Here is a 57,671-nt window from a genome sequence, read left to right on the forward strand (position 1 = left end):
TACGAAACCATTGTGCGGCTGATCGACGAATATCACCCCGACGAAATGGCGATTGAAGATCCTTTTTTCGGAAAAAACGTGCAGGTGATGCTCAAGCTGGGCCGGGCGCAGGGCGTCGTGATGGCAGCAGCTTTATCACGAAATATCCCCATTGTCGAATATGCCCCCCGCCGTATCAAACAATCGGTAACGGGCAACGGAAACGCAACAAAAGACCAGGTATCACAAATGGTCGGGCATCTGCTGAAGGAAACCTTAGATCCTCAGTTTTTCGACGCAACGGATGCGCTGGCTATTGCCATTTGCCACCATTTTCACGAAAACGCCTTGCCTGTTGCACCGGGAAAGAAGACAAAAAAAGGGGCTTGGGGCGCGTTTGTCAGCGAGAATTCGGGGCGGATTATGTAAACGAAGCGTAATTCATTTGCGTTTTGAATATATATAATAGTAGTTTTCTACAACAAATACAACTTATGGAAACGACATTCACCATACGGAAAGATGAGTTAGATAATGAGTTTTTAGAGTCCTTAAAACGACTCTTTAAAAATGACCGTGAATTGCATATTACGGTCACTTCGGCAACTGATTTTAACTTGACTCAACCCGAATCAACAGCGGAATATATTGCCCGATTAGAAAAAGCTGCCCAAAATTTGGAGGCTGGACGTAACAAAGTCACTATGACAAATGAGCAATTTGATGATTTCTCGCTGAATCTGCTTAAATGAGAAATATCATCTTTGAACAAGATCCATTTGACGATTACACGGATTGGGCAATTTACAACAAATCGGTTTTCAAGCGTATTTATGAAGTTATTCGAGACATTAGACGACACCCATTTGAGGGAATCGGCAAACCCGAACTGTTAAAAGGAAACCTCTCCGGCTACTGGTCTCGTAGAATTACTGACGAGCATCGGCTTGTTTATAAAATTGATACCAACGGAGATATTCTGATTATTTCGGTTAAAGGTCACTACAGCGACAAATAGTGTTGTTTACTGCTTCTGTTTCTTGGATACTCTATCTCACTCTGTCTATTCACCGACACATTCGGCCTGTAAACCGCAATTCAACGTAGCGATAAAGCCAGTTTAGCGGATTCGGGAGTAACTTTCTCCCATGAATAATCGGTTTACGCAAGTCGCGATTCACCTGCTTAGCTGCTTTGCCTTTCTCAGCCTACCCTATGTTCTGGCGGAGGATGGTTTTTCAAAGCTGGCGGAACTCCCCGTCAACCCACATGAGCAGCGCAACCTGGTGTCGTACCTGCTGACGATTGCCTTTTTTTACACCAATTACTACGTCCTGATTCCGAAGCTGTTTTTCAGGCGAAAGTATTTTCTCTACACGCTCTGTTCAGTGGGTTGCTTTTTACTCATCGAAAGCACCCTTGTTGTCATTAATCGGCAGGGACGGGATCGGCCAGCGATGCGTCAGGGTCCACCGCCATCCATAGACCGCCTGGAACGGATGCCACCACCCTTCCCGGACGGAGATCCGCCACCATTCCCACCCGGCCGATTTCCGGAATCTGGCCCGCAGCGGGCAGGATTACCGTCTGAGCTGAGCCAGACTTTTTTCCTGACACTGGTTGGATTCCTGTTAGCCCTCGCGCTACGTATCAACAACCGATGGCGCGAAACGGAACGCGAAAAGATCCAGACCGAACTCTCTTATCTGAAAGCCCAGATTAATCCCCATTTTCTGTTCAATACGCTCAATAGTATCTATTCACTGGCCATTATCGAATCGCCACCGACGGCCGATGCCATTGTCAAACTGTCGTCGTTTCTGCGCTACGTTATTCAGGAATCACAGAAAAACCAAGTGTTGCTACGTAACGAATTGGAATACATTGGGCAATATATTGCCCTGCAACGACTGCGGCTGGGCGATACGGCACAAATTGATTTCACGATTGAAGGCAATACCAATCGTAAACAAATCGCCCCCCTCTTGCTGATTTCCTTTATCGAAAACGCATTCAAATACGGTGTTAGCCCCGAAGAACCGTCGGCCATTCAGGTTAGTATCTCCATGCAGGGGAATACCCTGCGCTGCTACGTAGTGAATAAAAAAGTACGGGTATTTCAACCAACGGCGGTGGCCAGCGGCATTGGTTTGACCAATACGAAAGCCCGGCTACAACTCTTGTATCCAGATCGTCATCAACTGATTATCGACGACAAACCAGCTAGTTTTACGGTCGATTTATCCATCACCCTGTCATGATTCGCGCGATTGCTTTAGACGACGAGCCCCCTGCCCTGCGCGTGCTTTCACATTTCTGCCAGCAGGTCGACTTTATTGATCTGCAAAAGACATTTACCCGTACCGACGAAGCACTGCGGCATCTGGAGCAGTTCCCGACTGATCTCCTGTTTTTAGACATAAATATGCCGTCGATGTCGGGTATTGATTTTTATCGGTCCACCGCGCAACAGCCCGATCCTCAACCACTGATGGTTATTTTCACGACTGCCTACGCCGAGTTTGCCGTGGAAGGATTCAATCTGAACGCTGTCGATTATCTTCTGAAACCTTTCACATTCGAGCGGTTTCAGCAAGCCGTCAATAAAGCCGAAGGATTTCATCAGTGGCAGCAACGGCCTGATAAGACGAACGAAACGTATCTATATGTCCGGGCCGATTACAAATTGTATCAGGTGCCGTTAACCGATATTCTGTACATCGAAGGCCTGGATGATTACCTCAAAATTCATCGCCAGCGCGACAAACCTATTGTTTGCCGCATGACCATGAAAGCCATGTTGCAACAACTTCCCGAAACCGGCCGGGCCACCCAGCGATTCATTCGGGTACATCGATCGTACATTGTGCCGCTCAACCGCATCGAAGCCGTACAGAACAAGACGATTCTGCTGGCGGGTCGCGAGATTCCAATTGGCGCCAGTTATGAGGCCGACTTCTTCCAGCTGTTCGGTACGTAGCCTCTGTCTTCACCGGGCTTTCTAAAACACTTCATTAACCGACACAATTGGGCTGTTTACCGCAAAACGACCGCGCCGGGCAACGATATGCCTGCTGTCGTCGTAGTGATTGGTATACAACGTAATCTTACTTTCTGCTAACTAATAACTATGGAACGGATTGAGTTTTTGAAAAGAGGGTTTGGGAGCTTACTGGGTATGGCGGCCGTAGCACCGATGGTTGGCGCTTGTTCTTCGTCAACGGTTGATCCGGTTACCAGCACCACCACGGGTACCAGTACGTCAACGGGCACCTCAAATGGTAGTTCGTCAAGTAATTGCGCTGTCTCCCCCAGCGAAACCGAAGGGCCGTTTCCAACAAAAGTGCCGGCCAATTTCGTCCGGAGTGACATCCGTTCGGATCGAACCGGAGTCGCGTTCACGATCAACATTACGATCAAAAATAACAACAACAGTTGCGCTGCCTTATCGGGTGCGCTCGTCGACATCTGGCACTGCGACAAAGACGGGTACTATTCCGAATATGGCGGAACCGGCATGCAAAGCGTCAATTACACGAGTGTCGATTTCCTGCGGGGCCGTCAAACATCCGACGCCAACGGCCTGGTGACGTTTACATCTATTTTTCCGGGTTGGTATTCAGGCCGGGCGCCCCACATTCACGTCCATGTGTATAATTCGTCCGGGAAATCGCTGCTGGTTACGCAAATTGCTTTCCCATATGATATCTCGAATACCGTTTATACAACGGCACAAGCGTATGGCTACACGAAAGGTGCACAAGACACAAAAAATGAGCGGGATAACGTATTTTCTGATTCCTACGCCACCGAAATAGCCACGGTTACGGGCAGTATTTCAGCCGGATACGTACTGGCGTTCAATGTTGTCGTAAGTGCATAAAAATTATTTTCAACACTGAGCCCCCGAAGCGTCGGACCGCAGAGAACACAAAGATTTTTTCAAATCAGTACCCTCAATCTCTGTGGCTCTGTGTTGAATCTCAAAAAAATGGCCAAAGGACTTATTCGCTTGTGTTATCGGAAAATCATCGACGCAGCTTCTCAAAAAGCGTGGGACAAATTCGTGTTTGAGGATACCTACATGGAATTTTTCATGCAGGCTCAATTTTATAACCAGGAGAACCAATACGCTACGTTCCAGGAGTTGGTCGAGCATGTCCCCCATGCCGACAAACTGCACTACCTGACGAGTACGGCCGCCATTGGCTACATCCGGCAGTTGAATCAGCTCATTCCAGATATAGCGAACGTTTCCGGCAAATTGTGCCTCCCGTTTACGCAATTCAAGTTCGACATCATTCAATCGCACGTGCAGAATAAGGAGGCCCACAAAATCGCCATCGCCTTTTACAGCGATCCGCTGACCTGGATTGATACGCTTAACAATCAACTATTTATCGCCTACGGCGATCAGCGGGAAGCCTTGCGGGATGGCAAAGAAATCGATACGGACATGATCGCCCTGCAACCCTACCTTAGCATATCCTCCTTTCAACCGGGTCAATTTCAGTAAGCCAATGATGGATACCCAACTTCAGGCGCAGTTGTATCTGGCCGACCAGCGCGGATGCTCACAACGCGATTATTTCAGAAGCTACCACAGCTTTTCATTTGGCCAGTACGCTGACGAGCACAAAATGCCGTTTGGGGCTTTGCAGGTTGTAAATGACGATACGTTAACAGCCGGGAATCGTATCAGGATGCAGGTTGAGTCAGACACCGACGTAGTGATTCTCCCGATTGTTGGCGGGCTTGAATACAAAAGCAGTCTGGGAGATGGTTTCCTAGAAGCAGGTCAGGTTCAGATTTTCTCGCTGGCCAACGGTATGAGCTATGAAATCATCAATCCCTATGAAACGGAACTGATCAATTTCGTCCAAATCTGGCTGACGAATAACTCAAGTGATTTTACGCCCGGCCTCGGGCAAACCAGTTTTGATTTATCGAATAAAAACAACCTGCTATCCGCTTTTTCAGTGAACGAGAACGCACTACGTAGCCGTGGCTTCATTGGGAAATTTGACGGTCGGAACGATGGTATTTATCCGTTAGAAAACCCGGAAACTACCGGAGTTTTTGTCTTTGTGCTGAGCGGTGTTTTCGAAGTTCAGGATCGGTTACTACACGAACGCGATGGCTTGTCGTTGACGAACGGACAGGAACCAGTTATTGAATTCGAGGCTTTATCGAACGATGCCCTCGTGCTGTTGATGGAAATTCCGCTACGTAGTTAGTCGCGTAGAAACAGAACGCAGCTACAGTTTAAAATACATGTTGCTCTGAATACCTCCATAGAAGCGATACAGGGTCAACACACAGCTTGACGAGATGGCCTTACCATCGTTGAACGCCGGTTTCCAGTTCATCTTTTCGGGTGTCCATTCGGGCATATTTCGAATGATCTGCTGAACATAGCTGACGACCGACGGAACCCGCTGATCGTTTCCTGTGGTGGCATTAACCGACACATCCACGTTAACGACCTGCCCTATTTCGTTGATCCGCAACGTAGCCGTTATTTTTCGAATGCGCTCGCCATCCAATACGTTTCCCAATTTCTGTTTCAGATAAGCCGACAGATCATTCGGCTTGCCCATGAACTTGGCGGCCTGATAGAACGGTTCACAGGTTTGCTTATCCCCTTCCGGCGTATAACACTGGCTCCGGGCGACGCGCCCGTTGCGATAAAGTTCTTTTCGTTTGATGGCACCGTCCTCATAAAACACCATGAAGGGACCGTTTATAAAGTCGTCTTTATAGTCGCAGCTGATATGTAGCTGTCCCCCAGGATACATGATTTTCGTAGGGCCATGTCGAATAATTCGGTTGACACTATCCAATGAAAACCCGTTTGGCAGTGTCTTAGGCAGTAATGTATATGAATCGAGCCGGAGTAACGTGCCGTTTTTTCGCAGAATTTTAACGCTAAAGTATTGATTGCGTTTGCCGTAATACATGATTTCTTCGTCGTACTCCGGATGGAATCGACGGACTATATTATCATGAACAACTCCCGTGGAATCAACCTGCGCCCGTATGGGTTGACTGACCAGCAGCCCACATAATAGCCAAAAAAGTGCCTTCATCACGCGATCATTTTCAAGGGGCACCTCTCCCATTGTACACAGAAATAACCCCCGTTGACAACTGATTGATGACTAAGATAGTTAAATATTTTAGTCAGTATCCGCTACGTATATGCCCACATTTCAAAAAATCATTCATCTACCCGCCTACTCGCGTGGTTTCCATTTGATTACCCGAGCCATCGAACGGGAGTTTACGGATCTGCAACGGATTCGCGTTGGTTTGCTGCACGTTTTTATTCAACATACGTCGGCCAGCCTGACCATCAACGAGAATGCCGACCCAACGGTACGTGGAGACTTCGAGCGGTTTTTCAACAAAACGGTTCCCGAAAATGAGCCCTATTACCAACACGATTATGAAGGGTCCGACGATATGCCCGCCCACCTGAAAGCCGCTATGCTGGGGCACGCCGTTACGATTCCCATCACGAATGGCCGCCTGAATCTGGGAACCTGGCAAGGCATTTACCTGGGCGAACACCGCGATCACGGCGGGTCGCGAACGCTGGTATTGACAGCCTGGGGTGATTAGATAACTAATTTCTCCTGGTTATTATATAGCCAGATCCGCCGTTTAGCAGACACTACGGTGAACATGAGTATTTTTCCACTACCCTGTAAAACAGTTCACTCACCTGGGATTAGCTGCCATTCACCCACACCTGGTGGCATTTGCATAAAGTTATTCAGAGATTTAAGGGTCATGTACGTTCGTCGTTCGGCGATGATGCATCTATCCACCCATTTCTCATACATATTGAGGGCCCGTAGCAGGATCAGGTTTATCAAAAAGCTTGACCGATACGGGCTTTTCAATACGCTTAAACAACCCTATTCACCCATGAACATGTCCAATTTTTTCTCTTTCAAGTATCTGAAACAGGGTATAGCCGAGGTCAAAGAAACACGCAACCGAGCCAGACAGAACGAAGTTTACATTGGCCAGCTTCACTCATTGCTCATGCTACAAGATCAGATTTCGGCTATCCCGCCCGCCAACCTTCAGATTCGGGTTTCAGGCTCCTATTACACTGATTTTTTTCTGCACGGGCAGTCGCTAATCAACAAAATGAATCATGGGCTGGCGGTTTCGGGAATTGACCGCACGTTGACGCAGTTTGAGAACGTACTGGATTTTGGCTGTGGCTGCGGCCGAACATTGATTCCGCTGGCTTTGCGGTCGACGAATGCCAAAGGAATTCATGGTGTAGACATTGACGCGGAGGCTGTCACCTGGCTTAGCGAACATTATTCACAGGTAGGTTCGGTAAAACTGAACCCTTCCTGGCCTGCTATGTTGCATGACGATCAAACGTTTGACCTCGTGTTCGCCATCAGTGTCTTTACGCATCTACCCGAAGATATGGAACAGGCCTGGCTAGCCGACATAAGTCGCGTACTGCGCCAGGGTGGCTATGCCTTGCTAACCATCCATGGCGACGCGTTCTTTCATCAGCTTGGCTCCACTGCAGTACAGACGATCCGGCAGGCCGGTTTTTTTTACGCATCCGAAGATACGTGCACCGATGGCTTACCTTCATTCTACAAGAACAGCTACCATACAGAATCCTACATTCAGGAAAGGTGGAGCCAGTATTTTGATGTTATAAACGTGATTTCAAGGGGTATAGATCAACAGGATCTGGTCATACTCCGGAAGCGTTAACTGGTTGACCAATCACTTTACCATTTTCCACACCTCGGCAACGCTCGTAACCGGCAATTGACAGGCGCGGTTGTAACACACATATATGGCTGTTTTTTCATCGATTGGACCACGCTGGTGCAGGAGCGGCAAATCGCTCTTGCTGACCGAACCACACAGCACTTTGTTGGGATAGAATTCGGCGTCTAGTTCAGCCCGAAATCGTTCGGTGTCGGGACCCACAATGGCAATTTCGGCCGTTGGACGCGTTCGTAAAGCAAACAGAGCCGCCCAGTTGGTCAGGTAATCGGCATTTTGCTGGACGAGCGGTTGTACACGGCCCAGCATCTGGTCGGCCCGTTCGGCGTATTCACTACGTTCGAGCAGCAGACTTAACATGTACAAATTCTCGGCCATCATTGAATTTGATGACGGGATTACGTTGTCAAACAGTTCTTTACGTCGGGCAATGAGTTCTTCGCCGTTTTTATCTGTGAAGAAAAACATCGGATCGGGTCCGGTTTCATACTCGCCGGCATCACTGAAATTCGTCAGGACGTACTGCATCAATTGGTCAGCTTCCGTCAACCAGCTTTGAACAAAAGTTGCCTGATAGAGCGCCAGCAATCCGTCGATTACAGCCGCATAGTCGTCCAGGAAACCCGCCTGACGAGCGCGGCCCATTTTGTACGTATGCCAGAGTCGGCCGTTACGGGTATCACGCATCTTTTTCAGTAGAAAATACGCCAGTCGAAGCGCCAGTGCCAGAAATTCCGGTTCCCCGAAAACGCGGTAAGCCGTAGCCAATCCTTTTAGCATCAGACCGTTCCACGAGCAGAGAATCTTGTCATCCAGTCCCGGCCGAATGCGTTCATTACGTACCCGAAGCAATCGAACGTGCGTCGCATCTAACCGCAGGTTAAGGTCATCCAGAGACCAGCCCATGCGTTCCGCAAACGATTTATTGGATTCTGTCCGGTGTAAGATATTACGGCCGTGTTCCCAGTTGCCTTCATCAGTCAGATTATACAATTCGGCGAACCAGTCATAATCAGGGCCCAGTATGTCAAGTAGTTCGGGGGTCGTAAACGTGTAGAATTTCCCTTCAACGCCTTCACTGTCGGCGTCAAGGGCGGAGTAAAACCCACCTTCCGGACTCAGTAGCTCGCGTTGCATGAAGCCAATTGTCTGATAGACAACGTGCTTGTAGAGTTCCGATTTTGTCAGGCTATAGGCTTCTGCGTACAGAGCCAGCAACTGCCCATTGTCGTAAAGCATCTTTTCAAAATGGGGTGCAAACCAGTCAACATCGGTTGAATAGCGTGCAAACCCGCCCCCGAGTTGATCGTAAATACCGCCCAACGCCATACGGTCGAGGGTAATTTTGACCTGATGCAATGCGGAGTCGTTGCCCGTCACGGCGTAGTAACGTAGTAAAAACCGCCAGATGCTGGGCATTGGAAACTTCGGTGACCGGCGCATTCCCCCTTTCTCGTCATCGGCTTTGACGGCGACTTTTCGATAGAACACGTCGAGCGTTTCGGGCGCAAACAATGGGTCGTTCTGCGTCAGGCCGTACCGTTCGGCATCGGTAAGGTTCAACTCCCGGGCAAATCCTTCCGCCGATTGCGCCAGATCGGCGCGGTTGTTATCGAAGGCCGATCGAATGCTTTCTAACAAATTGACCCAGTTTCGCTTCGGAAGGTACGTAACACCATAGAAGGGTTTGGCATCGGGCATCAGAAATACGTTGAGCGGCCAGCCACCCTGCACACCCATCGCCTGCACCGCATCCATGTAGATGGCGTCTACATCCGGGCGCTCCTCGCGGTCAACTTTAATGCATACGAACTGCTCGTTCATCACCTGCGCTACGTCGGTTTTCTCAAACGATTCCCGTTCCATTACGTGGCACCAGTGGCAGGCCGAATAGCCGATACTGACCAGCATTGGTTTATCTTCAGCGATGGCTTTGGCAAGGGCTTCCTCGCCCCAGGGATACCAGTCAACTGGATTTTCGGCGTGCTGGAGTAAGTAAGGACTGGTTTCGTATTGCAGTTGATTAGGCATGATGTTGAGGTTTTGACACAGAGTTTTCCTATTTCCTCCGGGTATCTCATTTAGTTCTGTTATAACTACAGGAGTTACGCACCAGTTTTTACTTTAGTGTATGATTGGTAAAAAAGACCAGACAATCGGTGCAGGGGGCCGGTTTAGAGAGTGAACCAGCCATCAAAACGGCATCACAGTCCCTATATTTGTTTGTCAGGCTGGCCGAATGGGCCTATTGACACCCAGTCAACTATACCCTTTACGTAAACTACAGGAGTTGATATGACCGCTTTACTGAACGCCATCAATAAAAATAACAGCTTACTTGTTCAGCAACTCATTCAAAACGGGGCTGATGTCAATGAGTTGGATTCAAATCAGGATGCCCCATTGGTCATTGCGGCTTACAAGGGGTATACCCATATCGTCAAATTACTGTTGGATGCTGGCGCTGATGTGCGGGCTGTTGACCCGGGGATGAAGGCTACCGCTTTACACGCGGCCGCCTATGCTGGCCGAACGGAAGCGGCTCAACTCTTGATTGAATACAATATTGATATTAATAAACAAGGTCCTTATAATGGATACACCGCCCTGCATGATGCGATTTGGCAGAATAACATTGACATTGTCAAATTACTCTTAGCCGCCAATGCAGATTTAAGCCTGCTTTCGAATGATGGTAAATCGCCCCTGGACTTTGCCAAACTCAAAAACCGCAGAGAAATAATAGCCCTGATTGAGCATAAAATAGGAAAATAGCCACAAGTTAGCGGCATCTCTAAGAGGTCTGTACAGCACCGGTCCTCGTTTAACGGTCTGGCTTTTTTATGTCAACTCATTCTGCCTGATCTCCTTGAATTACCTGTACAGCAAGCAGGGTTACACGGTTCGTTACCCCACTAAAAAGTAGTTAATGTAGCGTTCGTGCAGGGCCGGTTCGTCCGGCGGTACGGCCCCACCTAATGGCTAATGATAATTTTTTTCGTCTGGCTTTGGGTTTCGTTTTGAATGCGCAGAACGTACAGCCCAACGGGCAAATCCGCTACGTTCACTATTCCGGTTTTGCTGGTCACGGCTTTTCTGATGACCGTTTGTCCGAACATATTGACCAATCCAATTTCGGTGGAGGCCGGGGGAAGTTGATCGAATGTTAGGGTCAGAATCGTTTGGGCCGGATTAGGCGACGCCACTATGTTTGGCAGCAAGGGTTCCGTTGCAGTAACGCTGCCCATATCAAAACGGCACAGATATACCTCGCGCCCCGTCAGTTCAATGGTGTGTTGCCAGGATTTATAGCGTACTGTCAGACTTGTTTTCTGTCCATCATTCGCATATGGATTCTGGGCCGCAATCAGAATTTTATTCTCCTTCACCACCCCCCGCCACACAGGAAGTTGCTTATCCATGAGGTCGCGGGCAGGCGTTTCGATCACCAGTTCATGCGTTCCCTGAAACATATCGGCGAAACGGGACAGTCGATACAGCCCATGAGTGAAGTGCTCATAGGCCGCGTAATTATCCGCCCGGCTCTGGGTGAGAAATGGGTCTTCCCAGAGCCAGAGCCCAGCTGCGCCCGAAAAAAACGGAAAAATGGCGGTCGCTTCGGCCATAAATGGCTGAATGAAATTCGGATAGCTGCTCGATTCATTATGGTACCGCATCCAGACCCAGGGCACCACGGGCTTATTGCTCCAGGCGCGGTTTACTTCTACCTGAAACAACAGATACGCCAGATAATCTCTGGCCAGCGGGTTCGGGTAATCATAGAAATAATAGGCCGAGGGCGACAAGGCGTCCAGTTGTTCATAATACGGTCCACCAATGCCCGTTCCGCTGGCCTCCTGAACCAGGTAGTTTGTCAGGTTGATTTTAGTTGTCCAATCGGCCCAGGAGAAGGTTGGTACGTTCAAATACGTATTCAGCACGGGCGTGTCGGCATAACTGCTGATACTGGCTCCACCCAGGTCGGCGTGTTGACGAATATACCGTACCCCCTCGGCATGAAGATTACGCATGTCCTGTTTATACGTGGCGATGAACGTAGCATCCGCTAGATTTCGATACGTTTCCGGGACGCGCGTGTCCTGTTTGAGTCTGAGAATACGGGCATCGGTTTCCTGAAACCGCTCAATGTCCAGCACCAGTCGGCTCGCCTGAACGATATACAACCCAGCCGAATTTTTCTGTCCCCCACTTATGTCAGACAAGAAGCGATCCCACTTGGCGCGGTAGGCATCCAGATCATTCGCCCACGGACTTTCGATGGTTTCCCAGGGTTGATTAAGACCCGTTGCAAAGCCATAGTAGATAATAACGCGCTGCTTGAACTGAACCAGTGAGCCAAATTCGCTGTCCTTGACATCGACTAAATTACTAAAGCCATGACGTAGTGGACTGGCCTGCGTGTCCGTAAATCGCGGTCCATTATAGATGACGGGAAATGGAAGGGTAAAATCAGGGAACTTGCTCCACTCAATCTGATTGGGCTGGCTGACGGGCGTAAACGTAAGCCGATCCGCACACTGTTCCTGAGCCGTTGCCAGTGGCTGACTGCCTAGCCAAATCCCAGTTACCCACAAACAAAAAAAAACAATCGGACGGCGCATAACGTAAAGTTTCGGTAAAGTTAAGCCAAGAGATTGTACGTATGACAGAGCCAGCCGGTCAGCCTCAACGGAATCTCCAATGAGTAGCTGATCTATCGGAAGTCAATACCCTACATCAAGCAACCTGCCGATACAAAAGCTCTTTTCAAATGATGGTAACCCTTAATCTAAGTTAAGCGTATTTCTTAATTTAGTTTATGGGTTGCTTCCGGCAAGAACGGCCACCTTTGCCTGGCTGAATAAGCCCAATCGAAACTTAACTACGTCACCTCACAAGACCACAATCGAGCAATTAGTTATGAAAGCCGCTGTTTTAATGAATCCAGGGGGTGCAGACGCCTTCCAGCTTGAAGAAAGACCGATACCACAGGCCAGCGAAGGTACCATCCTGATTAAAGTAAAAGCCTTTGGGCTAAACCGATCGGAGTTAATGACGCGTAAGGGCTATTCGCCAAACGTCAAATTTCCGCGCGTATTAGGGATTGAATGCGTAGGGGAAGTAGTATCTGACCCATCCGGCGATTATCAAAGAGGACAGAAAGTCGCGGCTTTGATGGGCGGCATGGGACGGGATTTCGACGGAAGTTATGCCGAATATACAGTGCTGCCAAAATCGATCGTATTCCCGTTCGAGAGTCAGTTGGGTTGGGATCAACTCGGTGCCATACCCGAAATGTATCAAACTGTTTACGGATCGCTTAGTCTGGCCTTGAATTGTCAAAAAGGTGAGAATCTGCTTATTAGAGGGGGTACGTCGTCCATAGGCATGCTGGCGACCCAGTTGGCAAAGCGCATGGGCCTACAGGTTATTGCGACAACGAGAAACCCCGACAAAGCACCCTTACTGATGACTAACGGAGCCACCTACTGCCTCATTGACGATGGTGAATTAGCCAGCAAAGTAAAGGCCATTTTCCCCGACGGCGTCGATAAAGTATTGGAACTGGTTGGTACGGTAACGCTGAAAGATTCCTTACACTGCGCTAAACCTGGGGGGACGGTATGTATGACCGGTATGCTGGCTGAACAATGGGAAATCCCGAATTTCGCTCCGATGGATTTCATACCGCCACTGGTCAGTCTGACGATTTACAATAGCGGTGCGGCCAGCATAGTTCCAGCGGTTTTTCAGGAATTTATACGTACCGTTGAGGCTGGGCAGATCCACTTAAACGTGAGCAAAGTCTTTCACCTCGATGATATTGCCCGCGCGCATGCGTATATGGAAAGCAATCAGGCAGGCGGCAAAATTGTCGTAGTAACCTAGACAGATCAGTTAATAAGCGACTGATAAACAGCAATATACTGGCGGGCGCTTTTCTCCCAATTGAATTGGGCTGCGTGTTTAACAATAGCCTCCGCCAGGTTTGAGGTCTCATATTCCTGCATGCCCTGCCGATACACGTTCTGCACTACGTTGGCCTTAAAGTCAGGAAAGTAAAACGCAGCATCCCCTCCTATTTCCGGTAAAGACGTAAAGCGGGAGAGAAAAACAGGCTTCCCAAACTGCATGGCTTCGACCACCGGCAGGCCAAAGCCTTCGGCCAGCGAAGGATGTAAGAAAGCTTTACAATGCCTTAAATACCAGATTTTGTCCGCTTCAGAAACCGTTCCGGGCAGATGCAGCCGCTTCTCAACGCCCAATTCGTGAGCCAAACGCTTCATCTGGTCTACGTAATGCGGGTCGTCATGATGACCAACGATGATCATTTCCAGATCGGGATTTGATTCCAGCAACGGTAGTAGTACGTGAAAATTCTTTTTTTTATTCAGATAGCCAATCCCTAACAAAAACTCCCGGGCTGGCTTATACCCCACTACGTCTCCGGTTGCCTCCGGTAGTTTATTCACACCGTTATGGATCACGTGAACGGGCTTCTCGCCGACGTAGCAGTTAGTCAGTACATCCCGTTTAGTGAATTCAGAAATACAGATAATGGCATCACTTTTATCGATCAGTGACTGCGTATGGGCCATGCTTTTCTGCTGAACGGACTCAGATTTTCCTTCGTGCAATACGTTCAAATCATGAATGGTCAGCACTATTTTCAGGTTAGGAAACCGTTTTTGGTTCGGAAAAATCCGCCCGGACTGAAAAGGCGCATGCCATACGCGACAATCCAGCAAAAAGGGTTGAAAGAATTTGTGCCATTTTCGCTCCACTAAATGATACGGTTCGGGCCGGAGGATAAGTTTCTTACGGGGCGGCAAAAACATCTGCATGAACGGCTCGTTTTCTTCAGCAAGCACCTGATTGATTTGTTCGCCTAGATTTTGGCAGTAATAGTACAAGCCAGAATGAGGAAATTTCATCAGGTCGCAGTCAAGAATGATACGGGACATAGGTCAGAAACGTGGTTGACGAGGGGTGTCAACAATGCGCAATTTATAGGTTATGCAACAATAACGGCGATTCTATTGTATTGGTTGTATAGACGGCTTCGTCTTTCCTATTCCAACCCTTCTGTCTGGTTCGGTGTCCCAAGCTATAGAACCGTGTAGTTTACGGCAAACTTATATTTGTAGCGAACATTTTATTTAACATGTTAAACAACCTGTAAGGTTATTGTGTATGATTCGAATCACCTTCGATTGCGAGAGGATGAAGTATGCCAATACTGGTCTATACTACTATTGCCTCAATCTGGGGAAAGCCCTTCAACAGAACTCGACCCAGGAGCAATTGTCAGTATTTGGACCGAGCCACATCCGCTCAGCCTTTGGTCCTTCGGTACCCGTTATTCCACAGCATTCGCTCCAGAAATTTTTTATGCCCTCACTTAGCCAGTTTCAGATCTGGCATAGTACCTATCAAAGTTCCCAATACCTGCCCCGACGAAATAGCCGGATTAAAGTTGTGCTTACCATCCATGACCTTAATTTCCTGCATGAGGACAAGACCGAGCAGAAAAAGAAACGTTGCCTTGACGATGTACAGCGTAATATAGACCGTAGCGATGCCATCGTCTGTATTTCTGAGTTCACAAAAAACGACGTATTGACCCACTGTGATACGGGAAATAAACCTGTTCATATGATCTATAATGGCACCAACGGACTGGAGACGCCCTTGCTGAAAGAGAAATCCTATCGGCCAACCATTCCATTTTTATTCAACATTGGCGCCATTGCCCGTAAAAAAAATCAGCACCAGATTTTGCCGTTATTACAAAGCAACCCGGCGCTGGAACTGGTGCTGGCTGGTCGGCATGAGGATAAAGATTATGCCCATTTTCTAAAGCAGCAGGCATCGGTATTAAACGTTGAGGACCGGATGCACCTGGTAGATGAAATCAGCGAACAGGAAAAATCGTGGTATTACCATAACTGTCAGGCCGTTGTAATGCCATCGCTGGCCGAAGGTTTCGGACTCCCGGTTACCGAAGCCATGTCCATCGGCAAACCGGTTTTCTTATCGAAACACACAGCCCTACCCGAAATAGGTAAGGATCTGGCTTTCTATTTCTACGGCTTTGACAACATGCAGGAAGACTTTATGGCCGGCATGCGCCATTACAAAAAGGCCGGAAGCCAGATGAAGGAAGCGATGAAAGCCCATAGTGCTACGTTCAACTGGGAAGACTCAGCCAAAAAATACATCGAAGTCTACCGGTCATTAGCCTAGAGATTCAGTATCTACAGCGGCAGGCACGGAGAACACAGAGAAATCTAGTATATCTTTTTTCTCAATGTTCTCCGTGCCTGCCGCTGTAGATACTGAATATGTTAAACCATTTAAGCCGTAAATTTGTGGGTAGTACCCACGTTAACGTTAACGAATGAAGATTTATAGACGGCTGATGGTATATGCCAAGCCTTATGGAAAGTTCATTGTCCCCTTTATCGTATTCACCCTCATCGGCGTATTTTTCAACGTCTTTCAATTTGCGTTGATCATACCGCTGCTCAATTTCCTGTTTGATCCCATCAACACAGCCGATGCGGCTAAATACGCCCTGACGCCCACCTTCCGGTTGTCGCCCGATTATTTCAAGGATATCTTTTACCACCTGATCTACAATTTCAAAACTACCAACCCTGTCTATGCGCTGTATTTTCTGGCAGGCATGATCGTAGTAGCGGTGGTTATGACCAACTTGTTCCGGTTTCTGGCTCAGCGATCCCTGCTCAGTGTCAGAACCTTACTGGTGAAGCGGCTTAGGGAAGCCCTGTTCGAAAAAATAAATTACCTGCACTTAGGCTACTTTACCAAGGAACATAAAGGGGATTTACTGTCCCGGCTCAACGGCGATGTTTATGCGATCGAAGGTGTAGCGGGCAGTTCGATTGAAGTGGTATTTAAAGAGCCCTTTATGCTCATTGGCTATTTTGTGGCGCTTTTTGCCATTTCGGCCAAGCTGACGTTCTTTACGCTTATCATTATTCCTATTTCAGCCGTCGGTATCGCGGCCGTGACAAAAAAACTCAAAAAGGAAGCCAAAGATGTGCAGTCGTCTATGGGGCGGATGCTCACCCTGATGGACGAGACGCTCATGGGGATGCGGATTCTGCGATCGTTCAATGCGACGCCGTTTATTTTAAAGCGGTTTAGTCTGGAGAATGATTTCTATAGAAAGGCTAGTCTGGATGGTTTTAAGCGCAAGGAACTAGCCCCGGCCTTTTCCGAAGCGTCGGGTGTGTTTGTCGTAGCTTGTATTCTGGTATATGGAGGTAGTCTGGTGCTGAGTAGTCAGGGAAGTTTACAAGCCAGTTCGTTCATTGCCTTCATCGCCATTTTTTCGCAGGTGATACGTCCCGCGAAAGCCATTGTGGTAGCTCTTACCAATATTCAGCAGGGACAGGCCGCTGGCGAACGTATTATCGAGCTACTGGACAAACCCATCGAAATCCTGGATAAGCCAGATGCCAAAGTTATGGAACCGTTCCGGCGGGACATCGTCTTCGACAATGTTAGCTTCCAGTATGGTGATAAACCAGTCCTGAAAAATATCAGCTTCCGGATTGAAAAAGGTAAAAAAATCGCTCTTGTAGGCCCGTCTGGCGTCGGGAAATCGACCATTGCCGATCTGATTCCCCGTTTTTATGAATCCACGCGGGGAAGCGTCAAAATTGACGGTATTGACGTCCGGGACTACAAAATGGAATCACTCCGTGAACAGATGAGCTTTGTGACGCAGGAAATCATTCTGTTCAATGATACGATCTTCAACAACATAGCCCTGGGGAAGCCGGATGCCAGCCTGGAAGACGTTATCGAAGCGGCAAAAATAGCCAACGCCCATAATTTTATCATGGAAACCGAAGATGGCTACAACACCAACATCGGCGACCGGGGCATTCGCCTGAGCGGTGGCCAGCGTCAGCGGTTGAGTATAGCGCGGGCTGTCTTCAAAAAACCATCCATTCTGATTCTCGACGAAGCGACATCTGCCCTGGATGTCGAATCGGAGAAATCGGTGCAGATTGCCCTGAATAACCTGATGGAAGGACGTACTACGCTGGTGATCGCCCACCGACTGAGCACCATCAAAGAAGCCGACGAAATTTTAATCATGGAAGGCGGGCGGATTGTCGAACGAGGTAATCACTTCGAACTGATCAACAGCGAAGACAGCATCTACAAACGCCTGAATATGATGCAGGAGGTATTTCAATAATCTTTTTAACGGCCTGTAACGTAGTCAACAGCTTTGGCGAACTTGGCCAGTACTTTATCCCAGGTGTAATTCTGCTCAATGTAGGCTTTGCCATTTTCTCCCATTTCGCGCGTGTCCTGGGCTAAAAGTTTGTGAACGGCCTCGTTGAAACCAGCATACTCTGTATATAGCATACCACCCTGACTGATTTGAACGTGGTCTCTGATGACTTCGCACTTACCGTTTGCAATAACCGGGACACCGTACGAAAAGCTTTCTAACGTAACCATCGACAGACTTTCATACAGCGAAGCAATAACCAATGCTTTAGCGCCTTTCAACAGCGTAACTTTTACGGCTTCCTCCACAAATCCTGCCAGCACTATATCGGGGTGCTCAGGGATTGTCATAAACGTCTGACCCACCAGCACCAGCTTTAACGGAGATGGATTTTCCTCTTTGTAGCGGATAAAGTAGTCGAACAGTACGTCGCAACCTTTCGACGTATCGATCCGGCCAATATAAATTACGTAGGGCGCATCAGTGCCCAAAATAGCCGCAGCTGACAGATCCGTGTTTACCTGAGCAGGTTCAATACCCGCGCCCAGAATATCGGTGTACTGCGTCTTATTGGGGAAAGCCTGATCAACAAATCGTTTCTCACCCGCCGAGATGTACAGCATGGCTTTGGGCAACGAAAAAAAGCGCTTGAACACCGGCAGATGAATGGGGGGTTCATCGTGAGCGGTCGGAATCAGAATGGACTTCCGGGGGGCAACCTTTAGCCCGGCAATCGTTGGATAATAGAGATATGTAACAAAGACTAAGGCATCGTATTTTTTATAATTCTGCTTTAAATACGTTATCAATTCGGGAACATAAGGGCCCTGGTATTCGGCCCAGAGCTGGCCATAATACTTCGTTGTTTTCCCCGAAATATGCCGCCCTACTTCTTCCAGGGCGATCGACAGTTTGCTTTTGCCCGGCGGTGGCTTTCTCGTCAGTTTGTGGATCATCAGCGCAAAGCCTTCCTCATCCCGGTTGTGCAGGGTGGGGAACCGCAGGACATTTACACCATTGATGACACTGGCACCAGCCGGAAAATGATTGGCCCACGTTACGTATTCCAGCGCGCAACTGGTCAATACGTCAACCTCATACAGGGCCGTTAATCGTTCGGCCAGTATCCGACAGTAGTATTCCGCTCCACCATTGACTTCTTCTCCATACCGCTGAACCACGAATGCTATTTTCTTCATTTTAAATAGTTTAAACACAGAGCCTCAGAAAGTTTCACTAAGTAAAAGGAAGGGCTTTGTTTGCTCTATGACAACCTCCGTTTTCTCCGTGTTTAACAACCTTGTTTATAATGTTTCATAAAAATCATTCTGCCGTTTTTGCCGGTCAATATCTTTTAGGTGAATCAGGCAAAAACTTTCATCGGTCGAAGGAAGATACTGACAATGTCGAAAGCCAGCTAGTTCTTCATGAACCTTGTTTTTCCACGCGATACCCTGCTGTAGCTTAAAAATCCGCATCTGATAATCCGGAAAATTGATACGTCCTTTAGTATCTACGTTCCAGTTCCATTTATCAATAAATTCCTTCGTAAGTCCCTCAACCAGGTTAACTCTTGGCACAGCAAAACAATCGCTTTGCGTATGCTTTATCAACTCGCGTTTGATGTTTTGAATCAATTTTTCGGCAGGCAGTTCATCGGCATCAATCTGAAACAGATAATCGCCCGAAGCCATACCGATCAGGTTGTTTTTGAACGTAGCAAAATCATTATCAAGTTTTTGCTGCTTAACAATCAGTTTGCCGCGATATTTATCAATTATGTCGGCTACCCGTTTGTCGGCTCTGGTGCTGTCCTGCAAAACAAGAATCTCATCCTGGCGATCTTTGTGCTGCACTAAAAACGAAAGCAGTCGCTCCAGCTCATCGGCTTCATTGCATACCGTAATTCCGTAAGACAACTTGAGTTTCCGTTGAAATAATCGTCCAAACATCGTTTCAGAACTTACTAATGAGCTGGTTTTCGTAAGAGGTCTGGTCATTGATCCGGATGCGGTACCCATGCCATGTAAACGTTGGTGGAGCAATGGCCAATAACCTGGACAAGAAGCTTCTAGGCTTCATAATCCTGGCGTGAATGGCTTCATGAAGGTATTCGATCTGGGCGAGTTTCCCGGCATCTATTTTTTTTGCATCCACCGACACAATAATTCCATTTTCTTTCTTTTCGCCCAGGGGCTTTATTTTTTTGCTGAGGTCGAAGCTGGTGCGGGGCTGTTCCTCCGCTTGATACGTTTCAACATCTGTATCGATGTAAATCGTTGAACACCATGGCTCAATTTCCCGCAAAATTGCTACGTTGCCGTTTCTTATTACGAATCCGATATCATAGGTTTTCTTCACGGAAGAATTGTTTCTAAATCCCCATTTTCGAATAAAGTTTCTGTTGGATTGAGCCTCTATTTGCTGCGTCCTGCGGCTATATTCATCCGAAAAACGGGACGTTTTACTCACAAAATGATAACAGATGGCATTTAAAGAAACAACCATCTCCAGTCCCTTTAAAGAAAGCCGAAGTATCAAATCATCGTCTTCGCAAAACATAGGGTTGAAAACAGGATCCAATCCACCGATTTCCAGCAGCACTTTTCGGGCAGCACATAAAAAAAAGGAAATTTTATTGCTGTCCGCTAAATTCCTGTTTTCCCCGATATTTTTTTGCTGTTCCTGCCGGGAAAACTGAAATAAAGCGTCACGCTGGAACGTAGCGATATCGACACCAAAATCACGAACAATTTTACCGGGTCGTTCATCATCCGCAAAGATAGGTGGTTCCACGGTAGTGTAAAAAACCACGCGGTGGACCGATTGAAGAGAAGCCAAATGCTCGACGAATCCCGGCGTTAGCACCATGTCATTATGAGCAAATAATACATAGTCTGACGTAGCGAGTTCGATGCATTTATTGTACGTATCCGAGAGAGTTCGCTCTTCATTTTCATAATAGTACTCTACATGAGCATCCTGTAGCGAATCGAGCCATTCGTGGGTTCCGTCTGTGCTGTGATAGCTGACAAAAACGATTTCAATTTCTGGATATAGCAAACGGGTTTCGGCATAGAAATGCTGTGTGTAGAGCAGGTTATTTTTTAATCCGACCAATAAAGAAAGGCTCATTTTTCGTCAACGTTATCGCTACTATACAACACCATTTGCCGGGTTTCATTGCACCACAAACCACTCATTTAGCTGGCGGAATACTACGTGACCCGGCCTCGGCTCCTGAACAATGACAGCCAAATTGAGGTAATGATTTGGTCTTTTGTCGTATTTTGCAACAATAATCCAATAAAAATAAGAAAGCTGCTGCAGCCTGACAGACGTTGTTCGACAAACGAATCGGCTATGGCTCCTCGTTAGTATTCCAAACAAGCACTCATGAAACGATCTTATTCCGTTATGACGACTCTCCGATTTCTGCTCGTCTTCACTGTCCTTTTCAGTATAGTAACCGGCTGCAAAAAGGACGATGGAGCAACGCCCACGGAGTCCACTCAAACTGACTTACTGGTGGCCAATAACTGGGTCACCAACAGCATTACAACGACTGACGGACAGGATATCAAAGAAAGCCGATTGGGTCTGGAGTCTCAGGTGTTATTTACATTAACCATGCAGTTTCGGGCTGATGGAACGGTTCGAGCCCTTGATCCCAAACGGTCTAACACGGTGGTTAACGGAGGTTCCTGGAAATTCGCGGCCGACAATCAGTCAATAGATGTTGACGTGACCGGATTTAAAGGAAATTTCCCCATTATTCAACTGACGAAGAACAAGCTGATTTTACGCCAGGATAATAAAGCTACGGTCGATGGCGTCAAAACCAACATCTACCTGGTATTTGTACCAAGTTTATAAAGCGTGAAATTCGAAACTGAACCTGGTTTCTATGTATCGGCCGATGCCTGGGGAGATCCAACCCATAAACCGGTACTTCTGTTACACGGTGGAGGCCAAACCCGCTATTCATGGGGTGATACGGCCAGCTGGTTAGCCGAAGCTGGTTGGTATGCCATTGCCCTCGACGCTCGGGGTCATGGCGATAGCGATTGGTCGCCAGAAGGTCATTACGGGCTTGAGTATTTAGCCAGCGACCTGCGCGCGGTGGCGGCCCAACTTAACCAGAAACCAGCGCTCGTGGGCGCGTCGATGGGCGGTATGACGGCGCTCATTGCCGAAGGCGAACGACCAGCTAATACAGATTCCATATGCACCGCCATCGTGCTGGTAGACATAGCCCCCCGTACTGAACAGAAGGGTATCGAGCGGATTTTTGCTTTTATGAGTGGCAATCAAAAAGGGTTTGCCAGTTTAGACGAAGCCGCCGAGGCCGTAGCAGCTTACCTCCCCCACCGGTCGAACGCGACCCCGGCCCGCCCGTCGGATCATAAGCGATTAGAGAAAAATCTACGTCTGCGACAGGCAGCGGATGGCGAGTCTCGCTATTTCTGGCACTGGGACCCGAAAATGCTGGCGTTGTGGCGACAAAACAGTGGCCCTGACCAAGCAATACGTAATGAAGAACGACTCTACGCGGCCGCTCGTGCCCTTACGGTTCCCACGCTGATCGTGCGCGGTGGCATGAGCGACGTAGTGAGCGATAAAGTTGTAGCCGAATTCCTGGATGCCGTCCCACACGTTCAAAGCGTGAGCGTTGCCGATGCAGGCCACATGGTTGCCGGCGACTCCAACCACGCGTTTACCCGAGCCGTAATTGACTTTTTAAAGAGTGAAAGAGCGAATGAGTGAAAGAGCGATGTAACTTGCTTAACCGCTCATTCACTCTTTCACTCTTTATGCAGAAAAACAACCCTCGTATCCTTACCGCCTGGACCTTTTACGATTGGGCAAATTCTGTCCACGCGCTCGTCATTGTATCCAGTATTTTCCCGGTTTATTTCTCGGCGACAGCGCTCAACGAGACGGGTGGTCCCGTAATCAACTTTTTGGGGCTTTCCATCAAAAACTCGGTGCTGTTCTCGTATACTATCTCGGCCGCTTTTCTATTTACGGCCCTCCTATCCCCTATCTGCACCGCCATCGCCGATTATAGTGGTAACAAGAAACTGTTCATGAAGGTGTTTTGCTATACGGGCGCGGTCAGTTGTAGCCTGCTTTACTTCTTCACAAAGGAAACCACTACGTTCGCGGTTATCTGCTTCTGGCTCAGCCTGATTGGCTGGAGCGGAAGTATTGTCTTTTACAATTCTTACCTGCCCGACATTGCCACTGAAGATCAATACGATCGGGTTAGCGCGCGGGGGTTCTCAATGGGCTACATCGGGAGCGTTCTGCTCATGGTGTTGAATCTGCTGGTGATTCTCAAACGCGAATGGTTCGGCAACATCTCCGAGGCACTGGCTTCCCGAATTGCCTTCCTGACAGTCGGGCTGTGGTGGATTGGTTTCGCCCAGATTCCGTTCAGCCGGTTGCCCGATGGCCTTAAAAAGACAACCGAACGTAGCGGAAATTATTTGCTGAATGGCTTCAAGGAACTGCGTCATGTCTGGAGTAACTTGCAGGAGCAGCCTCTAGCGAAACGCTTTTTAGTCGCTTTTTTCGTCTATAATATGGCCGTGCAAACAGTTATGTATGTCGCCACTATTTTCGGGACTGATGAATTGCACTTACCCGGTCCGAGTTTAATCATCACCATTCTGCTCATTCAGTTGGTGGCCATTCCGGGGGCGTATGGATTCTCGCGGCTGTCGGAACGGTTCGGCAATACGCATGCCCTGATGACAGCCGTGGTGATCTGGATTCTGTTTTGTGCCGGGGCCTATTTCGTGCAGACACAAACGCAGTTTTTCGGGCTGGCCGGTGTGGCTGGCTTAGTCATGGGCGGTATTCAATCACTATCGCGCTCGACTTATTCCAAGCTTATCCCGGCTACGACCGACACGGCTTCTTATTTTAGTTTCTACGACGTAACCGAAAAAACGTCTATCGTATTCGGTACGCTGGTTTACGGGCTTATTGAACAAATAACGGGGAGTATGCGCAACAGTGTGCTGGCGTTACTGGTGCTGTTTATCATTGGCTTTGTGCTTTTGTGGCGAATTCCGTCGCAAAAAATTTACCGCACCCATTTGGAAACAGAGGAAGTTTTGTAAGTTTGCAACCCCGGAAGGCGTTAGCGACGATGGTTTACAAGAACTTCGTCGTTAACGCTTTCTCGGGGACAAAGGAGGTTAGCTCAGTTGGTTCAGAGCGCTGCTTTGACAGAGCAGAGGTCAGCGGTTCGAGCCCGCTACTTCCTACTGAAAAACCAAAAAGCCGTTTGCTCATTCGAGCAAACGGCTTTTTGGTTAACTCATCTTGCTCATTCACATCATCGGTTAGTTTCAGGGGATTTGATTACCAAAAGTTCTATGGAGAAGGATGTGGCCCATGAACTGATTCAACTGGCTCAACATGACGGAGTCGTTCGGGAACGATTATTAGTGGAGAATAAGCTATCGGATGGCTATAATCCAGAAATGGAAGCTGTCCATAGAGCCAATGCTGCCCGACTACGGGAAATTATTTTTTCCATTGGATGGCCAACCCGGTCGAAGGTGGGTGCGGAAGCCAGCGATGCGGCCTGGCTTATTGTACAGCATTCGATTGGCGAAGCTTCTTTCATGCGGGACAGCTATCAATGGATGCTGGACTCGATGGACGACATCAACCCTCAAAATGTAGCCTATCTGTATGATCGGATTTGTTATTTTGAGGGAAAGCCCCAACGATACGGCACCCAGTATGATAATGGGAAACTGTACCCGGTAGAGGACAAGGCAATGGTGAATGTACTTCGGGAAGAGCTAAAGCTGCCCCTCATTTCCTTAACAGACATAATTGCCTATTCGCACACTGAAACGTCGGGCGATTTACATACGGATGCAGGTTTCAACGCGTGGCGACTAAAAGCGGGCTGGATCTAATTAGAATTAACACGTTACTTTCGTCAAGTACTTTTTCAATACCCTCACACATTGTTTTAATACGCTGGTAAGACGCGTCCGAATTGGCTTCTTTATCCAGTTCTATTCGTATGCGACCCGCCCTTTCTTCCAGCTTGAATCTAGTCTTGTCATCCAGTGTCGTTGTAATATCCACGTGATCACCTGAAAAACTACTGGGAGCCACCTGGGTATTGATAAAATCCTGAACACGTTTGGTTTTTTCCTTTTCGAATTTGGCCAGGAATTCATACGTATTGGGGGAGTCAGTAACCGAAATTTTACGGTTATTGCCGTCAGAACAAGCCAGCAGTGCGCTGATCAAAAGAAGTACAGATATACTTGAAACAGCTTTCATAATGAATAGTGCTTTACAAGGAACTATGCAATGTAGGGTAGCTTATCAGCTAACATTTAGCAAAATACATTAACGGTGGTTTTGCCGGATAAACGCTCAGTAGGTTATGACAATCTTTGACTTACCACTATTTTTTACAGCCGATTCGAAGCAGAAAAACAACGACGAATGGAACCTATAGGAGTGATTATTAAAAATGCCTGGCCATACCAGCAGGATAAAATGAATTTGCCGGTTCATAATCTGGAGATGGCCATTCCCTTTTACGAAACGATTATGGGATTTCGGGTGGTTTCCCGGCAGGATTCACCCCATAAATCCGCTACGTTGGATAAGAACGGATTTCAACTTGGTCTGGCCGAGAATGGCGGTGATCCAACCCAGGACGGTTGCTTTTTTGAGGTCGATAATCTCGAAAGAGCGCTTGGGGAATTGAAGGCAAATGGTCTGAAAAAGGACGTATCGAACGTTGACCATCAAAAACATGGAGATACCAACTGGAACGTCTTTTTTGTCGTTGCTCCCGACGGACTTTGTTATTGCTACGGCGAACGGCAGCCTTGAGTTTAAATTCAAAAAGAAAGCGTTCACCCGTCGACAAGTTGATTAGTTACGTGGCTGAATGTGCTTTTAGAGATGTACTCCATCTGCCCATCTCTAAACCCTGACAATCGAATGACAACGACACGCCGACATTTTTTGCGAAACTCACTCATAACCGCTTCGGGAGCCGGACTAATTACGCTTCCCACGCTGGAAGCAATCGCCAGCCAACGGAAACGGGTTGCTCCCGGCGATAAACTTCAGATTGGTGTAATTGGCTGCAATGGCATGGGCTGGTCGGATCTCCGCTCCCATTTGCTATTGAGCGACGTCGAGTGTGTCGCCCTCGCCGATGTCGATCAGAGTGTGCTGGACAAACGAGCGGCTGATGTTGAGGCCATACAACATAAACGCCCCCAGCTTTTCAAAGACTACCGGAAAATGCTGGAAAATAAGGATATCGACGCGGTCATTATTGGTACGCCGGATCATTGGCACTGCATGGCCATGACCGATGCGTTATCGGCTGGGAAACACGTCTATTGCGAAAAACCTTTAGCCAACAGCATCGAGGAGTGTAATTTGATGCTGACCGCTGCCCGCAAAGCCAATAAAATTGTGCAGATAGGTCAATGGCAACGTAGTGGTTCGCATTATGCCAAAGCGATTGAGTACGTCCGTTCGGGCAAATTAGGGAATATTCGTTTGGTGAAAGTGTGGGCGTATCAGGGCTGGATGAAACCCGTTCCGGTTAAGCCCGACAGTGCACCACCGGCCGGCGTTGACTACGATATGTGGCTGGGTCCAGCCCCGAAGCGCCCCTTTAATCCGAACCGATTTCATTTCAATTTTCGCTGGTTCTGGGATTATGCCGGTGGCCTGATGACCGACTGGGGTGTTCATGAAATCGATATTGCCCTCTTTGCCATGAACGCCAAAGCGCCCAGATCGGTGATGGCGTCGGGCGGCAAACTCGCCTATCCCGATGATGCCTCCGAAACACCCGATACGTTACAGACGGTCTATGAATATGAAGGCTTCAACATGCTCTGGGAACACGCTACGGGCATCGACGGTGGCAACTATGGACGGACGGAGGGCATTGCGTTTATCGGGAATAACGCTACGCTGGTACTGAACCGAGACGGCTGGGAACTGCTCCCCGAAACGGAAACCAAAAATGGCATCAAAGTCTATAAAGTCGAGGATATTCCCAGGCAGGTTCGTAACGGGGAGTATCTCAATGAACACACGAAAAACTTTGTTCAGGCGATAAAAACCAACGATGCCAGCATTCTGAAATGTGGCATCGAAACGGGTAGTATTGCCGCCATCAATGCTCACATGGGAAACATTGCCTACAAAACAGGCCGTAAAGTATATTGGGATGCCGCAGCGAAAGGCTTTAAAAATGACCCACAGGCCAACGCCATGATTGCGGCTCATTACCACAACGGCTGGAAATTGCCGGTGGTTTAACGTAGCGTGGTGCTTCAGCCCGCGTAGTCATAGGCTAAGTTGTAGGTCTATTTTTAACCTATACACGGGCTGAAGCACCGCACTACGTTAGTTCGCTGGCAGAAACACATTCACCGATGGGTGCATTGTGTACAACCGGTACTGCTTGCCGTCGTTGACGACAATACCACTCGATTTATTACCGCCAACAATTGGATTTCCGGCGAACTTCGTCCAGTGAATCAGGTCTTTCGATACCGCTACGTTCGTTGACCACTCGTGCCAGTCGGAAAAGGCCGATGCGTGGTAGTAGGCATAATAAAGCCCTTTGTGCTTAATGACCTGGTTCATCGCTATAGCGTAGCGATCATAATCCGTTGGGCCTTTAGCCAGGACAGGTTCATCCTGAATGTTGGTCCACACCTTCCGGTCTTTAGACGTTGCCAGCCAGACTGCCTGATCCTTTCGTTCGTAGAAAAGATACCAGACATCGCCCTCTTTCCAGATCGCTGGCGTTCCGTAGGGCCCTTTGCTGAGCGGCTGGCCGTTAGTGTACCGAATATCAAGCGGTCCCTGCTCCGTCCAGGTTACGCGATCCGTTGAGGTGAGCAGATGGGCCACATCATTCAGCCCCTCGGCAAACATGTAATACGTACTGCCGTCTTTAAGCACCGTCATGTCTTCCACCCAGCCTGCTGTATGAATGGGGTTATTTTTGTAACGCGTCCAGGTTAGGCCATCCGCCGACGTAGCATAGCCGAGGTGTTTGACTTTATCTCCGTCTTCGCGGTAGCCCGTATACCACATGTGATACGTATCGCCTTCGTGCAGGATATAGCCCCGTTCCCGAATTTTGTTATCCCACGTATCGGCACTCGTACCCGCGAAAACCGGGTTGTTTTTATAGGGGACAAATGAAACCAGTTCCGTTGGAAATTGCGGCTCATCTTTCGACGGCAAGGACACAGTAACCAGCCGATTTCCTTCACCCGTCAGCAGGCAGGCACAAACAAGAGCGACGAACGTAGCGATTGAATTCATATAAAGCCTAATCTGGCGCGAGTATTAACCGCGCCAGCCTGTGTTAGTCGTTCATTGTCAGGTATAATTCCTCGACTTTTTGCCGTGCCCAGGGCGTTTTCCGAAGAAAGGTCAGGCTTGATTTAATGCTCGGATTATCGGTAAAACAGCGAATGTTAATGCGATACCCCATTTCTTCCCAACCATAATGAGCAACCAGCTCGTTCAGAATTGTTTCGAGTGTTTTGCCATGTAGCGGATTGTTGAGCTGGGCGTTGGTCATGGTTAAGCGTTTTGGTATTCGACCGTTTTTTTATTGATCCGGTCGCTGGAGATGGAGCAAGCTGCGTAATTCACCCAAATTTAGCCAATGAGAAACATTCTCCAGAATGGCACTCTCCGCTTTGCAATTAAATACATTACCCTGTTGGTAGCAAAGCCCAATCAACATTTCATCCTGATGACCAATGGCCAATACCTGTATTTCACCCATCGGTTGCTGATCCCTAATGTCAATCCAGTTAATGCTGCTTGTTCCCTGATTCATTTTACGTCCATTTTGAGAGTGCTTTAGGCTACGGAATCCATTAATTCCACTGATCTACCTTAGGTCAAAGCCTGTAAGCGGACTCTTTTGTTCAATAATGTACGAAAAATTAGCTGGAGTAGCGTCCTGTATTTTGATATAGGCCCACTGGAGTAAAACCCCGTGCAGATGAGTTAGCTGGCTTCGAGGCCAGGTCTTCTTTTTCCTGTATCTTTAAAAAGAAGCTAGCCATCCCACCGAGTGCTGGCCGAAAACAGGTTCATTACCACACATACGTACCAACAGCCCCGGCCGACAACGTAATGCTCAACTGTTTACCCTGGCTATCAATCGCGAACGTCTGTGCAGATGGACTGTCGTTCAGGACAATGAGCACGGTATGGCCGTCGGGTGTTTTGAAGGCAACGTTAGGCAAGGTTTTGGGCAGGTCGGATTCGATACGAACAGAACCCGGCCGGACAAATTTCGACGCTACAGCTACGTTGTAATAAGCCGGATTTCGCGTTACGGTATTGCCGTCGATGGTTAGAGCCCCCAGACACTTGTCGCAACCGCCCGGCGTGTGGGGTTCCTGTTTTGGATCGGCTGCCAGATTCCACTGCAATACCGTGCGACTCCAGTTTCGTGTAGCCCCAATAATCAACTCCCGCACGTGCCAGACCAGATCACCTTTCAGGTTGCCCGGTGCGCCAATCCACTGCTCGGTGAAATACAGATTTTTGTCGGGGTAAGCGTTATGCACCTCCGAGAGCGCACTGATCGGCCCGGCGTAGAGGTGAAAGGCGGAGCCATCAACGTACTGGCGAGCATCGGCATCCTTCAGCACCGTAATGGGATAGTCCGGATGGTCGGCGTTATGGTCATACAGAATAATCTTTGTTTTGATGCCAGCCGCTTTGAACGCCGGACCCAGACTCTTTTTAATGAAAAGTGCCTGTTCGGCGGGCAGCATCAATAAACTGGGATTATTGCCCGGATGCAGCGGTTCGTTCTGGATCGTTATCGCATCGATCGGAATGCCTTCACGCTGCATGCCCTGAATATACTTAACAAAATACGTAGCATAGGCATCGTAGAACTCCGGCTTCAGGCTCCCTCCTTTCGAGTTGCCGTTGGTCTTCATCCAGGTCGGGGGTGACCAGGGAGAACCCAGAATTTTGATTTTCGGATTGATGGTAAGAATCTGTTTGAGCACCGGAATCAGATGCGTTTTGTCGGGAGCCAGGCTGAACTTAGTCAGTTTCGGATCGGTCTCCCCAGCGGGCAGATCGTCATACGAGAATACCCGATCGTCCAGGTCCGACGCCCCAAGGCTAATCCGCAGATAACTAACGCCAATTCCCTGTCCCGAGGTTGAAAACAGGTCATTCAGCAAGGCAGTCCGGGCAGCGGCCCCCATGGTATGAATAAGCATGGCACTGCCGCCAGTCAACGTATACCCGAACCCGTCGATGGGCTGGTAGGTTTTTGCCGGATCGACATGAATGGTTGGTCCATTTTTAGTCGCATCGGTAAACGCCAGCGACGGTTGCTTCGCAAACAGGATATTTCGGCCTGGATCAGTTAACCAGCATTCGGCCTGTTTGTGGGCCTGTCGTTTCGGTACAGCCTGCCCATAAGCGACAATTGACGTGAAACCAATTATCCAAAAACTTAGCTGCCAAAATCGTCTTAGGTCCGCGCGCATAATCAAACCAGTTTTGTTGCGATGTTCTTTGGTTATAAGAACTCCATTCTCGCTAAAAACTACCGATGCGGGTCAGGATGATTAAGTAGCGGTCCATTTTTTTCTTTCTGCTTTCGCTTCCGATGATTCAGTGCTACGTTCCGCAACTCATAATCAATGCCCTGCACCTTGGCTATTTCGCGATAATCGTGGAGCATGTTGAAAATATCGTGATCGATAAAAGGCGCTTTCGTACCATCAATAATGACCTCATCACCCGGCTTAAGTGTTCCGAGGGCTTCTTTTAGCTGCGGCTTACTCAGAAAATAGAGATCTTTCTCAAATTCAATCGTCACCTTGCTCCCATCGCGATCCATTCGGAATGTCGAATGAAAATTAGTGTATAGTACATAAATAATCCCAACTACCGAACCCAGTGCGATACCAATCAACAGATCGGTGAAAACAATGCCCGCCACGGTCACGATGAAAGGGACAAACTGGCTCCAGCCATCCCGGTACGTCTTTTTAAAGATGGCTGGCTTCGCTAATTTATACCCAACCATGATCAGGATTGCGGCCAGACAGGACAGTGGAACCAGGTTGAGAAATGGGCCGCCCAGGAACACCGCAATCAACAGAAGAACGCCATGAGATACCGCCGATATCCGGGTTCTGGCGCCCCCATACACGTTAGCCGAGGTACGCACCACTACCGACGTAATGGGCAAGCCGCCAATCATACCCGACAGCAGGTTACCGACGCCCTGAGCAATTAATTCCTGATTGGTGGAGGATACCCGTTTGGCCGAATCGAGCCGATCAGAGGCTTCTAGATTTAGTAAGGTTTCGAGGCTGGCAACGAGTGCAATGGTAGCCGCAACGCCATAGATCTTAGGATCACCGAGTTTACTAAAATCAGGAAAATTAAAAATCGAGGATAAACTTTTTCCGGGTGCAATGGTCGGGATCTGCACCATGTGCTGATGGGCCGTATCGCCTAAATACCAATCCGGTATGGCTACCCGAAAAAACTCATTCAGCGCTACCCCGAGACCAACGACAACCAGCGCAGAGGGGAAGTTTTTGAAGAACGCCTTGGTGCTACGTCCCGCCACGCGCTCCCAGCCCATCAAAAATACCAGCGAAACAATACTGATGACTACGGCCCCGGGACTGGCGGTTTCGATGGCCCGATAGATTTCAGAAATCGTATTTTCGCCGTCGGCGAGTTGCTGAAACTCGAACTCCCCTTCATAATCATTGTCCCGGCCAAGGGCATGCGGGATTTGCTTCAGAATAATGACAATCCCAATGGCGACGAGCATTCCCTTAATCACGCTGTCGGGAAAAAAACTGCTAAACCGCCCCGCTTTGATGATACCCATCAGGAGTTGCAGTACACCCGCCAGGATAACAGCCACTAAAAATGTCTCGTAAGAACCTAATTTTGCAATGGCATCGGCTACAATAACGGCCAGGCCAGCCGCCGGACCACTCACACTAACTTCTGACCCTGATAACAACCCAATGACAATGCCACCAATCACACCGGCGACCAAGCCAGAAAACAAAGGTGCCCCCGAGGCCAGCGCTATGCCCAGACAAAGGGGCAGGGCGACCAGAAAGACCGATAAGCCAGCGGGGAGATCCTGGCGCAAATACCCTGTCTTATAATGGGTAAGGGTACGAAGCGGACTAACTCGTTTCATAAAAGTGATTATGTTGGGCGTAAGTTATTTTTGTAACGCCAACCTGACAGGCATCGTTACACGAAATTAAAAAGAGATTAAAATATAATTAATACTCAGTTGGCAATTTTCCTTTCCTCATCCGAACAGGCCTTCATAAGCGCCCATCTGACCACTGATGTTCGGGCATTGGTACTACGTGGTCAGCCGGGCGAACTGGACATCAAAAAAGTGGCGGCTCAGATCGTGGCCCGGCAAAAGGCCAGGGAGAAATTACCAACCTGGTACGCCAACGACAGGCTAATTTTTCCGCCTGCGCTCTCGGTTGAACAGGCATCGTCTGAGCGAACGGCTCAGTATAAAGCCTCACTCATTAGCGGACGGTTACTGCTGGATCTCACCGGCGGCATGGGTGTCGATACGTGGGCGTTTGCCCAGCGGGTTGACCGTGTAATGTATGTCGAGCGCAACCCGGAGTTAGCCGCTCTGGCCGCTCATAATCTGCCTTTACTGGGCACCAGAAACGTAGTCGTTCAATCGGGGGATGGGTTAGCGCTGCTCAATGATTCTCCGGAGAACAAGACGGCGTTCGAGATTGCCAACTGGATTTATCTTGACCCGCACCGACGTAATGAGCTGGGTGGCAAGATGGTACGACTGGAAGACTGCGAACCCGATGTATCGCGGCCAAGTATGGTTGCTGCTCTATTGAAAAAGGCCCAACACATTTTATTAAAGGCGTCCCCGTTACTTGACATTGACAAGGCCGTCCAACAGCTACAGGGAGCGGTCAATTCAGTCCATGTTGTGGCCGTTCAGGGCGAGGTGAAAGAGATCTTATTTGTGCTTGCTAATCAGCCAACTGTGAAAGAAACCATTAGCTTTAATGCCGTTAATATCGTAGCGGATCGCACCATCAGTTTACGTTTTCAATGGGGAGATGAGCGTGAGGCTGAGGTCAATTTTGGTGATCCTGAACAGTACGTATACGAACCCAATGCAGCTGTGCTTAAGACCGGGGCCTTTCGGTTGGTGGCCGCCCGATTCGGTTTGACAAAACTGGCTCCGAACAGCCATTTGTATACCAGTTCTTTGCTACGTACTGATTTTCCTGGCCGGATATTTTCGCTGCAAGCCGTTATTAGACCCGATTCCAAAACGCTTAAAACAATCTTGCCAACCATGAAAGCGAACCTGACAATACGTAATTTCCCACAGTCGGTAGCTGATTTACGTAAAAAGTTGAACCTGAACGAAGGCGGTGATGTCTATATACTGGCAACAACCTTATTGAACGGCGACAAACGGCTACTGATCACTAAAAAAGTTGATAACCCCGTTTAAAATTCCACAAATGTTGCGCATAGCAAGCCGTAAAATCAGGCACCGATTATAACCAATTCATTACACGAAAATTTGAACAAACCACCAAAAATCATGAATACCCTAGTACGTTTTACTCTATTTTTTTGTCTAGTGGCACTGACGCATTCAACCTACGCTCAAACCGTTTATGCGGGGGAAAGCACGGTTGATAAGGCTAAAATGCCGGGCCTCTATTTAACTATTCAGGGCGATGGCAAACAAATTGAAAAAGATTGGGAAGCCCAACTCAAGACGTATGGCCGCCTGACAACTTCGCGCGGGACTTACCGTGTTCCCAATGCCAGCATCCCAGCCATTTCGTCGGAACCCATCAATTTGGTCAGCACCGTAAAAACAACCCGTACATCGGCCACTATTTTTACGGCCTATGATTTGGGCAGTGGGAACTACGTAACAACCGGCGGAACCGGATATTCGGCGGCCGAAAGTCTCTTGAAAGATTTTGCGGGCAACTCGCTGTTCAATCAGGAAGTGAGAACGGCCGAAAGCGGGTTTGATGACGCTCAGAAGAACCATCAGAAAGCCGTGAAAAATGGCGAACGGCTGCAGCGTGCCATTGAACAAAATGCAAAAGAGAAAGAAAAACTGCTGAAACGAATCGACGATAACGCCAAAGAACTGGAGCAACTGAACAAGGACATTGAAACCAATAAAACCGAGCAGGAAACGGCAACGACGGAGTTGGAAAACCAAAAGAAGAACGTTGAAGCTGTGAAAGCAAAAAAAAGCAATTGAGGAAATACTAAGTCAGATAAGTCGCCCATAAAGGCGTACGTAGCAGGAACACTATCTCCTGCTACGTACGCCTTTTTCTATGGCAGGCTCATGAGTTTATGTGACGTTCCGACCTTACCTGATCACGCGATTAACCCTGACAATCTTCCGTTCGTCTGTCCTGATGCAACAAATCTATCTCCGGACTATCGCTAGACGCAACCGGTGAGGAAATTCTCCCGTATTGGGTAAAACGGCGATTTCACTCTCTACATTCTTATGCAAAAACTTTTCATCCTCTTCCTTTTTGTCGGGCTACAAGTGCAGGCCCAGGACACAACCGCCATCCAATCTTACGTTGACCCCACCGCTGGGAATCAAATGGCAACGGGTTCGATTGATTCACCGATTATTGAGCCATTGCTTCCCCACAAAATGCTCTTTACACAACGGGTTTTCTGGGGGCCTAACGGCTTGCTTAGAACCCTGAATGTTGCCCCGCTTACGGCAGAAGGCCGGGAGAAAGAGCTTAAGGTACGTCAGTTCATGCTCATCTCGCACCAGGTAACAGGGTACGTAACACTGGCCGGTTTTCTGATGCAGGGCATTCTGGAGGTTAAATTAAACAAGGCTACAGGTACTACGTATGATCAGCTTTACAAAGCTCAGCAAACAACACTGGCTATCACCAATATCGCGTATGGCACGACGGCGCTGCTTTCCCTAACCGCTCCGCCAAAACAACTGAGCGACCAAAAGACATCGGTTGGTGGCCTGAAACTGCACAAATACTTAGCCATTATTCACCTGACAGGCTTTGTGGCAACCAACATACTGGCGGGGAAAGTCGCCCAGCATTCCGAACTCAGGCCCTATCGACAGGCTGCCACCTTTACGACTTTCGCAGCCTTTGCCCCGGCGCTTATTGCCCTTAAATTCTAAACCATTCTTTTAGTCGTAAGCCATAAGCACAAAAGCCGATAGTGAATCAAGTTCTATCGGCTTTTGTGCTTATGGCTTATGTATTTGCTTTACCTTCCTCTTTCTGACTGCTGGTCCTGGTAGTCGTTCAGTATTTTGTCAAACTCCTCTATGAGCGGATCGGCATTTAGCAAATCACAGTCGGAGGCCAGCGCGGAAATTGTTTTACTGGCTATCATCAACCTATCGGTTTCCCCTAGCTGGTGATCCTTTTTATCGCCTTGATAGTGAACGGCAAGTACAGCCATATCAGCGTTTTGCCAGACTTCACCCGTTAATACCAGTGAATGATTCTTATTCCTGACGCCAACCTGAACGGGTCGGGTCGGCCGGAATTGACCTTTCCCATTTTTTGCCAGAAAAGCTGCTTTCGCTTCATCCCTATAATCACAGATCAGTTTAAATAGCTTGTTGTCGTAGAAAAGTAGAAACAGATTTGTTGTCAGTACGTCTGCTACTTGCAACTTCGTTGACTTGAACGAACGTATATGCGTGCAGGGCAGTGTCAAGGTTCCTTTAACGTAGGCTTGCTCTTGCTCCTGAAAATCAGAACTGTTCAGCGAATCAGGTGTAGTCACCCCAATGACGTACCGGCCAAGTCCAACTGGTTGCGACTGGGGATAGCCAGGCGCCGGTAGCACGAGGAAGACAAGTAGTAAAAACTTCATCGACATTGTCTTCATAACAACCTATTCAAAAATCGAAATCAGGAGGTCAATCTTTCGTCTTAGCAATAAAAAAACTACCATAAACAGCTGTATTCCAGCGAATTGTGTTAACATTTTGATTTCAAAAGCAAAGCTAATACACAAAGTATGTGTATTCATAACAAATTGACTTTTTATAGAAATCTATTCGCTGTGGGACCAGCTAACTACGTCTACTCACGTATAAGTACTCGCGTCATTTTATTGAATAATACCAACGAAAAATATGAGTATTTGCCCCTAGCCCAATCCGTATAAGTCCTGTTTTCTGGCATAATTGGTCTCAGTAGGTTTGTGTAGAGTTTCAACACAATCTATTCCCTACCAGTAAAACCAGGAAATCATGATCAAGAATTCGAAACCTGTTACATCCGATATGCCTTCGGCTCCAGGTGTATCGCCCCTCGACAACGAGTCGTGTATGCTCGTCCCTCCTTCGCCTGAAGCCCAGGAAATAATCAAAAAGGAACTGGACAAGCTTCAAAAGCGAGACATTCCGTTTGCAGCAACCATTTCTTTTCGACAGAGTAATCCGGTCGGGTTCGACGATGGATTGATCTTTCCGGGCACCCTTTTTCCGTTAGGTACGACTGCTTCTATAGCCAGCAATGCTGCGGCCGACCGCGCTCCGTTGCGGGGGACTGTCCGTGTAGCGGTCGTGTTAGTCAACTTTACGGATCGCGCGATTACGCAGCCAGTCAGTCATTATACGGATCTGTTCTTCTCATTGGGGGTTGTGCCCACGGGCAGTGTGCGTGAGTATTACCGCGAGGTATCGAACAATGCCGTCGACATTCAGGGGCAGGTAATCGGCCCGGTCACACTTTCCCATCCACTGTCGTATTATGCCCATGGCGCATCAGGTAGAGGCAACGTATTGCCCAATGCCCGGACCATGGCGCAGGAAGCCGCTCAACTGGCGAATCCACTTATAAATTTCGGCAGTTACGATAACGATGGAAACGGTTTCGTCGACGCGTTCATCGTCATTCATGCTGGGCGTGGCGCCGAAGAAACGACGGCGCTTACGGATATCTGGTCGCATAAGTGGGTGTTACCCAGCGTCTTTACCGCAGACGGTAAAAGTATCTACGCATACCTGACCGTACCGGAAGATTGTAAATTAGGGGTGTGCGCCCACGAACTGGGGCATCTGCTGTTCGGCTTTCCTGACCTGTATGACACCGATGAAATAAACGCCAGCGAAGGCATTGGCAACTGGTGCCTCATGGCCGGTGGTAGTTGGAATGGCGGTGGCAACCGACCTGCCCATCCGTCAGCCTGGTGCAAGGTGCAGCAGGGGTGGGTGACGGTGGTGAATCAGACCGCTAATGGCCTCGTCAGCATTCCCGATGTAAAGTCCAGTTTTCGGGTAAACCGGCTCTGGAAAACGGGGTCAGCAGGCAGCGAATATTTTCTGGTTGAAAACCGCCAGAAGACTGGTTTTGATGACCATCTGCCCCAGGGTGGGTTGCTGATCTGGCATATCGATGATGCCGTGGCCGACAATACCAATGAAGCCCATTACAAAGTGGCGCTGATGCAGGCCGATGGCCTTCGCGACCTTGAGAAGTTGAATGGGTTTAACCGGGGCGACGGGGGCGATCCCTACCCGGGCACAACGAACAATCGATCATTTACCAGCTCAAGTACTCCGAACTCAAATTCGTATGCAGGGTCGTCTACCTGCGTCGCCATTACGTCAATCAGCGATTCGGCCGCTACCATGTCGGCGCAGTTTCAGGTACGTTGTAAGGTACTGGTGAAAGAAATAAAAGATAAGGACGTAGTCAAGGATAAGGAGTTGACCAAAGAGCGGAAAGATCTGATCAAAGAAAAGGAGTTGGCCAAAGAGCATAAAGATTTGATCCTTGAAAAACCACAACCCGATAAGCAAATAAAGGAAAAGGATAAAGACATCTTTGAAAAGCCCGGTGATGGGAAATTTAATGACGGGAAATTGGCCGAGCAGGGAGGGGGCGGCTTTGGTTTCGGAGGTGGCACACCCGACGTACTAGGGCGGATGTCGGCTCTCGAAAACCGGATGAATGCCCTGGAACCCTTTATCAGCCAGTCGTTACGCCCCGACTTGATCAATGGAGCCTACCGGCAGGAAACCGACCAGTCGGCCGTTGATCCCGAACTGGATATAGCCAGTAAACGCACGCTGGATTCGAAAGTACCTGACACACTCTAATTGCATTGCTACTACGTAGCCGTTCCTACTATACCGGCTACGCAGTGGCAATGCATTGAACTATGCAGACACTCGTCATTCTTGGTCAGAGTCAGGACACAACCGCTTTAGCCTTAGCGAACTACATACGGCAGCAGGGCCCGCTACGGGTTGATTTTGTTACCGACCTGGACCTGATAACGGCAACCGACTGGCAGATTTCGCTCTCGACGGCAACATCTGGCTGGCGCATCGTTTTGGCCGACGGGCGGGTATTCTCATCCGATACGGTCGATACGGTTTATTCGCGGCTGTCGTACCTGCCATCTGGCGTTTTCACTCAGCAGGCAGATACAGACTATGCCCAGGCGGAATGGCACGCTATGATAGCCGGATGGCTCCGTCATCTGGGACCATCGCTGGTTGGTGCGCTATCCCCAACATCGCTGGCGACCAGTTCGGCCAACGCCTTACTACGTCTATACCAGCTGGCGCAAGCAGGACTACCGGTACCCAATATGTCGGTATCGACAACGGAGCGTTCCCGTTCTCAACAAGGCCTGATTGATAATCGGACGGGGCAATGGCATCAGGAACCCCTCTCGATGCAGGCCAGTTCGGTATTGGCAACAGGGAAAAATCTGACAGGCTCCCTGGCGGGCATGTTCGAGCACGCCATTCATCAGTTACAGACCGATCTTGGCTGCGACCTGCTTCAGGTCTACTTTATCCGTACCGTTCAGGGTGACTGGAAGGCAACCGACTACCAGACACAGGTGGTACCGCACACAGCGGATGAAGTAACGGCGCTGGCGATGTACCTCCTGCGCTACGTCCAGTCATCGGCCAGCAGGAGCCAGATGTACACGTCTACCACCCTTTTTGACCATGTCCTATGATTCTGATTGCGGGTATTGTTTCCGAAGATCCTACGGCGCAGGTCATTGAAAGCGCTGAAGCCTTAGGCCTTGATTTTGCGGTGTTCAATCAGCGCGACGCGGGCCAGTATGAATTACACACTACGTTAACGAACAATTGCCTTAAGGCTGATTTATGCATTGCCGGGCAATGGATCGACCTGATGGCACTCGATGGGATTTATGTACGCATGATGCCCCCCGAAACCTTCCCGGATACGTATGTCAACGGCACGCGTCATTCGCTCCCACCCGACATCAAGCAGCGACGCTTCTTTATCAATACCGTATTCAGCCAGCTAATGGACCTTCTTCCGGTGCGGGTCATGAATCGACCCGAAGCGATGGGGTCAAATTTTTCAAAACCCTATCAGCTCGCCACAATCCGGGAGGTAGGTTTAGGGGTTCCGGCTACGCTGATCACCAATCAGCCAGCCGCCGTAAATGCGTTCGAAGACGGGTACGGTTCGCTGATTTTCAAGTCGATCAGTTCTACCCGGTCTATCGTCAAGGTACTCGACGCCACCTATCGAACCCGCCTGAATCACCTGTCGGCACTGCCTACCCAGTTTCAGTCCTGCCTGCAAGGGCACAACATTCGGGTGCACGTAGTGGGCGATCAGCTTTTTGCGGCTCACATCAGCAGCACGAACGTCGATTATCGGTATGCCCATTCGCAGGGAGGCCAAACGACGATGTATCCGGTTGAGTTACCTGAACGCGTACAAAAACAGTGTTTCGCCTTATCGAAACAGCTAAATCTGCCTTTGTGTGGGATCGATCTTTTTCAGACCGAATCAGATGAATACTTTTGTTTTGAAGTAAATCCGTCGCCCGGCTATACGTATTTTCAGCACGAAGCCGGGTTACCAATTTCAGAGGCTATTGTCCGTTATCTTTCTACGGGTACTGCCCGGTAAATCCTATGCAAATCATCGAAAACTGGACGCGCGTCCGGGGCATTCTTAATGCCTTTTCTGCCGAAAGTGATACGGAGAATTTCGGCGAATTATCCCTGTCGATTCAACAGACAACGAGTCTTGAGGGCATTGCTGATTTAATTTCCCCAAAAGCGCTTACCCAGGCCCAGGTTTATGTGCCCACGGCCGATCTGACAGGGACGACGGTCAGGCCGGGGCAAACGGTCGAGCTTATTCTGCACATAACATCCAGCGGCCGACTCTATGCTCAGACGGGCAGCCTCCGCGTCATTAACGGCTGACAACGTACTGGCCGGTTTAGAAGCCATTTGACTTGCCCCTATCCGGTTAATTGGCGCTGGGGCCTTGAAGTACTATGCTGATACTCAATTACCAGCCGTATAGATGGTCGCCAGGTCGAACCAGTACCCACGTAAGTACCGAACCAGTTCCGTTAATCCCTGCTGACTGGCTGGCTTAGTGATGAAGGTGTTCGCCCCAAATTTGTAGGCCTGCTCCACATCATCCGGCTGACTGGATGTCGTCAGAATAATTACCGGAATATGACAATGACGGGGCGATTGTTTCAGATACTGAAGCACCCCAAAGCCACTGACAAAGGGCATGTTCAGATCCAGCAAAATCAAATCAGGCAAAAAAAGGGGTGTCTGAATCATGGCCAGCACTTCATTGCCATCCGAAGCGATGTCCAGTATAAATTTTTCTGACTCCTGCTCAAAGGCGATTTTGATTAAATACTGATCATCTGGGTCATCATCGACGATGAGCACGCGGTAAGTAGATTTCATGGAGTCTGCTAAAGAGGAGTGGGTTTGTTCAGATCACAATGATAGCATAAATTAACGTCTCGTGGCTAGCTAATTAACATTGTCTGGTGACGGATTTTCCTACACAGCAATGCCCTCTTCGGTACGTACAGATTCGGGCCGTGAAGCGTTCACAGCCCGAATACAGTTGTTCACGCACATTGCGCCGGGGTTGATAGACAGTCCCTTTCTTATCGTCCACTCAATTACTACTTTTAAATGCGAATCCAGCGGATAAGACAAGTTCGCTGGTTAGTCGTTTCATTACCTACCCGGACCCCATGTTCACAACCTTCACTTCCTTTTTTTTGTCCCGTTCTGAGAATGCGGACAGAATACACTCAAAGACGACTTCTAACCAGCCAGGTTTATCACGGGCTAAGCCATTAGGGCTAGTTGGTATGGGGCTTGTCGTCGCTGGACTACTAACCGCCTGTGCTGATCATCAGGATGTGCCCAGGGCAGCCGCAACGGTTAACCTGGTCAATAGCAGTGGCAGTATTGGCATCGCGGAACTAAGCGAGGACAACCAGGGCGTGGTTAGCCTGAAGGTGACAGTAAGTGGCTTGCCCACTGGTGCTCACGGCATCCACTTCCACGCCATTGGTTCAGCCCAGCCCAATGACTCGCCCGCCTTCAATTCATCGGGCGCCCACTATAATCCCGCTTCTCATCAGCACGGCTTGAACAATCCGCTGGGCACCCACGCCGGGGATCTACCTAACCTGATTGTCGATAGTCAGGGAAAGGGAACATTGATAACGACCACGAACCGCATCACCTTGTCGGATGGACCCATGACGCTCTTTGATAGTGATGGTTCATCATTGATTATTCATGCCAACGCTGACGATCAGGTAACCGACCCGACGGGAAACAGCGGTGGCCGGATTGCCGGTGGCGTCGTGGTCCGAAAATAGAGCCATAGGATTTAGCTATCCCTACCCAAACGCCACCGATTGCCGACCTGACCGCCCCTCTTTCACGAGGATCGGTCAAGCAATTGCAGAGGACAAAGGAACGATCACCAGCGTGGTACCCGGGAGAGAACAAGCGACTACGGCATTAACAAAAAGAGCTATACTTTACATAAAGTAGGCAGTAAAAGCCCGGCGCAGGAAGTGCCGGGCTTTTACTGCCTACTTTATCCTTTCTCCTACTCAACTGAATGGTTATTGTTTAGTATTTTGGTTGCGGGTTTCCTCTTTTCTACTAACCATGGTTCGGCTATCTAGTTTACTGATTCTCTTTGCATTAACTGGTTACAGCAGTTTAGCCCAGGCTGTTTTTCGTATCAATTCGCTTCCCGCTGCAGGTTTACCATTAACTAAAAACTGGAAATGGCACGCCGGGGATACGCCTGACTGGGCTAGCCCAGCTTTCGATGATCGAGGCTGGCCATCCATAGACCCCAGTCAGGAAATCGACCAGCTTCCTCAGATACAACAGGCGGGTATTGGCTGGCTTCGGCTTCACCTCGATATTGATTCTGCGTTGGCCCATACCGTAATCAGCATGCTCATTGATCAGCAGGTAGCCTCCCAGATTTATCTGAATGGGCGACTTATTGGCGACTTTGGCAACGTGAACGCAAATCCAAGCCTGGTAAAAGCCTACAACCCATCGGGCGCTACGTCGACTTCGGGGCAACGTATCTATTTTCAAGCCGGGGCTGCATCCCGTCAGGTGCTGGCTGTCCGGTTTGCCGTACAACCCGGCATTCAGTACCGGAAATTCTGGGGGCGGTCGAATCCATTTCTACTACTTAGGCTCACCCGGACCGACCAACGTAGTGACGATGAAGAGGGCGGCATCCTGGATGCCGGGCTGCTTAATTATTTTAAGGCTGGTCTGTTTTTTATTCTGACCCTGTTACATCTGCTCTTTTACTCCTGGTATCCTGCCCAAAAAGTTAACCTATGGTTTGGCTTGTACTGTCTATGTGCCACGGCTTCTCTTTTATTGCTGCCGTTCACATTTCAACAGGTGCACAGTGTGCCCTTTCGAACCTACGCTGCCATTGGCCAATGGGCGCTTTTCTTTGGGGGACAACTTACCTTTCTGCTGGCGGTGTACAGTGAATTTGAGAAACGGAAAGGATTTATTTTTTATTCCGCGCTAGTCGCTTTCAGTTGTTTTCTGCTTGTGTACACCTTCGTCGTTGATTTGCCCGTTTATGCCGCGATGCTGGTTGCCTTGCCAACGAATGTGGAATACCTCCGGATTTTGCTGGTAGCAGGCCGAAAACGGGGGAAAGAGTACCGGATACTGGCGATAGGCGCTCCAGCTATTGTTGTATGCAGCGTATTGTTTATAGTGATCCCATTTCTGGAGATCGACCCACACACAAAATCCATATTGAACCAGGTATTCTATAATCTCGGCGTGCTCAGTTTACCCGTCTGCATGACCCTGTTTCTGGCGGGTAAGTTTGCTCAAACGAACAGGTCACTGGCCGAAAAACTGGTGCAGGTAGAAGCGCTGTCGGCCCAGACGCTGGCTCAGGAGCAGGAAAAACAACAACTCCTGGCCAGCCATAATGTAAGTCTGGAAAAAGAGGTGTCAGCCCGAACCGCTTTGCTTAGCCAGTCGCTCGAGGAGTTGAAAAATACGCAGGTGCAGCTTGTTCAGAAAGAGAAAATGGCCAGCCTGGGTGAGCTGACGGCGGGCATCGCCCATGAGATTCAGAACCCACTGAACTTTGTCAATAACTTCTCCCAATTGAGCGTGGAACTGGTTGAAGATCTGACGGAAGAGCGTCAAAAAAATCAGCGGGACACAGACCTGGAAAGGGAGCTACTTACGGATCTCAGCGCCAATCTACAAAAGATCAATCATCATGGTAGCCGGGCATCGGGCATCGTTAAAAGCATGCTGGAACACTCCCGCACGAGCACGGGCGAGAAGCAACTTACGGACCTGAATATACTGACGGATGAGTACCTGCGGTTATCCTACCATGGGCTAAGGGCGAAAGACAAAACCTTTAATTGTGCCCTGGACACCCAGTTTGACCCAGCTCTTGATAAACTGGAGGTTATTCCTCAGGATCTGGGCCGGGTACTGCTCAATCTATTTAACAATGCCTTTTATGCCGTGGCAGCGCGCCAAAAGCAGGGCGAATCGGGCTATCAACCCTGCATCTCGGTAAAGACCAGTCAGCAGGAAGGCCAAGTCCAGATTCAGATTCGGGATAATGGTATAGGCATTCCCGAAGCGGTGTTGGCCAAGATTTTTCAGCCTTTTTTTACGACCAAACCCACTGGCGAGGGCACAGGCTTAGGGTTATCGTTAAGCTATGACATTATTACCAAGGGGCATGGCGGCTCATTGCTGGTGAATAGTCAGGAAGGCGCTGGCACTGAATTTATCGTTGAATTGCCAGCTGCTAAGGGCTAGTCGTGCTATAGGCAGTAGCCTCTTTATTTTCAATAAAGCCCGGTCAATTGCTCAAGCGAGCATTGACTTATTAGTTCTTTGGGTCTGTCCAAAGGCATTCATACGTATATTTAACATTGGATGGTTAAAGCGCCATATAGAAACTAGTTTTATGTATTTGGCCATCCAAATGACGTTAACAAAGTAGAGACGTAGCCAAAAGCCCGAAAATCAAGTTAACGGGTAAGGTATACCTCAACGAAAACCTATGAAATTGTCAAGAAAGCTACATCCACTTTGGGCGATCTGGCTGCTTTTCCTGCTGCTGGGAGCGAAAGCCGATCTGCCAGCCGACCAGATACTGGGGCGGTGGCTATTTCCCTCGAAAGGATCCAGCGTCGATATTTACCGGATAGGCAATCAGTATTTCGCCCGCGTGGCCGAGGTGGATAAGGCTGGGGAGAAAAATTATGGATTGATAAAAGATAAAGTCCTCATCCGCAACCTCACCTTCGATGGAGAGGTCTGGTCAGACGGGGATTTAGTGCATCCAAAAACAGGCATGACCCTAAGCGTTGAGGTGCATCTGAGTGGCCCGCATACCATAACCGTAACGGTCTACAAAGGGATCAAACTACTGCACAAAAAATTTATCATGACCCGACAAACAATCTAGTTGGCTTAGCAATCCACCCGGCTTCGCCTTACGCACGTTTCAGCGGTGAAATTCACCCCATCCAGAAACCTATAATACTCTTACCCTCTCTCAAATACATCCAACTACTCCCCTATTACGTGGTGCCTTACCTGATTATCATCGACAGCTGAGCGTTGTTTATGCAGCGCTCAGGAAAGTAATTATGGTATTCTTTGTAGATCAAATGCCATAACCTGGATCAACACACAAACACGGGTTATTACGATCTGGACATCCAATACGAATGCAACAGGGGAAGGAGCCTGAGGAAGTTACCAGCTTAGCGTTGGCGAGTTGGGGCAGCAAACGGAGTATGGCTTATTGTCAAACGTGCCCCAGAGTGTTCAGTTTTTATACACTTTTCCCATTTTCTAAAAACGATTTAAAGGACTATTGATCTAATTTGAAGCACATTTCGTAACCTTGTGCTATGCGAATCATCTATGTTATCATACTGCTCGTTGTAGCCTTGGTTCTCTACTTAAGCTGGATACCTGACCCAAGGCTGGTAAAAGTGAATTTTATCCCGCATTGGATTAGCCACTGGGCCGATGAGGAACTCTTTGAGGATATTCGTACCGGAGTTCCTTTAGTAATTCTTGGCTTTTGCGTGGGACTATTACCTATTGTGGGTCCTTCGGAGAACGTATCTCGCTGGCTTATTACATGGCTACTACTTACAGCATTGGTCATTCTGGCTGAACTCGGTCAGCTATTTTTACCCAAACGAGCTTTCAGCCTGGCCGATATTGGCTGGGGGTCTGGTGGTGCCCTACTGGGTTTGACGTTAGCGGCTATTGCCAAAGATAATATTCCCCGTTTTTTTAAACCAGCCAAAAAGGTGTAACGTAGGTTTGAGCCATTTTTCTATTAATGGGAAAGTTTACCTAGCAGCCTGTTAATCACCACCGCTACTCTTGACAGCCTTCTTACGGACGTCGGTAGCCAGCTTTGCACATTGATTGCCCGAGGTTTGGTAACGGTAGCCACCGCGGCAAATTTTTCCACAATTCGCACAAAGTCATTCTATTCGGATGGTAGATAGCATAGCAAACAGTCCCTTATATTTTTACAGGGTTTTAAGAGGTATTTAGTGATTTATAGAAAAGGGTTGTTAAGAACAGTTAGTTTCCCTCTTTGAAAAATACCCGTTTCACGCGTTCACTCACACCGGTCAGAATTTCATACGGTATTGTTCCGATACGTTGTGCCAGTTCAGTAATGGGAATTTCGTTCCCAAAAACGACTACTTCATCGCCCTCCGTGGCCGAAGCTTCTGTTACGTCAATCATCGTCATGTCCATACAGACATTACCTACCGTTGGACAACGTATGCCATTCACCCAGACCTCACCAACGCCATTTCCGAGTCGGCGGTCATACCCGTCGGCGTACCCGATTGCGATGGTGGCAATGCGGGCGTCGTGGTCGAGTACGGCCCGGCGACTGTACCCCACCGATTCGCCAGCCCGAACGGTTTTAATCTGACTGATCACGGTACGTAGTGTGCCCACCATCTGCAGTGCCGATTGGTTCATACCGGTGGCTTCGACGCCATAGAGACCAATCCCAAGCCGAACCATATCAAGTTTATAATCCGGGAAGCGTACGATACCTGCCGAGTTGAGCAGATGGCGCGTGGGTTTGTAGCCCAACGCCGTTTCGAGCGCATCGGTAACCCGCAGAAACGTTGTGTACTGTAGCTGTGAAAACGTATTAAACTGCGCATCGTCGGCCCCAACCAGATGACTGAATACCGTGGCCACATGCATGTCTGGGCGATTTTTCAGGTACTTCGCTACGTCGGCTACCTCTGTTTCCAAGAAACCCAGCCGATGCATGCCCGTGTCGATTTTTAAGTGCAGCGGGTGTGGGGCAGCGAGCATGGGGCGTGGGGCATGAAGCAAGGGGGGCTCCGCATAGTTTATTCCCTGCTCCTGGCTCCGCCCCCCATGCCCACTGCCCCATGCCAGAAAGTCGCCCCACTCACGTAGTAACCGCATGCTGTAGATCTCGGGCTCCAGGTTGTATTCCAGCAACGTAGCAAAAGTTTCGGGAGCCGGGTTCATCACCATGATAGGCAGCGTAACCCCATTTTGGCGAAGTTGTACGCCCTCATCCGCATAGGCTACACCCAGATAATCGACCCGATGAAACTGAAGCAATTGAGCCACTTCAGCGCTACCGCTGCCATAGGCAAAGGCTTTCACCATCACCATGAGCTTTGTATTAGGTGATCGGATTGCCGCACCACCGTCCGTACGACTAACCTTTTCCCTATAATAATTCAGGTTGTGGGTCAGCGCATCGAGGTTGATTTCGAGCACGGTACCATGAACTTTTCGTTCCAGCCGGGTCACAATCCGCTCAAACGAGAACGGCCGGGCTCCTTTTACCAATACCGTGCTGTCGCGTAGTTCATTAAACGCAAAGTGGGTCAGAAAGTCGTCGGTAGTTGGATAGAACAAACTGGTATCCGCAAAGAACCGGGCATTCCGGCTCACCACCGGCCCGATGCCAATGAATTGCGCCACGTCATTCGCCCGCATCAAGGCGCCAACCTGTTCATACAGATCCGCTTCGGGTTGACCCGACTGCAACACATCCGACAAAATAACCACGCGTCGCGCTCGGGTGCGTTGCTGATGCTGGAAACTCAACGCGAGCTGCAGGCCCACTACGTCATTGTTGTATGAATCATCAATGACCACGCAATTGTTGATGCCCTCTTTCTGCTCCAGCCGCATGGAAACCGGCCGCAATCGGTTCAGGCGCGTCTGAAGTTCGTCGCGGCTACGGGGTTTCAGCGTCAGCATGGTTACGATGCAGTGCATCAGATTTTCTACCGAAGCCGGATCAACAAACGGCAGCTTTACCGAAGCAAAAATGCCCGACGGCCCTTGCAGCACCAATTGATTACCTTCTACAACCCCCTGATACGTTGCCTTCCGACCCTTCAGCGACCACGTAACAAGCCGCATAGCTGGATTGACGGCTTTCAGAAGCATATTCACTTCTTCGTCTATTCCGGCGTAATCGACGCAGTAAATCAGGGTGTTGACGTGGATGAAAAGCCGGAGTTTCTCGGCAATTTTCTGCTTATGCGTTCGAAACCCTTCGTCGTGGGCCGTGCCGATGTTGGTAAAAATGCCGATGGTTGGCTGGATAATAGCCTCCAGCGTCTGCATCTCCTGCGCTTTGGAAATGCCGGCCTCGAAGATGCCCAGCGTATGGCTATCGTTCAACTCATGCACCGACAAAGGCACGCCCAGCTGCGAGTTGTAGCTTTTGGGGCTTTTCGCCACTACGAACGAATTGGTTGCCTCTCCCCCATCGAGCAGTTGAGCCAGCCATTCTTTCACGATAGTTTTGCCGTTGCTTCCCGTGATGCCAATGACCGGAATATGGAACTGTCGGCGATGTTCGGCTGCCAACGCTTGCAGCGTTTCCAGACTACTATCCACCTCAATGATGGTGGCCTCCGCGTAACGGGCTAACTCAGCCCGTCGATCCGGCGTCAGGGAAGCTCGCTCGACAACAAACTGACGCACACCCTTTTGGTATAGGTCGCCGATGAAATCATGCCCGTCGTGGTGTTCCCCTTTGATCGCAAAAAAAACGGCATCGGCCACCCGAGCATCGGTGGATTTGCCGGTCACCTGCCGGGAGTCAGTTAACCATACGCGATTACCTAACTCAATATCTGTCAATACCATACGAAGTCATTCGATCAGTCAGCCAGTCAAGGATTGAGCGGCTACCTCTATATTTTACATCCACCGACGTCGGCGGAAATACGTAATCATACCAATTGTCACCACCACCATTACGCCCCAAACCACAAAGTAGCCATTGCGGGTTTTTAGCTCAGGCATGTTTTCGAAGTTCATGCCATACACACCAACGATAAACGTTAAGGGCATAAAAATCGCCGAGAAAATCGTGAGCGTTTTCATGACCGAGTTCATGCGGTTGCTGACGATCGAATAATAAACGTCCATCAGGCCGGAGGTAAGTTCCCGATAGGATTCAAGCGTTTCAATGATCTGGTTCACGTGGTCGGCCAGATCGTGTAGATACGGCAGCGTGTTGTGCTGAATCAGCTCGGATTCTTCACGAAGTAACGTAGCAATCACGTCACGTAGCGGATGAACTGTTCGGCGAATAAAGGCCAGTTCGCGCTTGAGCTTATACAGCGTGCCCAGCGTTTGCTGCGTGGCCCGTTCCTGCACAATTTCATCTTCCAGCTCGTCCATCTTCTCGCCGATCCGTTCGGTGATCAGGAAATAATGATCGACAATAACATCCATCAACGCGTAGAGAAGATAATCGGCTCCATTGCGACGCGTCTTGCCCGACGACAGTTTAATCCGTTCGATGACCGGCTCAAATATGTCTTTGGATCGCTCTTCCTGAAACGAGATCAGGTAGTTTTTACCCAGCACCAGACTAACGTGCTCAATCTCGATTTCCTGCCGCTCCCGACTATGATGCAACATTTTGAGTGTCACGAATACCACCGTATCGTCATACAGGTCGATCTTGGGTTTTTGCTCGGTATTCAGTACGTCTTCGAGCAGCAGTGGGTGCAGGTGAAACTGCCTGCCAAGAGCCGCGACAACCTGTGGTTCATGAATGCCGTCAACATCGATCCAGTGCACGTAGGGCGTTTCGGGAACGGGTAACTGGCAGGTGATCAGCTTTGTCGGCGCGTCGATATGATAATCGGTCGCATTGTAGTCGATGCGTTTGATTTTTGTCGCGTGTTCGATTTCCACTCCCACGTAGGTGAGTGTACCGGGCGACGTACCGAGGGTTTTCTCGGCCGAGCGATTGTGTCGGCGTCTCGACATAGTTTATCAAATGGGCGGTCCAACGGACAACTCCTTTTTCGGATCAAAGATAAACCAACTACTACGTGTCTTATCTAATGTTCAGAAAATCGTATTTTAACGGTATGTATCGCTCCTTCCTTTTCCTGATTACAGCCGCTTTTTTACTGAACGCCTGCAGTAGTGGCAAAACGGCGCTCCGGCAGGGCAAGTTTGATCTTGCCGTTAAGAAAGCGTCACAACGGCTCGGTCAACGACCGGGCCTGAGCAAGCGGGGTCATCCGGCCGCTACGCTGGTGTTGAAACAGGCCTTCATTCAGGCTTACGAACAGCATCAGACAGCCATTCGCCGGTTGTCCTCCCCGTCCAGCAACACGGATTTTCGGTGGGAACGTGTGTATCATGAATATGAACAACTCCAGACGCTGACCGACAATGCCCGGCGTGGCATACCGCCAACCTGCGACAGTTGTGCTACGTGGCTGGCTGCCTATCCGACAACGTATCAGGATCGGCAGCAGGAAACCCGCGAACTGGCAGCCACGGATCGCTATGCGGTTGCGGAACAGGCGTTTGCCTATCGGGAGGAAAACCGCCTGGCGGCAAAAGATGCCTACCTGAATTACCGGAAAGCTCTGGACTGGATACCGAATTACCGGCAAGCGCGTGCCAAATCAGACGAGGCTTTCCCCTTTGCTATTTTGCGGGTGGTTGTGGAGCCGCTCAGCCCAACAAACGAAATTAATCCCAACGATAATCAGGAATTGCAACAGTTGATTCTGCAACAGATTGGCCGGAATGCGGCCCCATCAACCTTTGTCCGGCTTTACCCACCCAACGAAATGGCGGGCGAGGGGTACCCTATTCATCAGGCCATCCAGATGGTTGTAACGGATTATACGGGATACAATGAAAGTAATTCCTCTTCCTCTACCACCGTCTACAGTAATCAGGAATACAAAGTGGGCGAGAAGAAGATTAATGACTCGACCAAAGTAGACATCAAAGAGAAAGTGCATGGTACGCTAACTACGTATCGACGGGAAATTCGGGCGGGGCTTGATCTCAAGATGCGGGCAATCGAAACACAAACGGGAAAGGTTTTATGGGAGGAACCCATTTCGGAAAGCCGTAGCTGGTATACCGAATGGCAAACGTTCAGTGGTGACGACCGAGCGCTAAACGGTCAATCGTTGAAAAGCGCCAATATGTTTTCACCCTCCCGCTGGCAACTCTACGACAGCATGCGTGATGAACTGGCCGACGATGTGGCCCGGCGATTACAGGCGAAGTATGCTAAGGACCAATAAACGCTCTGGTAATTCTACTGAAGCGAACGACGCAGCCCCCGGTCTAATTCATTGAGTTCAACAAAGAACGTACCGATGAAAACCTGTGAACGTCGTTCACAGGTTGCTCGCCAAAAACGTCATTTTGGCGAGCAACCTGCTTATCATTTATTCCGTTCGTAAGGTCTTCATCGGATTCATCAGCGCGGCTTTCACACTCTGGAAACCAACAGTCACTAAAGCGACAATGAACGTGATCAGAATCGCCAGAATAAAAGTGCCAGCGCCAGGTTCAATCCGATATACAAACCCCATCAGCCACTTGTTCATGATCCACCAGGCCAGCGGAGCGGCCAGTATAAACGCAATCAGCAACAGGCGAGTAAACTCTTTTCCGAACAGCCAAAGGATGCCGGACGTATTGGCCCCCAATACCTTGCGCACACCGATTTCCTTCTTTTTCTGATCTGCCATGAACGAGACCAATCCGTATAAGCCCAGACAACCCACAAAAATAGCAATACCGGCAAACGCCTGAATGAGCCTTAGTAGCATATTATCCAGTTTATAGAGCCGGGCAATGTCCTCGTCCAGGAAATGATACGTAAAAATGGAAGAAGGGTACATGGCTGTCCAGGCTTTTTCGAGTCCGGCTAACGTTGGTCCTATATTGGCCAGATTTACGTTTACTCCGCAACTACCATAATTCTGGCTTTGGGTCGTGAGGCAAAGTGGTTCAATGGCGGTATGAAATGATTTAAAATGGAAGTCCTTCATAACGCCAACGATGGTTCCCGGTCGGCCATTGATCGTAGCGGATTTCCCGATCACATCTCGTGCAGAAGCTACTCCAAGGGCCTTCACGGCCGTTTCATTGAGCAAATACTCCCGGATCGTGTCCGACGGATACACGTTCCGTCCGGCCAGAATGGGTATATGGAACGTAGGGATATACTGATGATCTGCGGCTTTAATGGAAATGGAAAAATTTTCCGGTTTGGGACGTGAATCAAAGCGAATATTGGTCCTTCCCAGGAAGTCAGAGGCAGGAGGTGTATCAAAAAAGGTTACCTTTTCGACACCGGATTGCTCCGAAAACTGTGCGCCCAACGTAGTGATTTTTGCGTTTTTATTGTCTGGAATAGGAAGAATGACCATGGCCTCTTTCCGAAAACCCAGATCAGCCTGTTGAGAATATCGCAACTGGCTGGTAATGATCAGCGTGCCGATTATGAGCAGTTGAGTGATCGCAAACTGAGCGACAACCAACCCCTTTCGCAGGGAAAAACCGCCTACCGACTGTTGGGATAGTTTTCCTTTCAGCGCCAGCACGGGTTGAAAACGAGTCAGAATCAGGCCGGGGTAGGCACCAGAACAAAAAATCACGATCAGCAGCAAACCGGGCAAAAAGGCCAGTAGATACGTATCCGTCATCAGATTAAGTGCCAGTTCAATGTCAAACCATTGATTGACAACAGGCAAAACCAGGTACGCCAATCCCAACGCAATAATCAGGGCTATGCCGGCAATGAGAGCCGTCTCCGTAATAAATTGCCAGAAAAGCGCTCCCCGCTGGCTTCCTAACGCTTTTCGAACCCCAATTTCCCGGGAGCGGCCCAGTGCCTGAGCTGTTGCCAGGTTAATGAAGTTGACACAGGCCGTGACGACCAGAAAAAAGCCGATAAGCGCAAAGGTCCAGAGGTTTTTTTTCTCGGTGTGCCCACGCAGATTCGGATTGAAATGAACATCGGCGAGCGGCTGTAATTTAAATCGAAAATACTTCGCCATCTCTTTATCATAGTGTGTAGCCGAAATCGCTGAAAGAATCAACGAATCGACCGCTGCCGCCGTTACGTTCGGTTTGAGCCGGATAAAACACTGCATCTCTTTGTTGACACTGAACCACCAGTCTTTTTCGACCATCCAGGGGCTATGGTCCTGCAAATTGCCAAAGGGGATATAGATTTCTGAACGAAAGTCGGTGTTGGGCGGCAGGTTCTGAAGAACACCTGTAATCCGTATCGCCAATGCCTCATCCACACGTAGCAGCTTACCGATAGGGTCTTGAGTGCCAAAATATTTTTTAGCGATTCGATCCGTGATAAGGGCTGTATTTCGTTCCTGCAACGCCGTTTGCCGATTACCCTGTAGTAGCGGAAAATTGACCATGTTCAGAAAATCCGGATCGGCAAACGCAATATCGTCTTCAAACTTTTTCTGGGGCGATACGGTCACCACTCGTTTTGGCAAAAAGGCAATACGGCCGACTTTCTCCGCAACACTATACCCGCTTCGGAATGCCTCGCCCATTGGATTGGGAACACCTGTGCTGTAACTCACTTTATCGCCATGAAACTCGGTGTAAATCCGATAAATGCGGCTTTGATCGGCATGAAACGTATCGAAGCTCAGATGATATCTGATTAGCGTAAAGATCAGAATGGCACAGGCAATACCCAGGCTCAGGCTCACCACATTGATCAGCGTATACGATTTGTGCCGATTCAGTTTTCTCAAAGCGATTTTAACATAATTGCTTAGCATGACCATTGGGTTTGGTTGTGAATAATCCGTCGTTTCAGGGTAAAAAGGAGTCGATTGAGCCTGGTTACGCCAAAGCCGGGGATGCAGTAGCAACAGCATTTCCAGCACATACAGCAGCTGGGCTCTGGTATACCCGTATCGTTGGACTCGCTTCTGAAATAATTCATACAGATCACCCAGAATTTCATCTCGTATATGAGGTGCTGCCAATCGAACCAATAATTGCTCTGCCCAGCGTGGGGGCTCCGCTTGCCTGCTCTGGGAGTGTCTATTTTTTCGATTCATGTCAGTTGGCTAAAAGCGGTTTTCGGAATAGCCTCCCACAATTCATTCCGGATACGTCGCGCTTCCAGCAAGGATTGTTCACCCGCGAGAGATATCGTGAACAAGCGCTTGCTCCGTCCGCCCCGTTCAGCGATGGGTTCGCTAAAACGGGAACAGACCAACCCTTTTTCCTCTAACCGCTGCATGGTTCGGTGAACAACCCCCAAGCTCATGGGCCGCGCCAAATGCTTACTTAGTTTCTCCACGACGGCTACGCCGTAGGCATCATCGTAGAGCAGCGCGATCGTCAGCAGGACAATTTCTTCGAACTCACCTAATTGAGTACCTTTCATACCTTGGTATTACCTGCTAAGGAAATAAAATTTATCTTTCCCTTTTGCATAGCAAATCAAAGGCCAACACCTTCTACAGGCTCTACCGGCACAAAAACGCCCATTTCGTATTTTCTCCGGGTGCGTATCGTCCGTTTTCGGACGTTCGTCCGTCCAGATCTGGACGGCTGTTAAGGTGATCGTACTCACGTCAACAAGACCGATAAAGCTTGACGCCAATGGCCTGTTAAACAATGTATTTTTCTACGGGGCTGGGGCTACGACGAAGCTGATGCCTTAAAAATCTGGATATTCAGATAAAGGCTTTACGACCCCGTCTGCAAAACTACCTGGCGGGACAGGTTAGCTTTCGACTGGCCTTTGATTTTATTGATTTGGTGAATTCTATAGTTTCCATTGTACCTGCCAGGAAATAAAAGCTATAGAATCCACTGAATCAATCAGTATTCTTTTTTACTCCGACTTCGTCAGACCGGACGTTGGCGACTGGATAAGTTTCATTGTAAAGTCCATCACCCGGTCATGATGTTTCAACCTATCGTCGGCGGTGGGGGCAATGAGGTGGTCGGGAATAATGCCCCGGTCGGTGTATGGGTAGGCGGCTACGTTCGCCATATGAAAGCCAAACATGCCAATACCGAGGTCAATTTTAGAATTGGGCAATTGAGTGATCGTAAAAATACCGCTGCTGTTCAGCTTATACCCACCGCCCGTTTCCTGTCCAATGAACGTAGCCCCTCCCGGTCGGGATGATCTGTCGGCATGAACGCGGGCTGCAAATTCAGTCGTGACGGAAAAACTGTTTCCGTTAAGCAGCACGTAGAGCTTGCCGTGGTAGGCATCTTTTTGAGGTTTCGTAACCTTTAGTCCACGCTGCGCCGTGAATACATACCCATCCTTACGCTTTTTCACGACGATGAATTTGGCCATCCGATATAGCTTCGATGTCCAGGCCGGGAACGAGTACTTCTTTTTTTGCCGAACGCTGATATGATCGTAGTAACGAAACGGCTTGTTGGCTAAGTAGCTGTATAGCAGAACACCCAGCGATTCTTCACCTCCTTCGTTATCCCGCACATCGAGCACCAGATTCTGAATACCGTTTGTCTTGATTTCCCGAAAAGCATCCTGCAAAAACGACTTGTATTTCAGGCCATTCCCCTCAGTAAAAAATCCCTCAATCGTCATGATAGCGGTTTGCTTATCCGCAAACGTCAATCGAAACGGCTTTTGGGAAGCAGGTTTGTGAGCCTCGACATACGCTTTAATGGTTTTCTCTGTAACGGCCGGCAACGTAACGATTTTCTCTTCCGAACCCATTCGATACGTAACGGTAAACGTATCAGGGACACCAATGAACGTAGCATAATAACCCGAAAAATAGCGGTTCAGGTCTTCCAGCTTCCCGCCTATCCGATTGCCATCGGCAAAGGTCATGTTGGGTACTAACGTCTGAACGATTTCAGTAGTGGGCTTTCCATTTATTGACACCAACTCTACTCCCTCAGGCACTAAATCCTGACCGTAGTTGCCTACTATCCAGGCTTTTTCATTCAGAAAATATAGCTTTAACGGAAATAGCTTTTCGCTAAAGAAGGGGTAATGTTCATCTTTCCCGGAAACAATCCATTTGATGTGTCCGTCGCGCAGGGCAACCAACAGGGGCATCATCGTTACGTAGAATTCTTGCTGCGTCATGGGCCGGTTCAGTTGAGCAGCTGTGGTGGTGAAGAGTGAGTCAAAGACAAGTTTCGGCGTGTAGCGATACATTTCCGGGTGAACCTCGTTGAGGGCCGTTCTAAAGCGAGTAAAATCAGTTTGGAGTTGTTCCGGCGTAAGCGTCTGCGCGGTAAGCGATCCGTTCAGCGTCAGGCTGAGGATAAGGGAAAACAAAATTGATTTCATTAGTCGTTGTTGGTAGTTAACGACACAAAACTGGTCTACAGAATGCGCTACTCAAACGAAGCCACTACCCAAGAGCTCGGTTTTTCGGCTGAAGTGTCGGATTTACTCACCCAACCACAGCTTCAATTCACCGGCTTTATCGCGGCTGACCACCACCTCTTCCTCAAAAGCCGGGCGCAGGTTAATCTTAAGTTTCCCGTTGAAATACAGATGGACCTTATCAACGGCCCGCAGTTCGGCAATCACCTGTCGGTTGAGTCGGAAAAAGCGCCGGGGGTCGAGCATCTGAAGCAGTTCATCCATTGTGTAATCAACCAGCCACTCATGTTCGTCGCGGGTTTTCAGAAACGACAGTTTGTTGCGGGAGAAGAAATAAGCGACCTCGTCGATGCTCACCGAAAAAAGCCGCTGTCCCTGCCTGATCATAAAGCGATCACGGAAAGCAGAGGGCATGGGGCGCGGGGCATGGGGGATGGAGGGTGTGGCACTCGGAGCAATGTGCTGAAGTTGCTGGAGTAGATTCGTCATCGACACTTCCAGACTGTTCATCCCTGATTTACGTTCCTGGTCAGCGAACACATTACGTAACGCCTGAAGTTTGGTCAATGCCTGTCGCAAATCAGCCTCTTTGATGGGCTTAAGCAGGTAGTCTATACTATTGACTTTAAACGCTTTGATGGCGTATTCGTCGTAGGCCGTTGTGAAAATAACCGGGCTCGCTACGGGTACTCGACTGAAAATATCGAAACTCTGCCCATCCGCCAGTTCGATGTCCATAAAGATCAGGTCGGGTTTGGGGTTGGCACGTAGCCACTCAACCGACTCTTCAACACTACCCGTCATCCCCACGACCCGGCCCTCAGCCACTACGTCGGCTAGGAGTCGCTGGAGTTTACGGGCCGTCGGTTCTTCGTCTTCAATGATAAGTATAGTCATAGCTCGTTTCCCTGATTAACGGCACCATCACCTGAAAGCAATCATCGGTTTGTTTAATAACCACGTCAGGTTGCCCCAGCAGCCGGTATTTGGTGATAATGGTTGACAGTCCGGTTCGGTTTGATGGCACTACATTCGGTTTCCGGCGCAGGCTATTTTCGACAAACAGACGTTGCTCCTGATCAGTATAAATTCGAATGAGGAGCGGTTTGCTGGGCAATGCCGTGTTGTGCTTGACAGCGTTCTCAACCAGCAGTTGCAAGGTAAGGGGCGGGATAAAAAAGGCCATATAGTGCTTATCGACAGCTATATCCAGTTCAACACTACGTCCAAAACGCATTTGCAGCAAATGGAAATACGCCTGAATAAATTGCACCTCGCTCGACAGGCTTGTTAGCAGTTGCTCGTTCGTCTGCAATACGTAACGATATACCGACGCCAGTTCCTCAATGAACCGCTCGGCCTGCTTCGGATTTTCACCGACCAGCGACGAGAGTGTACTGAGGCTATTGAACAGAAAGTGCGGATTTATCTGGGCCTTCAACGAATCGAGTTGACTCTGGAGG

General features: G+C 49.0%; 54 protein-coding genes and 1 tRNA gene (2 of these 55 cut by a window edge). 33 read left to right on the forward strand and 22 right to left on the reverse strand.

The features are described 5' to 3' along the window. The 8 genes from ruvC to ACYVEA_RS30630 all read left to right on the forward strand — a co-directional run. A protein-coding gene (gene ruvC, locus ACYVEA_RS30595) for a crossover junction endodeoxyribonuclease RuvC (RefSeq protein WP_461117175.1) crosses the window boundary here: on the forward strand, window positions 1–408 show its 3' portion. 183 nt of this gene lie to the left of the window's left edge; 408 of the gene's 591 nt are visible here — the last part of the coding sequence; its start codon lies off the left edge, out of view; the stop codon is at window positions 406–408. Window positions 409–473: 65 nt separating this feature from the next. Further along, complete coding sequence (locus tag ACYVEA_RS30600) at window positions 474–731, forward strand: hypothetical protein (protein ID WP_461117176.1); 258 nt, start codon at window positions 474–476, stop codon at window positions 729–731. Continuing rightward, the gene (locus tag ACYVEA_RS30605) at window positions 728–997 is read left to right on the forward strand and encodes a Txe/YoeB family addiction module toxin (protein WP_461117177.1); all 270 of its coding nucleotides are present in this window, start codon (window positions 728–730) and stop codon (window positions 995–997) included. The genes ACYVEA_RS30600 and ACYVEA_RS30605 overlap by 4 nt, the downstream gene beginning before the upstream one ends. A gap of 130 nt (window positions 998–1,127) precedes the next feature. Next, window positions 1,128–2,240 (forward strand): sensor histidine kinase, encoded by a 1,113-nt coding sequence (locus ACYVEA_RS30610; RefSeq protein WP_461117178.1) that lies wholly within the window; start codon window positions 1,128–1,130, stop codon window positions 2,238–2,240. Beyond that, entirely contained in the window at window positions 2,237–2,959 is a 723-nt protein-coding gene (locus tag ACYVEA_RS30615) for a LytR/AlgR family response regulator transcription factor (protein WP_461117179.1), read from the forward strand. Before ACYVEA_RS30610 ends, ACYVEA_RS30615 begins: the two co-directional genes overlap by 4 nt. Window positions 2,960–3,109: 150 nt before the next feature. Further along, entirely contained in the window at window positions 3,110–3,862 is a 753-nt protein-coding gene (locus ACYVEA_RS30620) for a dioxygenase family protein (RefSeq protein WP_461117180.1), read from the forward strand. A gap of 108 nt (window positions 3,863–3,970) precedes the next feature. Then, window positions 3,971–4,495, forward strand: a complete 525-nt coding sequence (locus tag ACYVEA_RS30625; protein ID WP_461117181.1) for a hypothetical protein — start codon at window positions 3,971–3,973, stop codon at window positions 4,493–4,495. 4 nt (window positions 4,496–4,499) lie between these two features. Further along, a complete protein-coding gene (locus ACYVEA_RS30630; RefSeq protein WP_461117182.1) occupies window positions 4,500–5,216 on the forward strand; it encodes a pirin family protein in 717 nt (238 codons plus the stop codon). A gap of 21 nt (window positions 5,217–5,237) precedes the next feature. Here ACYVEA_RS30630 and ACYVEA_RS30635 read toward each other — a convergent pair whose 3' ends face one another. Beyond that, a complete protein-coding gene (locus ACYVEA_RS30635; protein ID WP_461117183.1) occupies window positions 5,238–6,068 on the reverse strand; it encodes a toxin-antitoxin system YwqK family antitoxin in 831 nt (276 codons plus the stop codon). A gap of 112 nt (window positions 6,069–6,180) precedes the next feature. Between ACYVEA_RS30635 and ACYVEA_RS30640 the strand changes: the two genes are divergently transcribed. Further along, entirely contained in the window at window positions 6,181–6,603 is a 423-nt protein-coding gene (locus ACYVEA_RS30640; protein WP_461117184.1) for a secondary thiamine-phosphate synthase enzyme YjbQ, read from the forward strand. Between the two features lie 315 nt (window positions 6,604–6,918). Beyond that, complete coding sequence (locus ACYVEA_RS30645) at window positions 6,919–7,737, forward strand: class I SAM-dependent methyltransferase (protein ID WP_461117185.1); 819 nt, start codon at window positions 6,919–6,921, stop codon at window positions 7,735–7,737. A 12-nt stretch (window positions 7,738–7,749) separates the two neighbouring features. On the opposite strand, the gene ACYVEA_RS30650 is transcribed toward ACYVEA_RS30645, so the two are convergent. Further along, complete coding sequence (locus tag ACYVEA_RS30650; protein ID WP_461117186.1) at window positions 7,750–9,786, reverse strand: thioredoxin domain-containing protein; 2,037 nt, start codon at window positions 9,784–9,786, stop codon at window positions 7,750–7,752. Window positions 9,787–10,050: 264 nt separating this feature from the next. Between ACYVEA_RS30650 and ACYVEA_RS30655 the strand changes: the two genes are divergently transcribed. Beyond that, entirely contained in the window at window positions 10,051–10,530 is a 480-nt protein-coding gene (locus ACYVEA_RS30655) for an ankyrin repeat domain-containing protein (protein WP_461117187.1), read from the forward strand. Window positions 10,531–10,730: 200 nt separating this feature from the next. Here ACYVEA_RS30655 and ACYVEA_RS30660 read toward each other — a convergent pair whose 3' ends face one another. Beyond that, entirely contained in the window at window positions 10,731–12,377 is a 1,647-nt protein-coding gene (locus ACYVEA_RS30660; protein WP_461117188.1) for a T9SS type A sorting domain-containing protein, read from the reverse strand. Window positions 12,378–12,675: 298 nt separating this feature from the next. Here ACYVEA_RS30660 and ACYVEA_RS30665 point away from each other — a divergent pair, with 298 nt between their 5' ends. Continuing rightward, window positions 12,676–13,644 (forward strand): zinc-binding alcohol dehydrogenase family protein, encoded by a 969-nt coding sequence (locus tag ACYVEA_RS30665; protein ID WP_461117189.1) that lies wholly within the window; start codon window positions 12,676–12,678, stop codon window positions 13,642–13,644. A 5-nt stretch (window positions 13,645–13,649) separates the two neighbouring features. On the opposite strand, the gene ACYVEA_RS30670 is transcribed toward ACYVEA_RS30665, so the two are convergent. Next, entirely contained in the window at window positions 13,650–14,720 is a 1,071-nt protein-coding gene (locus ACYVEA_RS30670) for a glycosyltransferase family 4 protein (RefSeq protein ID WP_461117190.1), read from the reverse strand. A 229-nt stretch (window positions 14,721–14,949) separates the two neighbouring features. On the opposite strand from ACYVEA_RS30670, the gene ACYVEA_RS30675 reads away from it, so the two are divergent. Next, the gene (locus ACYVEA_RS30675; protein WP_461117191.1) at window positions 14,950–16,002 is read left to right on the forward strand and encodes a glycosyltransferase family 4 protein; all 1,053 of its coding nucleotides are present in this window, start codon (window positions 14,950–14,952) and stop codon (window positions 16,000–16,002) included. A gap of 154 nt (window positions 16,003–16,156) precedes the next feature. Next, window positions 16,157–17,995 (forward strand): ABC transporter ATP-binding protein, encoded by a 1,839-nt coding sequence (locus ACYVEA_RS30680; RefSeq protein ID WP_461117192.1) that lies wholly within the window; start codon window positions 16,157–16,159, stop codon window positions 17,993–17,995. 5 nt (window positions 17,996–18,000) lie between these two features. Here ACYVEA_RS30680 and ACYVEA_RS30685 read toward each other — a convergent pair whose 3' ends face one another. The 3 genes from ACYVEA_RS30685 to ACYVEA_RS30695 all read right to left on the reverse strand — a co-directional run bounded on the left by ACYVEA_RS30685 (window position 18,001) and on the right by ACYVEA_RS30695 (window position 21,169). Next, entirely contained in the window at window positions 18,001–19,233 is a 1,233-nt protein-coding gene (locus ACYVEA_RS30685; protein ID WP_461117193.1) for a glycosyltransferase family 4 protein, read from the reverse strand. 105 nt (window positions 19,234–19,338) lie between these two features. Continuing rightward, window positions 19,339–19,986, reverse strand: coding sequence for a glycosyltransferase (locus ACYVEA_RS30690; protein WP_461117194.1), 648 nt, complete (start codon window positions 19,984–19,986; stop codon window positions 19,339–19,341). Between the two features lie 4 nt (window positions 19,987–19,990). Continuing rightward, window positions 19,991–21,169 carry a glycosyltransferase family 2 protein gene (locus ACYVEA_RS30695; protein WP_461117195.1) on the reverse strand — a complete coding sequence of 393 codons (1,179 nt, stop codon included), beginning with the start codon at window positions 21,167–21,169 and terminating at the stop codon, window positions 19,991–19,993. 261 nt (window positions 21,170–21,430) lie between these two features. On the opposite strand from ACYVEA_RS30695, the gene ACYVEA_RS30700 reads away from it, so the two are divergent. The 5 genes from ACYVEA_RS30700 (at window position 21,431) to ACYVEA_RS30720 (ending at window position 24,978) form a co-directional block, all read left to right on the forward strand. Next, a complete protein-coding gene (locus tag ACYVEA_RS30700) occupies window positions 21,431–21,910 on the forward strand; it encodes a hypothetical protein (RefSeq protein WP_461117196.1) in 480 nt (159 codons plus the stop codon). 3 nt (window positions 21,911–21,913) lie between these two features. Beyond that, complete coding sequence (locus ACYVEA_RS30705) at window positions 21,914–22,801, forward strand: alpha/beta fold hydrolase (protein WP_461117197.1); 888 nt, start codon at window positions 21,914–21,916, stop codon at window positions 22,799–22,801. 47 nt (window positions 22,802–22,848) lie between these two features. Beyond that, complete coding sequence (locus ACYVEA_RS30710) at window positions 22,849–24,165, forward strand: MFS transporter (protein WP_461117198.1); 1,317 nt, start codon at window positions 22,849–22,851, stop codon at window positions 24,163–24,165. A gap of 72 nt (window positions 24,166–24,237) precedes the next feature. Beyond that, window positions 24,238–24,312 (forward strand) — tRNA-Val (locus ACYVEA_RS30715). 111 nt (window positions 24,313–24,423) lie between these two features. Further along, window positions 24,424–24,978, forward strand: a complete 555-nt coding sequence (locus ACYVEA_RS30720) for a DUF6624 domain-containing protein (protein ID WP_461117199.1) — start codon at window positions 24,424–24,426, stop codon at window positions 24,976–24,978. Here the strand turns inward: ACYVEA_RS30720 and ACYVEA_RS30725 are convergent. Beyond that, on the reverse strand, window positions 24,944–25,354 hold the full coding sequence (locus ACYVEA_RS30725) for a hypothetical protein (protein ID WP_461117200.1): 411 nt from the start codon (window positions 25,352–25,354) through the stop codon (window positions 24,944–24,946). The genes ACYVEA_RS30720 and ACYVEA_RS30725 overlap by 35 nt on opposite strands. Before the next feature lie 168 nt (window positions 25,355–25,522). Between ACYVEA_RS30725 and ACYVEA_RS30730 the strand changes: the two genes are divergently transcribed. Together ACYVEA_RS30730 and ACYVEA_RS30735 are read left to right on the forward strand one after the other, a co-directional pair. Continuing rightward, complete coding sequence (locus ACYVEA_RS30730) at window positions 25,523–25,918, forward strand: VOC family protein (RefSeq protein ID WP_461117201.1); 396 nt, start codon at window positions 25,523–25,525, stop codon at window positions 25,916–25,918. Between the two features lie 111 nt (window positions 25,919–26,029). Next, the gene (locus ACYVEA_RS30735) at window positions 26,030–27,376 is read left to right on the forward strand and encodes a Gfo/Idh/MocA family protein (RefSeq protein ID WP_461117202.1); all 1,347 of its coding nucleotides are present in this window, start codon (window positions 26,030–26,032) and stop codon (window positions 27,374–27,376) included. 87 nt (window positions 27,377–27,463) lie between these two features. On the opposite strand, the gene ACYVEA_RS30740 is transcribed toward ACYVEA_RS30735, so the two are convergent. From ACYVEA_RS30740 to ACYVEA_RS30760, 5 genes are all read right to left on the reverse strand, one after another. Further along, window positions 27,464–28,396: a glycoside hydrolase family protein gene (locus ACYVEA_RS30740; RefSeq protein WP_461117203.1), complete on the reverse strand. Its 933-nt coding sequence runs from the start codon at window positions 28,394–28,396 to the stop codon at window positions 27,464–27,466. A 43-nt stretch (window positions 28,397–28,439) separates the two neighbouring features. Beyond that, the gene (locus ACYVEA_RS30745) at window positions 28,440–28,658 is read right to left on the reverse strand and encodes a VF530 family protein (RefSeq protein WP_461117204.1); all 219 of its coding nucleotides are present in this window, start codon (window positions 28,656–28,658) and stop codon (window positions 28,440–28,442) included. Window positions 28,659–28,688: 30 nt separating this feature from the next. After that, complete coding sequence (locus ACYVEA_RS30750; protein WP_461117205.1) at window positions 28,689–28,922, reverse strand: hypothetical protein; 234 nt, start codon at window positions 28,920–28,922, stop codon at window positions 28,689–28,691. Between the two features lie 262 nt (window positions 28,923–29,184). Continuing rightward, complete coding sequence (locus tag ACYVEA_RS30755; RefSeq protein ID WP_461117206.1) at window positions 29,185–30,609, reverse strand: glycoside hydrolase family 30 protein; 1,425 nt, start codon at window positions 30,607–30,609, stop codon at window positions 29,185–29,187. 59 nt (window positions 30,610–30,668) lie between these two features. After that, window positions 30,669–32,300, reverse strand: coding sequence for a SulP family inorganic anion transporter (locus ACYVEA_RS30760; protein ID WP_461117207.1), 1,632 nt, complete (start codon window positions 32,298–32,300; stop codon window positions 30,669–30,671). 99 nt (window positions 32,301–32,399) lie between these two features. Here ACYVEA_RS30760 and ACYVEA_RS30765 point away from each other — a divergent pair, with 99 nt between their 5' ends. The 3 genes from ACYVEA_RS30765 (at window position 32,400) to ACYVEA_RS30775 (ending at window position 35,321) form a co-directional block, all read left to right on the forward strand. After that, window positions 32,400–33,623 carry a THUMP-like domain-containing protein gene (locus ACYVEA_RS30765; protein ID WP_461117208.1) on the forward strand — a complete coding sequence of 408 codons (1,224 nt, stop codon included), beginning with the start codon at window positions 32,400–32,402 and terminating at the stop codon, window positions 33,621–33,623. Between the two features lie 93 nt (window positions 33,624–33,716). After that, window positions 33,717–34,400: a hypothetical protein gene (locus ACYVEA_RS30770; protein ID WP_461117209.1), complete on the forward strand. Its 684-nt coding sequence runs from the start codon at window positions 33,717–33,719 to the stop codon at window positions 34,398–34,400. Between the two features lie 258 nt (window positions 34,401–34,658). After that, window positions 34,659–35,321: a hypothetical protein gene (locus tag ACYVEA_RS30775; protein ID WP_461117210.1), complete on the forward strand. Its 663-nt coding sequence runs from the start codon at window positions 34,659–34,661 to the stop codon at window positions 35,319–35,321. 89 nt (window positions 35,322–35,410) lie between these two features. Here the strand turns inward: ACYVEA_RS30775 and ACYVEA_RS30780 are convergent, their stop codons facing one another. After that, window positions 35,411–36,043 (reverse strand): hypothetical protein, encoded by a 633-nt coding sequence (locus ACYVEA_RS30780; protein ID WP_461117211.1) that lies wholly within the window; start codon window positions 36,041–36,043, stop codon window positions 35,411–35,413. Window positions 36,044–36,410: 367 nt separating this feature from the next. On the opposite strand from ACYVEA_RS30780, the gene ACYVEA_RS30785 reads away from it, so the two are divergent. From ACYVEA_RS30785 to ACYVEA_RS30800, 4 genes are all read left to right on the forward strand, one after another. After that, window positions 36,411–38,264, forward strand: coding sequence for a M6 family metalloprotease domain-containing protein (locus ACYVEA_RS30785; RefSeq protein ID WP_461117212.1), 1,854 nt, complete (start codon window positions 36,411–36,413; stop codon window positions 38,262–38,264). 62 nt (window positions 38,265–38,326) lie between these two features. After that, on the forward strand, window positions 38,327–39,142 hold the full coding sequence (locus tag ACYVEA_RS30790) for a hypothetical protein (protein ID WP_461117213.1): 816 nt from the start codon (window positions 38,327–38,329) through the stop codon (window positions 39,140–39,142). Beyond that, window positions 39,139–40,080 (forward strand): ATP-grasp domain-containing protein, encoded by a 942-nt coding sequence (locus ACYVEA_RS30795; protein WP_461117214.1) that lies wholly within the window; start codon window positions 39,139–39,141, stop codon window positions 40,078–40,080. Before ACYVEA_RS30790 ends, ACYVEA_RS30795 begins: the two co-directional genes overlap by 4 nt. 5 nt (window positions 40,081–40,085) lie before the next feature. Continuing rightward, a complete protein-coding gene (locus tag ACYVEA_RS30800) occupies window positions 40,086–40,382 on the forward strand; it encodes a hypothetical protein (protein WP_461117215.1) in 297 nt (98 codons plus the stop codon). Between the two features lie 84 nt (window positions 40,383–40,466). Here the strand turns inward: ACYVEA_RS30800 and ACYVEA_RS30805 are convergent, their stop codons facing one another. After that, a complete protein-coding gene (locus ACYVEA_RS30805; protein WP_461117216.1) occupies window positions 40,467–40,889 on the reverse strand; it encodes a response regulator in 423 nt (140 codons plus the stop codon). 419 nt (window positions 40,890–41,308) lie between these two features. Here ACYVEA_RS30805 and ACYVEA_RS30810 point away from each other — a divergent pair, with 419 nt between their 5' ends. From ACYVEA_RS30810 to ACYVEA_RS30825, 4 genes are all read left to right on the forward strand, one after another. Next, a complete protein-coding gene (locus ACYVEA_RS30810; protein ID WP_461117217.1) occupies window positions 41,309–41,827 on the forward strand; it encodes a superoxide dismutase family protein in 519 nt (172 codons plus the stop codon). Window positions 41,828–42,125: 298 nt separating this feature from the next. Then, on the forward strand, window positions 42,126–44,306 hold the full coding sequence (locus ACYVEA_RS30815; protein ID WP_461117218.1) for an ATP-binding protein: 2,181 nt from the start codon (window positions 42,126–42,128) through the stop codon (window positions 44,304–44,306). 247 nt (window positions 44,307–44,553) lie between these two features. Next, window positions 44,554–44,961, forward strand: coding sequence for a DUF2147 domain-containing protein (locus tag ACYVEA_RS30820; protein ID WP_461117219.1), 408 nt, complete (start codon window positions 44,554–44,556; stop codon window positions 44,959–44,961). Between the two features lie 451 nt (window positions 44,962–45,412). Beyond that, window positions 45,413–45,829, forward strand: a complete 417-nt coding sequence (locus ACYVEA_RS30825) for a VanZ family protein (RefSeq protein WP_461117220.1) — start codon at window positions 45,413–45,415, stop codon at window positions 45,827–45,829. Between the two features lie 277 nt (window positions 45,830–46,106). Here the strand turns inward: ACYVEA_RS30825 and ACYVEA_RS30830 are convergent, their stop codons facing one another. Both ACYVEA_RS30830 and corA read right to left on the reverse strand, forming a co-directional pair. Continuing rightward, window positions 46,107–48,698 (reverse strand): bifunctional UDP-N-acetylmuramoyl-tripeptide:D-alanyl-D-alanine ligase/alanine racemase, encoded by a 2,592-nt coding sequence (locus tag ACYVEA_RS30830; RefSeq protein WP_461117221.1) that lies wholly within the window; start codon window positions 48,696–48,698, stop codon window positions 46,107–46,109. 54 nt (window positions 48,699–48,752) lie between these two features. After that, the gene (gene corA, locus ACYVEA_RS30835) at window positions 48,753–49,835 is read right to left on the reverse strand and encodes a magnesium/cobalt transporter CorA (protein ID WP_461117222.1); all 1,083 of its coding nucleotides are present in this window, start codon (window positions 49,833–49,835) and stop codon (window positions 48,753–48,755) included. Window positions 49,836–49,939: 104 nt separating this feature from the next. Between corA and ACYVEA_RS30840 the strand changes: the two genes are divergently transcribed. Further along, the gene (locus ACYVEA_RS30840) at window positions 49,940–51,124 is read left to right on the forward strand and encodes a hypothetical protein (protein WP_461117223.1); all 1,185 of its coding nucleotides are present in this window, start codon (window positions 49,940–49,942) and stop codon (window positions 51,122–51,124) included. Between the two features lie 147 nt (window positions 51,125–51,271). On the opposite strand, the gene ACYVEA_RS30845 is transcribed toward ACYVEA_RS30840, so the two are convergent. The 5 genes from ACYVEA_RS30845 to ACYVEA_RS30865 all read right to left on the reverse strand — a co-directional run. Beyond that, on the reverse strand, window positions 51,272–53,932 hold the full coding sequence (locus ACYVEA_RS30845) for an ABC transporter permease (protein WP_461117224.1): 2,661 nt from the start codon (window positions 53,930–53,932) through the stop codon (window positions 51,272–51,274). Further along, window positions 53,929–54,264 (reverse strand): PadR family transcriptional regulator, encoded by a 336-nt coding sequence (locus tag ACYVEA_RS30850; RefSeq protein ID WP_461117225.1) that lies wholly within the window; start codon window positions 54,262–54,264, stop codon window positions 53,929–53,931. The genes ACYVEA_RS30845 and ACYVEA_RS30850 overlap by 4 nt, the downstream gene beginning before the upstream one ends. Window positions 54,265–54,717: 453 nt before the next feature. Continuing rightward, a complete protein-coding gene (locus ACYVEA_RS30855) occupies window positions 54,718–56,169 on the reverse strand; it encodes a S41 family peptidase (RefSeq protein ID WP_461117226.1) in 1,452 nt (483 codons plus the stop codon). A gap of 102 nt (window positions 56,170–56,271) precedes the next feature. After that, the gene (locus tag ACYVEA_RS30860; protein ID WP_461117227.1) at window positions 56,272–57,105 is read right to left on the reverse strand and encodes a LytR/AlgR family response regulator transcription factor; all 834 of its coding nucleotides are present in this window, start codon (window positions 57,103–57,105) and stop codon (window positions 56,272–56,274) included. Beyond that, window positions 57,086–57,671: the 3' portion of a sensor histidine kinase gene (locus ACYVEA_RS30865; RefSeq protein ID WP_461117228.1), read on the reverse strand. 461 nt of this gene lie beyond the right edge of the window; only the last 586 of its 1,047 coding nucleotides appear in the window; the start codon falls outside the window, past its right edge — the gene reads right to left on this strand; the stop codon is at window positions 57,086–57,088. The genes ACYVEA_RS30860 and ACYVEA_RS30865 overlap by 20 nt, the downstream gene beginning before the upstream one ends.

The sequence above is a fragment of the Spirosoma jeollabukense genome (assembly GCF_054777855.1).

Coding starts and splice junctions, on each gene's coding strand:
- ACYVEA_RS30600 (WP_461117176.1), top strand. CDS start 474: ATGGAAACGACATTCACCATACGGAAAGATGAGTTAGATAATGAGTTT.
- ACYVEA_RS30605 (WP_461117177.1), top strand. CDS start 728: ATGAGAAATATCATCTTTGAACAAGATCCATTTGACGATTACACGGAT.
- ACYVEA_RS30610 (WP_461117178.1), top strand. CDS start 1,128: ATGAATAATCGGTTTACGCAAGTCGCGATTCACCTGCTTAGCTGCTTT.
- ACYVEA_RS30615 (WP_461117179.1), top strand. CDS start 2,237: ATGATTCGCGCGATTGCTTTAGACGACGAGCCCCCTGCCCTGCGCGTG.
- ACYVEA_RS30620 (WP_461117180.1), top strand. CDS start 3,110: ATGGAACGGATTGAGTTTTTGAAAAGAGGGTTTGGGAGCTTACTGGGT.
- ACYVEA_RS30625 (WP_461117181.1), top strand. CDS start 3,971: ATGGCCAAAGGACTTATTCGCTTGTGTTATCGGAAAATCATCGACGCA.
- ACYVEA_RS30630 (WP_461117182.1), top strand. CDS start 4,500: ATGATGGATACCCAACTTCAGGCGCAGTTGTATCTGGCCGACCAGCGC.
- ACYVEA_RS30635 (WP_461117183.1), bottom strand. CDS start 6,068: ATGAAGGCACTTTTTTGGCTATTATGTGGGCTGCTGGTCAGTCAACCC.
- ACYVEA_RS30640 (WP_461117184.1), top strand. CDS start 6,181: ATGCCCACATTTCAAAAAATCATTCATCTACCCGCCTACTCGCGTGGT.
- ACYVEA_RS30645 (WP_461117185.1), top strand. CDS start 6,919: ATGTCCAATTTTTTCTCTTTCAAGTATCTGAAACAGGGTATAGCCGAG.
- ACYVEA_RS30650 (WP_461117186.1), bottom strand. CDS start 9,786: ATGCCTAATCAACTGCAATACGAAACCAGTCCTTACTTACTCCAGCAC.
- ACYVEA_RS30655 (WP_461117187.1), top strand. CDS start 10,051: ATGACCGCTTTACTGAACGCCATCAATAAAAATAACAGCTTACTTGTT.
- ACYVEA_RS30660 (WP_461117188.1), bottom strand. CDS start 12,377: ATGCGCCGTCCGATTGTTTTTTTTTGTTTGTGGGTAACTGGGATTTGG.
- ACYVEA_RS30665 (WP_461117189.1), top strand. CDS start 12,676: ATGAAAGCCGCTGTTTTAATGAATCCAGGGGGTGCAGACGCCTTCCAG.
- ACYVEA_RS30670 (WP_461117190.1), bottom strand. CDS start 14,720: ATGTCCCGTATCATTCTTGACTGCGACCTGATGAAATTTCCTCATTCT.
- ACYVEA_RS30675 (WP_461117191.1), top strand. CDS start 14,950: ATGATTCGAATCACCTTCGATTGCGAGAGGATGAAGTATGCCAATACT.
- ACYVEA_RS30680 (WP_461117192.1), top strand. CDS start 16,157: ATGAAGATTTATAGACGGCTGATGGTATATGCCAAGCCTTATGGAAAG.
- ACYVEA_RS30685 (WP_461117193.1), bottom strand. CDS start 19,233: ATGAAGAAAATAGCATTCGTGGTTCAGCGGTATGGAGAAGAAGTCAAT.
- ACYVEA_RS30690 (WP_461117194.1), bottom strand. CDS start 19,986: ATGTTTGGACGATTATTTCAACGGAAACTCAAGTTGTCTTACGGAATT.
- ACYVEA_RS30695 (WP_461117195.1), bottom strand. CDS start 21,169: ATGAGCCTTTCTTTATTGGTCGGATTAAAAAATAACCTGCTCTACACA.
- ACYVEA_RS30700 (WP_461117196.1), top strand. CDS start 21,431: ATGAAACGATCTTATTCCGTTATGACGACTCTCCGATTTCTGCTCGTC.
- ACYVEA_RS30710 (WP_461117198.1), top strand. CDS start 22,849: ATGCAGAAAAACAACCCTCGTATCCTTACCGCCTGGACCTTTTACGAT.
- ACYVEA_RS30720 (WP_461117199.1), top strand. CDS start 24,424: ATGGAGAAGGATGTGGCCCATGAACTGATTCAACTGGCTCAACATGAC.
- ACYVEA_RS30725 (WP_461117200.1), bottom strand. CDS start 25,354: ATGAAAGCTGTTTCAAGTATATCTGTACTTCTTTTGATCAGCGCACTG.
- ACYVEA_RS30730 (WP_461117201.1), top strand. CDS start 25,523: ATGGAACCTATAGGAGTGATTATTAAAAATGCCTGGCCATACCAGCAG.
- ACYVEA_RS30735 (WP_461117202.1), top strand. CDS start 26,030: ATGACAACGACACGCCGACATTTTTTGCGAAACTCACTCATAACCGCT.
- ACYVEA_RS30740 (WP_461117203.1), bottom strand. CDS start 28,396: ATGAATTCAATCGCTACGTTCGTCGCTCTTGTTTGTGCCTGCCTGCTG.
- ACYVEA_RS30745 (WP_461117204.1), bottom strand. CDS start 28,658: ATGACCAACGCCCAGCTCAACAATCCGCTACATGGCAAAACACTCGAA.
- ACYVEA_RS30750 (WP_461117205.1), bottom strand. CDS start 28,922: ATGAATCAGGGAACAAGCAGCATTAACTGGATTGACATTAGGGATCAG.
- ACYVEA_RS30755 (WP_461117206.1), bottom strand. CDS start 30,609: ATGCGCGCGGACCTAAGACGATTTTGGCAGCTAAGTTTTTGGATAATT.
- ACYVEA_RS30760 (WP_461117207.1), bottom strand. CDS start 32,300: ATGAAACGAGTTAGTCCGCTTCGTACCCTTACCCATTATAAGACAGGG.
- ACYVEA_RS30770 (WP_461117209.1), top strand. CDS start 33,717: ATGAATACCCTAGTACGTTTTACTCTATTTTTTTGTCTAGTGGCACTG.
- ACYVEA_RS30775 (WP_461117210.1), top strand. CDS start 34,659: ATGCAAAAACTTTTCATCCTCTTCCTTTTTGTCGGGCTACAAGTGCAG.
- ACYVEA_RS30780 (WP_461117211.1), bottom strand. CDS start 36,043: ATGAAGACAATGTCGATGAAGTTTTTACTACTTGTCTTCCTCGTGCTA.
- ACYVEA_RS30785 (WP_461117212.1), top strand. CDS start 36,411: ATGATCAAGAATTCGAAACCTGTTACATCCGATATGCCTTCGGCTCCA.
- ACYVEA_RS30790 (WP_461117213.1), top strand. CDS start 38,327: ATGCAGACACTCGTCATTCTTGGTCAGAGTCAGGACACAACCGCTTTA.
- ACYVEA_RS30795 (WP_461117214.1), top strand. CDS start 39,139: ATGATTCTGATTGCGGGTATTGTTTCCGAAGATCCTACGGCGCAGGTC.
- ACYVEA_RS30800 (WP_461117215.1), top strand. CDS start 40,086: ATGCAAATCATCGAAAACTGGACGCGCGTCCGGGGCATTCTTAATGCC.
- ACYVEA_RS30805 (WP_461117216.1), bottom strand. CDS start 40,889: ATGAAATCTACTTACCGCGTGCTCATCGTCGATGATGACCCAGATGAT.
- ACYVEA_RS30810 (WP_461117217.1), top strand. CDS start 41,309: ATGGGGCTTGTCGTCGCTGGACTACTAACCGCCTGTGCTGATCATCAG.
- ACYVEA_RS30815 (WP_461117218.1), top strand. CDS start 42,126: ATGGTTCGGCTATCTAGTTTACTGATTCTCTTTGCATTAACTGGTTAC.
- ACYVEA_RS30820 (WP_461117219.1), top strand. CDS start 44,554: ATGAAATTGTCAAGAAAGCTACATCCACTTTGGGCGATCTGGCTGCTT.
- ACYVEA_RS30825 (WP_461117220.1), top strand. CDS start 45,413: ATGCGAATCATCTATGTTATCATACTGCTCGTTGTAGCCTTGGTTCTC.
- ACYVEA_RS30830 (WP_461117221.1), bottom strand. CDS start 48,698: ATGGTATTGACAGATATTGAGTTAGGTAATCGCGTATGGTTAACTGAC.
- corA (WP_461117222.1), bottom strand. CDS start 49,835: ATGTCGAGACGCCGACACAATCGCTCGGCCGAGAAAACCCTCGGTACG.
- ACYVEA_RS30840 (WP_461117223.1), top strand. CDS start 49,940: ATGTATCGCTCCTTCCTTTTCCTGATTACAGCCGCTTTTTTACTGAAC.
- ACYVEA_RS30845 (WP_461117224.1), bottom strand. CDS start 53,932: ATGAATCGAAAAAATAGACACTCCCAGAGCAGGCAAGCGGAGCCCCCA.
- ACYVEA_RS30850 (WP_461117225.1), bottom strand. CDS start 54,264: ATGAAAGGTACTCAATTAGGTGAGTTCGAAGAAATTGTCCTGCTGACG.
- ACYVEA_RS30855 (WP_461117226.1), bottom strand. CDS start 56,169: ATGAAATCAATTTTGTTTTCCCTTATCCTCAGCCTGACGCTGAACGGA.
- ACYVEA_RS30860 (WP_461117227.1), bottom strand. CDS start 57,105: ATGACTATACTTATCATTGAAGACGAAGAACCGACGGCCCGTAAACTC.